Raw genomic sequence first — 56959 nt, 5'->3', positions numbered from 1 at the left:
ACTGGGTCGGCAGCAGCCGCAGGTTCGGGTGCTTGGCGATCTCCTCCTCGAAGCCCTTGGCCCGCTCGTCGGTGGTGGAGGTGCCCGCCTTGGTGTTGAGCGCGAGCACCGCGCCCGGCTTGCCGCCGGTGAGCTGTGCGAGGGTCTGGGCGGCGAGCTTGCCGCCCGCGTAGTTGTCCGACGACAGCGACGCGACGGCGATGGAGCGGTCCTCCAGCGCGGTGTCGACCTCCACGACCTGGACGCCGTTGTTCTTGGCCTGCTGCAACGGCGCGGCCAGCGCCTTGTCGTCGGTGGGGGCGATGATCACCGCACCCGGCCGGGTGCCGATGATGCCGGTGAGCATCTGGGACTGCTCGGCCTGCTCGAACTTCTCCGGGGCCTGCGCGTTGATGTTGTAGCCCGCGGCGGCGGCCTGCTGCTTCGCGGCGCACTCCATGGAGACGTAGAACGGTTCGCCGCGCATCCCGGTCAGCAGGGCGAGGTTCCTGTTGTTCGGGTCGGTCTGGCCGCCACCGGTGTCGCCGATCTGCCCCGAGCCGCAGCCGGCCAGCAGCAGCACCGACGCCACCGCCAGGATGTGCCTTCTCATCGATTACCTCCACACGCCGTTGTGCCGAAAGCTCTGCCGAAGTCCAGGCGTCAGCGGCTGTTGCGCGCCCGCCTCCGCCGCTGGTCCATCCACACCGCCGCGACCAGCACCGCGCCGACCGCGATGGGCTGCCAGAAGGGGCGCACGCCCGCCATCACGAAGCCGGTGTCCAGCACCGCCGGGATGAACACGCCGATCACGCTGCCCAGCACGGTGCCGACACCGCCGAAGAGGCTGGTGCCGCCGAGCACCACCGCGGCGATGGCGTTCAGGTTGTCGTTGCTGTGCCCGCTGATCGTGGTGGTGCCGAAGTAGGCCAGCGACATGAACCCGGCCAGGCCCGACAGCACCCCGGTCAGCGCGTAGACCGCGACCAGGTGGCGGGTGACCCTGATGCCGGAGCGCCGGGCCGCCTCGGCGTTGGAGCCGATCGCGTAGGTGTAGCGGCCGAAGACCGTGGTGTGCAGCAGCCACGCCCCGAGCAACGTGACCACCGCCGCGAGGATGACGAGGTTCGGCACCACGCCGAAGGAGGTGCCGGTGCCGAGGGTCTGGCGCAGCGCGGTCGGCACTGTCCGGACGTCGATGCCGTTGGTCAGCAGCTGCGCCGCGCCGAGAGCGGCGCCGAACGAGCCGAGCGTGACGATGAGCGCGGGCACCCGGGCCACCGCGACCAGCAGCCCGTTGAGCACGCCCCACACCGCGCCGCCTGCCAGCGCGACCACGAGCCCGGCCGCGATGACGCCCCAGCCGGCGTGGGTCGCGTCGCCGCCGGAGAGCGCCTCCATGGTCTGCGCCGAGACGACGCCGGCGAAGACCAGGACCGAGCCGACCGACAGGTCGATGCCGGAGGTGATGATCACGAAGGTCATCCCGACCGCGAGCATGAGCAGCGGTGCGGCCTGCACCAGCAGGGTCTGGATGTTGAACAGGGTGGGGAAGGCGTCCGGCCGCAGCGCGCTGAACAGCAGGCACAGCGCGACGAGCACCAGACCGGTCCACAGCGTGTTGGAGCCGGAGAGCCGGGCCGCCAGGCCCTTCTGCGCGTCGTCGGGGGTCGCCTGCACCGGAGTCTTCTGGGTGGCGCTCATCAGCTCTCGTCCTCCGTGGACAGGGCACCGGTCATGGCGCCGACGAGGTCTTCCAGGGTCGCGTCGGCGGCGCGCAGCCGCGCCACCCGCCTGCCCAGCCGCAGCACCTCCACCCGGTCGGCGACCGAGAGCACCTCCGGCATGTTGTGGCTGATCAGCACCACCGCGATGCCCGAGTCGCGGACGCGGCGGATGACGTCGAGGACCCGCTCCCGCTGCACCACGCCGAGCGCGGCGGTCGGCTCGTCCATGAACACCAGCTTGTCGGCCCACGCCACCGAGCGCGCGACCGCGACGCTCTGGCGCTGGCCGCCGGACAGCGAGCCGATCGGCACGTCGAGGTTCTGCAACGTCACGCCGAACTTCTCGAACTGCTCGGCGGCGCGGGTGCGCATCGCCGGCTTGTCGAGCATGCCGAGCTTGCCCAGCAGACCACCGCGGCGGATCTCGCGCCCCAGGAACAGGTTCGCGGCCGGGTCGAGGTCCGGTGCCACCGCGAGGTCCTGGTAGGCGGTCTCGATGCCGTGGGAGCGGGCGGCGCCGGGCGAGTCCAGCGTCACCGGTTTCCCGGCCACCTCGATGGATCCCGAGTCCGGCTGCTCGACCCCGGAGAGGCATTTGACCAGTGTGGACTTGCCCGCCCCGTTGTCGCCGATGAGCGCGACGACCTCGCCGGGGTGGGCCGAGAAGGAGGCGCCGCGCAGCGCCTCCACGCTCCCGTAGTGCTTGACGAGCTCGCGCGCCTCCAGCAGCGGTTGGCTCATGGGTTCCTCCTCGAAGCGGCCGCGTGCTCCCCGGACGCGCACCGCCCGGGGAGCGCACGGGTCAGCGCGTTCCGCGCGGAGCGGGTGGGCGGCAGTGCACGGCGGTGAGCTCGCCTTCGAGCACCGCGGTTCCCGCCGAGTGCGGCACGACGACGGTGTGGCCGCGCCGGAGCTCGGTCGCCGAACCGCTTCCGGCGCGCAGCGTTCCCGCACCGTCGAGAACGATCAGCACGCCGAAGGACGGGTCGAGCTCGAGACCGCCGCGCGGGTGCAGCCGGTCGGCGAGGAAGAACTCGGCCGCGTCCTCGGCGAGCAGGGGCACGCGCGGGTCGTCCTGACCCGCGGTGTGCTTGATGAGCGAGGCGAGGGTCGCGTCGCCGAACCCCGCGCGGTTCACCGTCCGCAGGGCGGTCTCGTGGTCCATGCCGAGGAACGCGCCCTCGGCGTCGGCGAGGAAACCCTGCCACTCCAGCGTGATCGAGAAGTCGGTCGGCTGCTGGAGCTCGACGATGAAGACCCCGGCGCCGATCGCGTGCGGGGTGCCCGCGGGCACGTGCACGGTGTCGCCGGGCTTCACCGGGATCTCGTTGAGGGAGCCCAGCATCGCCGACGAGTCCTGGGTGGCGACCCAGTGCGCGACGGTCTCCGGCGCGACGTCCTCCCGGAAACCCAGGTACACCACGGGGTTCGGCCCGGTGGTGCCGACCACGATCCACGCTTCGGTCTTGCCGAAGCGCGATCCCAGGTGCTGCCGGGCGAAGCCGTCGGAGGGGTGGCAGTGCACGGGCAGCCGCTGCCCGGCGTCGAGCAGCTTGACCAGCAGGGCGGTGCTGTCGCCGAAGTCGCCGACGTGGTCGGCGCCCAGCCACGACTCGGGCGCCGCCGCGACGGCGTCGCGCAGCAGCCTGCCGTCGGGCAGCCGCGACAACCCGGCCTCGGGCTGCCCGAACCGCGTGGTGGTCGAGGCCACCCAGTCCTCGGGGCCGAAGTCGCGGTCGTCGCCGGCACCGCGCAGGGCCGCGATGGACGCGCCGCCCCGGTAGAACTGCTCCGGCTGGTTGGCCGGGAGCACCACCGGGTGCTGGTCAGTGTGGGCAGAAGTCAAGGTGTTACCTCTCCGGAACCTCGGGGCAGCAGCCGCGTGGGCAGGACGTGGCGGCGCGGCGGCGCGGTGTCACCGCCGAGCCGCGCGAACAACAGCTCGGCCGCCGACCGCCCCAGCTCCCGGGTGTCGTGGGTGATCACCGTGATCGGCGGGTCGAGCAGGTCGGCGAGTTCGAAGTCGTCGAACCCGACCAGCGCAGGCCGGTCGGCCCGGCCTGCCAGCACGCGCAACGCCTCGACGGTGATCCGGTTGTTGCCGGTCACCAGGGCGGTCGCGCGCGGGAGCATGAGTTCGAGCGCGGCGCGGACCGTCTCGGTGGTGTGCGGGCCCATCCGCACCAGCGCGGGGTCGAAGGCCACGCCCGCCTGCGCGCAGCCCTCGCGGAAGCCGCGCAGCCGCTCGGCGGCGGTGTGGATCTCGGGCGCGTCGCCGAGGAAGGCGATCGAGCGGTGCCCGTGCGCGGCCAGGTGCCGGGCCGCCAGCGCGGTGCCGCCGACGTTGTCGACCAGCACGGTGTCGGCCTCGACGTTGCCAGCCGGGCGGTCCAGGAAGACCACCGGCGTGCCCGCGTTGATCTCGTGGGCGATGTAGCCCTGCTGGTGCCCGGCGGGAACGACCAGCAGCCCGTCCACCCGGCGCGCGCAGAACTCCAGCACCAGCTCGCGTTCGCGGGCCGGGTCCTCGTCGGACGATCCGGTGAGCACCTGCCTGCCGTGGGCCCTGGCGACTTCCTCCGCCGCCCGGGTGAGCACCGAGTAGAAGGGGTTGGCTACGTCCTCCAGGACCAGCCCGATGGTGCCGGTCTCGGTGCCGCGGCGCAGGTGCCGGGCGCTGAGGTTGCGGCGGAAGCCGAGCTGCTCGATGGCGGTCAGCACGCGCTCGGCGGTCGCCGGGTGCACGCCGCTCTCGTCGTTGACGACGCGGGAGACGGTCTTGATGCTCACGCCTGCCAGACGCGCCACGTCGTTCATCGTGGCGCGCCGGACGTTCCCGGGTTCGGACAACGTTGTCATGGTGGGCGGCATTCCACATCACCCGTCGCGCGCTGTCAATGCCGACGACTGGTCAAGCCGCCTCCCGGAGCATGTTTGTGCTGATGAACGGCGTAATCGTGTGGACTTCGCACTGGACGTGCGAGTTGCCCAGAGGCTCCTCCGCGGTGCTGGCGGCAACCGGCGATCCGACAAGTTCTGACAAGGTTGTCCAACGCGGGATGGAGAACGGTCAAGACCGCCTCCGGGCGCTCCTGGCGCCGCTGATCGGGCTATGCGCGGTGTCGAAACCGGACAGGAACTGCGATCTCCGTTGACCTGGCGGCACCGGCCCGCGACGGTGAGTCGGCTCGACGACGTCGTCGGACACGACGGGAGACGGCGATGGACCCGGTACTGCCCAGGAGTTCGGTACTGCCGAGGAGAAGCGTGCTGCGACTGCTCGGCGGCGCGGCCGTCGCGGGCGGTGCCCTGGCCGCCGGAGCGCCGGTCGCCTCCGCCGCGGCGGAAGGGGACGGCCGGAACTGGAAGCCGGTCGCCGAGGACGTCCGCCGCGAGTTCCTGTGGGCGTGGCGGCAGTACGTGGAGCACGCGCTGGGCGCCGACCACATCAAGCCGATCTCCGGTGGCCGAGAGGACTTCTTCGTGCCGGGCCACTCCGTCGGCCTCAGCGCCGTCGAGGCGGTGGACACGCTGTGGCTGATGGAGGCCGACGAGGAGGTCGGCCAGGCCGTCGACTGGATCACCGGCAACCTCGACTTCGACATCGACGCGCCGTTCCAGGTCTTCGAGACCAACATCCGGATGGTCGGCGGCCTGGCCGCGGCCTACCACTGCACCGGCGACCGGCGGCTGCTGGAGCTCGCCGTCGACGTCGCCGACCGGCTCATGCCCGCCTTCACCGAGTCGCCGACCGGGCTGCCGTACCGCTACGTCAACCTCGCGACCGGCGCGGTCAGCCGCCCGGACACCAACATCGTCGAGGTGGGCACCTACGTCGCGGAGTTCGGCGTGCTGTCCGAGTGGACCGGCGACCGCCGCTACTTCGACGTCGCGAAGGAGGCGATGCGGGTCGTCCACGACAAGCGGACTCCGCTCGGCCTCCTGCCGCACGACATCGACGCCGAAACCGGGCGGTGGCGCAACCGGATCGCCACAGTCGGCCCGCCCGGCGACTCCTACTACGAGTACCTGTGGGACGGCTACGCGCTCTTCGGCGACGAGGAGATGCGGCAATGGTACGACACCCTGACCGACGCGATCCTCGCCCACCAGGCCGAGGAGCACGACGGGCACCTGTGGTTCCCGCAGGTCGACGCGCACACGGGCGCGGTCGCCGACCGCGGGCAGAGCGTGCTGGCGTCCTTCTACGCCGGGCTGCTCGGCGAGTCCGGGCGCGTGGAGCAGGGCCGCGCCTACCACGACGGGTGGAACGCGGCCCAGGACCGGTTCGGCGTGCTGCCCTCGACGCTGGACTACCGCACGATGTCCGCGCCGGACCCAAGCAACGCGCTCCGGCCGGAGTTCGCGGACTCGGCGCTTGCGCTCTGGCTGGCCACCGGCGACGAGATCTTCCGCGAACGCGCGCACACCCACTTCCGCAACATGGTGGCGAGCTCGAAGACCCGGCACGGCTTCGCGAGCCTGACCGACGTCACCGCGAAACCGCCCGCGCAGGAGGACACCTGTCCGGGCTACTGGTGGTCGGAGCAGATGAAGTACTACTGGCTGCTCTTCTCGGGCACCCCGCGCGCGGACTACCGCGAGCTCTACCTGTCCACCGAGGCCAACCTGCTGCGGGGCGCCCGGCGGTCCTGACCCCGCATCCCGGCTCGCGCATACGCTGGGAGGCATGGCTGACCACGTGCAGGTCGTGACAACCGTCGATTCCGAGCAGGCCGCCGCGGAACTGGCGCGCGGGGTGGTCGAGGCCCACCTCGGCGCGTGCGTCCAGGTGGTGCCGATCCGCAGCTTCTACGTGTGGGAGGGCGCCGCCCAGGACGACCCCGAATGGCAGTTGCAGATCAAGACCTCGGCCACCCGGATGGAGGCGCTGGTCGAGCACATCAAGGCCCGGCACTCCTACGACGTGCCGGAGATCATCGCCACCCCGATTATCACGGGCAACGCCGACTACCTGGCGTGGGTCGACCAGGAGACCCGCCCGGCGGTGTGAGCGGCGGCACCCGGCACACTCGGAAGGGGGAATCCTTCTCGAAAGCAGGTGCAGCGTGCCGAGTTCGCATGGCGGTTGGTTCCGGTTGGTCGCGGTCGCGGAGGCGGTGTCCTGGGCGGCGCTGCTGCTGGCGATGGCCGCGAAGTACGGCCTCGGGCAGCCGCTCGGCGTCACCGTCGCGGGCTGGGTGCACGGCGTGGTGTTCACCGCCTACGTGGTGACCTGCCTGGTCGTGTTCAGCCCGCTGCGGTGGAGGTTCCGGGTGCTGGTGCTCGCGCTGGTCGCGTCGGTGCCGCCGCTGGCGTCGGTGTGGTTCGAGCGCTGGGCCCGGCGGCGCGGTCTGCTGGAGCGGCGCGAGTCGCAGGAGCCGACGTTCTGGGGCCGTGTCGGCTACGCCCTGCGAACCCTGAACTGACGCGTGCAGTGCGAAGGGCCTGTCCACGGGTGGACAGGCCCTTCGACGTCGGTGCGGTGCGTCAGCCGCCCGCGCCCGGGATCGGGAACACGGCGCGCTTGTTCGCGTGCTCGCTCAGCGTCCAGACCCGCTTCGACGCGGGGTCGTAGGTCATGTCCTCCGGCCCCTGGATGCCCAGGCCCTCCGTCGCCGGCTTCTCGCCGGCCCGCATCCGGTGCCACGCGCCGGGGGCACCGTTCTCGCTGCTGGTGGTGTAGAAGGTGTCGCCGACCGACACGCCGCCCTGCATCCGGGCGTGCGGCACCCGGTAGGCCTCGGCGGCCTTGACCTTGCCGCCGTCGGCCTTCAGCGAGCCGTCGGCGGCCAGCGGCCAGCGGACCAGCCGCTTGCCGGTGTCCTGGTCGTGGAACTCGCCGGTCACCAGCCTGCCCGACTGGCGGTCGACGCCGATGAACGAGGTGCGCAGCACGTCCTTGCTCGGGGAGCCGCCGTCGCCGTTGCACTTCGAGGCGTCGGAGGGCGACGGCACGCAGTACCGGCCCACCTGCGGGATCACGTACCGGTAGTCGGCGGCCAGCACCTTGTCGCCGTCGACCTTGAACGCCTCGTGCGTCGGGTCGGCCGCGCCCTTCCAGATGTGGCGCAGGTCGAACACCCGCAGCCCGCCCCACGTGTCGGCCACGTAGAGGTTGTCGCCGACCCAGGCGATGCCCCCGGCGTGCGTCTTCACCGGCGCGATGCCGCCGTCGGCCGTCGGCGCGACCAGGATCGCGTGCCGGTACTTCGGCTTCTTCGGGTCGTCGTGGTTGGCGAAGGTGACCCGTACGCCGCGGTCGGCGCCGCCCTTCTCGTACCAGCTCGTGACCAGCGCGCGGTGCCCGTCGACCTTCCCGCTGGGGTCGGCGTCCCACGATGCGGTCAGACCCTGCGGGATCCAGGCCTCGGTGGAGTCGTCGCCCTGGCCCCAGCAGAAGCCCTCGGCTTCGGAGGAACCCGGGTAGGAGCAGCCCTGCCCGCCGGTGCGGTTGGTGTCGGCGAGGACGTCGCCGACCTTGGCGTTGGGCAGCTTCTCGTCGAGCGCGCGCACGCGGTCGGCGTAGGTGTCGTGCTGGTCGTTGAGCGCGAACGGCTCGGCGGAGATCGCCTCCAGCGAGTCGGGGGCGGCGGCCTGGCCGGCGGGCGTGGTCACCGCCGCCGTCGCGACCGCCACTCCGGCGGCGATCAGTGCGGTTCGCAATCGCATGTGGCTCGTCGTCCCTCCAGTGGTGTCCGGACGCCGGGTACTACGGCGTGTTGTGCGGGCTGGGATGCACGCAAGATCAACCGGGGTTCCACCGGACGGCGAGGTGTTTGCGAAAGCGAACGCCAATTCGGGCGCGACGGCAGCAAGGGGACGGAAGCCGCCCGTTCAGGATTCATCCGCGCTTCGGCGCGTGGTCACCCGCGTCGGGCTCAAGATTCATTCGCGCTTGGGCTTGTGGCCGCCCACGCCGGTTCGCGACCCACCCGCGCCGGACTCAGAAGTCGCCCGCGGCGTGCCGGACCCTGCCGAGCAGCTCGGTGAGCTGCTGGGTCTGGCGCTCGGTGACCCCGCGCAGGCCGAAGTCGATCTCGGTCACCGACTCGGTGGCCCGCTTGACCAGGTCGCGCCCCTCGTCGGTGATCTCCACCAGGGTCGTGCGGCGGTCGGTCGGATGCGGCACCCGCCGGACCAGGTCGTCCTGCTCCAGCCGGTCGACGATGTTGGTGACGCTGGTCGGGTGCAGCTGGAGGCGGTCGCCCATCACCCGCATCGGCAGGCTGCCCCGGCGAGAGAAGCTCAGCAGCACCAGCGCCTCGTAGCGGGCGAAGGTCAGGTTGTGCGGGCGCAGCGCGGTGTCCACCGCGGACTGCAGGATCTGCTGGACTCGCATCACGCTGGTGACGGCGGCCATCGTCGTGGACGGGCCGACCCGCTCGGCCCAGAGCTCCGCCGCGCGGGCGATGGGGTCGAAGGGCAGCGGACTACGAGTGCTCATGTTGCTCGACGCTAGCAGCGCGCGGCGGCCCCGTCGGGAAGTGTGGTCTGGCCGCGGGAAGAAAACCGGCCACGATCGGCGCTGCACGGTGCGGATCGTGCGAAGAACCAGAGGTGGAGGAGGAACAGACGTGCTGCTGGCATTCAGCGTGGCTCCGGCGAACTCGGGTGACGGCGTCAGCGAGGCGGTCGCCGCGGCGGTCCGGGTGGTGCGCGACTCGGGTCTGCCATATGAGACGACCGCGATGTTCACCACCATCGAGGGCGAGTGGGACGAGGTGATGGACGTCGTCAAGCGGGCCACCGAGGCGGTGTCCTCGCGTTCGCCGCGCACCAGCCTGGTGATCAAGGCCGACATCCGCCCCGGCTACACCGACCAGCTGCGGCAGAAGGTCGAGCGGGTCAACGAGCACCTCGAGCAGGACTGAGCGCGGACGCCGAAGGGCGGCACCGGCCTGGGCCGGCGCCGCCCTTCGGTGGTGCTGCCGTCGGGACGTCAGCGCTGCTGCGCGTGGTCGACGATCGGGGCGTTGACGCAGCTGGTGGTCTGCTCCGACCCGAGCTTGAGGATGACGCCGACGATGGCGCCGATGTCGTTGCCGCAGGCCTGGACCGGCACGGCGCTGATGTTGTTGTCGTTCACGACGTTGACGCCGTTGTTGTCGACGCTGTCGGCGAAGGCGGGGGCGCCGAGGGTCATAACGCCCACGGCTGCGACGCCGGCGGCTGCGGCGACACGGGTTCCAATACGCACTGTCTTCGTACCTCTCGTTGAACTTCGGGCAGGGAAATCCCGCGCTGGAGTCCCCCGCACGGCCCGCGTGTGATCACGCACGGCTCGCGGGCGAACACGCTCGTTCGCGAGCCCGGTGACTGCTTCGGCGACCAATCCGCCGCGACCTGAGGACTTTCTTCCGATATCACCTGGACGAGTGACATTTGTTCACTGCTTCGACTTGATCTCCGAGTCGCCTCGGCGTGTCGTCGCTGCCCAGTGCGCAACCGTGCAGGCCGGACATGGGGCGCCCAGGCACCGCCCGCCCGGCGTGTCGTGTCAGGATGGAGGTGTGACGAGGCCCGATCCACGCCAGAACGCAGCAATGTCCGCCGCGATGGCGGGTGCAGTCGACCTGTCGGCCCTCAAGAGCAGGGCCGACGCCACCGCACGCGCCGGTGACCAGCAGCCCGCCGCCAAAGGCGAGGCGGGCGCGGCGCCCCCGGCGGGCGGTTCGGTCATCGACGTGACCGAGGCGACCTTCCAGGCCGAGGTCGTCGAGCGCTCCATGCAGGTGCCCGTCGTGGTGGACCTGTGGGCCACCTGGTGCGGGCCGTGCAAGCAGCTCTCCCCGATGCTGGAGCGGCTGGCGGCCGAGGCGGGCGGCAGCTGGGTGCTGGCCAAGATCGACGTCGACGCCAACCCCCGGATCGCGCAGCTGTTCCAGGTGCAGTCGGTGCCGATGGTGATCGCCATCGCGGGTGGCCAGCCGGTCGAGGCCTTCGCGGGGGCGCAGCCGGAGCCGCAGATCCGGCAGTGGATCAACTCGCTGCTGGACGCCATGCGCGACCAGCTCCCCGGTATCCGGGAGGCCGAGGCCGCCGCGGGCGGTGCCGCCCCGGCCGAGCAGGAGGACCCCCGGTTCACCGCGGCCGAGGAGGCGCTCGAGCGCGGCGACTACGCGGCGGCCGAGTCGGCCTACCAGCAGATCCTCGAATCCGAGCCGGCCAACGAGCAGGCCAAGGCCGCGCTGGCGCAGGTGCGCTTCAGCGCCCGCGCCGAGAGCGCCGACCCGTCGGCGGTCGAGCGCGCCGACGCCGCGCCGGACGACCTCGACGCCCAGTTGGCCGCCGCCGACGCCGAGGTCGCGGCCCAGCGGGTCGAGGAGGCCTTCGACCGGCTGGTGCGCACCGTCAAGCGCACCTCGGGCGACGACCGCAACCGCGTCCGCCAGCACCTGGTGGAGATGTTCGAGCTGTTCCCCGACGGCGACGAGCGCGTGACCGCCGCCCGCCGCGCACTGGCCAGCGCCCTGTTCTGACCCCGTGGGGTCTTCCGGGATGCCACGGCAACCCGGAAGACCCACAGGTACGAAAAAAGGTCCCTCCCCGCAGTGGGGAGGGACCTTTCGCGTTCGGAGGTGCTCAGCCGCCGTACTTGGCGCTGCAGGGGGCGAAGCCCTCCTGGAAGCCGACCCGGAACGCCTCCACCCGGGCGAAGCCCGCGGGCACCTGCTCGCCGTTGACGTTCGCCGCGATCAGGCTGTCCTCGCCGAGCAGCGCGGCCACGCCCTCGTCGATGTCGCCGGGGGCGACCCGCAGCTTGCCGACCGGGTTGCGCTGGCCGATCGGGTCCTCGATCAGCAACCCGCTCCACGACCCGACCAGGCAGGCGGTGCGCAGGCCCGCGGCCTCGTCGTCGAGCGAGAGCCCGGCGGCCTTCTGCACCGACAGCGCGTACCTGGACGCGACCTGGGCGTAGGCGGCGAAGTCGCCGTAACCGGTGGCGGCCTCGTCCTGCGCCGGCGGCGTGCCGATCTTGCGCAGTTCCTCCAGGTTCAGCGACACCGTGTTGGTGTCCGGGCAGTAGGCCGCGGGGGTCGTCGCCTCGACACCGCTGCACGCGGTCTGGCTCGTGGTGATCGACGGCGGCTCGGCGCCGGTGTCCTTGAAGACCTCCTGCAGGCTCTTCTCGACGACGTCGATGTTCTCCTGCGAGATGGGCAGGTCGGACTCCTGGCCCTGCTTCCAGAACTCGAACTGGGTGGTCCGCTGCTTGACGTCGGCGGCGTCCATGTCGGCGCAGCGCTTCGCGCCGTCGGAGAAGCCGTACTGGAAGGCGGTGACCCGGTCGAACGAGCTGCCGTGCGCGCTGGTGTCCTTGAAGTCGCTGCCGATCGGGTCGCGGATCGAGCTGAGCACGCCCATCACCTGGTTGAGGCCCTCACCGGTGGAGACCTCGAAGTACTGGGACTCGTCCTCGGCGACGTGCCGGAAGAACGCGCCGGTGAAGCAGTCCGCCTGCTGCTCCAGCACGATCGTCGGGTCGTTCGCCGAGACGATGCCCGCCCGGTGCTGGATGGCGTGGCCCATCTCGTGCGCGATGACCGCGACCACCGACATCGAGCCGAAGCTGCTTTCGAGCTGCGGAAGCAGCCCGGCGCGGTCCCACGCGATCAGGTCGTCGGTGGGGCAGTAGAAGGCGTTGACCAGACCGGCGGTGTTCTCACCGCACACGGTGGCGCCGGGCCCCTCCGAGTCGTAGGAGACCAGTCGCTTGACGGGGTCGAACTTCTTGCCGCCGAAGGCCTTCGGGAACTCCTCGGCCCAGAACTCGTCGACGTCGGCGACGGCGTTGCGGGCGAGCTTGTCCATCTCGCCGTTGTCGGTGCCCTCGACCGGCAGGCTCGACTCCGGCGCGCCCGCCTTCGGGCCGCTGGGTCCGTTGGCGGCGGGCAGTCCGGCCACCGTGTCGGTGGCGAACCCGCCGGGAGTGGTCGGGGTGCCGCTGACCGCCTGCGAGCATCCGGCGACCAGCGCGGCGCACGTGATCACCGCGGTCGTCGTGCCGATGATGCGCCGGCGTCTCCGGTTGCGTGCCGATACCGCTTCCACTGACGTTTCCCATCCCTGCCGAAAAGTCCCGTCGGGCGACGCCGGGTACCGCGCCCGCCTGCGCCCGCAGCAGCCTATCTGGTGGGTCCCCGGCGCCAGGCGGGATCGACCGCATCGGGCGTACCGCCCGCGACGGGTGTCAGCGCAGACCGCAGGCGCCCGGACCGCCGAGCGCGCCTCCGCGGAAGGAGAGGAACCGGTCGAAGCCGGTGAGCGCGTTGACGCCGTCGACGTCGCGCGAGACGCCGTTGCCCGCGAGCAGCACCTCGACCGCCTCGTCGAGGTCGCCGGGGGACAGCGCGGCCCGGCCGGTGTAGGCGCCCGCCAGGCAGGAGACGCGGCGCCCGCCTTCCACGCCGTGCGCGGGCAGGCCCAGGGCGTCGAGCGCGGCGACGGCGTACCGGGACGCGACGAGCGTGGTGATCGCCTGGTCACCGATGTCGTGGTCGAGCGCGGCCAGCGCGGGTTCGTCGACGGCCACCCGCGCGGGGTCGGTGCAGTACTCCACGGCCGTCTCCCCGCATCGCGAGCCCGGGTCGTCGACGACCGGGGGAGCCGACCACCGCGCGCCGCGGCGGCTCACCAGCCCGGTGAAGTAGTCGCGGACGTCCGGCGCGGCCAGCACCTCGGGCACCGGCCGGTTCGGTTCCTCCGGCGCCTTCGCGGGCAGCGCGGGGCTCGGCTGCGCGCAGCGCCCGGGACCTCCGCGGTAGCCGTCCTGGAACGCGGCGACCCGGTCGAAGGCGCTTCCGTGCGGGTCGGCGGCCTGCCCGCCGCCGACCGGGTCGCGGAAGACGGTGAGCGCGCGCATCGCGCCGTCGAGCTGGTCCGGCCGCACGCGCAGGTGCGGGGCGCGCCCGTCGGCCGCCCACCGGACGAACGAACCGGCGTAGCAGTCGGCCATCGCCTCGGTGCGCCGCGGGTCGTCGGTGCCCGCGCCGGAGCGCTGCTGCACGGCGTGGCCGAGCTCGTGGGCGAGCACGACCACGACGGCGGCCTCCCCGTAGTGCTCGCGCAGCACCGGCAGCAGCGCGGTGCGGTCCCAGGCGACGGCGTCGACGGTCGCGCAGTAGTAGGCGTTGCCCTCGACGTCGGCGGCATCGCCCGAGCACGGCGGCGCGGCGGCGCTCGTGTTCGCGGTGTCGACCGAGAAGAAGCCGCCGTCGACCGGCCGCCACGGCCCGCCGAAGGTCGCCGGGTACTGCGCCTTCCAGTACTCCTGCACGTCGGTGACGACGGTGGCCGCGAGCCGGTCGGTCTCGCCGCCGTCGGTTCCGTGCACGAAGGACGGATCGACGGCCCGGACCGCCACGCTCGGAGCCTGCGCGGGAGGCGTCGCACACGCGCCCAGCGCAGCCACCGGCGCGATCAGCGCCGCCAAGAACCGCCGTGCACCCACGGCACCAGCTTCGCATCGCGGTGCGATGTGACGGCGGCGGCATCACCGCACGGCCGCGCGGGTGTCGAGATATGGTCCGCTCCCATGCGAGCCGTCCACCGCTTCACCGTCCGCGCCCACCTCCCGGAGGCGCTGTCCGCGCTGGGCACCCTGGCCACCAACCTCCGCTGGACGTGGCATCCGCCGACGCAGGACCTGTTCGCGTCGGTCGACCCGGAGGTGTGGTCGGCGGTGGGCGGCGACCCGCTGCGGCTGCTGGCGGAGGTGCCCGCGGGGCGGCTCAGCAGGCTCGCCCGCGACGAGGACTTCCTGGCCCGCACCCGCGCCGTCGACGACGACCTGCGCCGCTACCTCACCGTCCCGCGCTGGTACCAGCAGCGCCAGGACGAGGGCGGGCTGCTGCCGGACTCGGTCGCCTACTTCTCCATGGAGTTCGGCGTCGCCGAGGCGCTGCCGAACTACTCGGGCGGGCTGGGCGTGCTGGCGGGCGACCACCTCAAGTCCGCATCGGACCTCGGGGTGCCGTTGGTCGGCGTCGGGCTGCTCTACCGGTCGGGCTACTTCCGCCAGGCGCTGTCCAGCGAAGGATGGCAGGTGGAGCACTACCCGGTTCTGGACCCTCGCGCGCTGCCGCTGGAGACGGTGAACGACCGTGCGGGCTCGCCGGTGCTTGTGCGGGTCGCGATGCCCGAGGGCCGCACGCTGCGCGCGCGGATCTGGAAGGCCCAGGTCGGACGGGTGCCGCTGCTGCTGCTCGACACCGACCTGCCGGAGAACGACGACGACCTGCGCGGCACCACCGACCGCCTCTACGGCGGCGACGCAGACCACCGCATCCGCCAGGAGATCCTGGCCGGGGTCGGCGGCATGCGCGCCGTGCGTGCCTACTGCGAGCTGTCCGGCCACCCGCAGCCCGCGGTCTTTCACACCAACGAGGGACACGCCGGGTTCCTCGGCCTGGAACGCGTGCGCGAGCTCCAGGACGACCACGGCCTGCAGTTCGACGAGGCCGTCGTCGCCGTCCGGGCGGGCACGGTGTTCACCACCCACACCCCGGTCCCGGCCGGGATCGACCGCTTCCCGGTCGACCTCGTGCGCCACTACTTCGGCGACGGATCGCCGCAGGCGCTGGTGCCGGGGGTGCCCACGGAACGCGTTCTGGCGCTGGGCGCCGAGGAGAACCCGGGCATGTTCAACATGGCCCACATGGGCCTGCGGCTCGCCCAGCGCGCCAACGGCGTCTCCCAGCTGCACGGCGGGGTGAGCCGCAAGATGTTCCGCGGCCTGTGGCCGGGGTTCGGGACCGAGGAGGTCCCGATCGGGTCGGTCACCAACGGCGTGCACGGACCGACCTGGTCGGCGCGCGAGCTGGGCAAGCTGCTCGGTGAGTCCGAAATGGACAGCGGGGCCGGGCTGCGCGGCATGGAACCGGTCAGCGACTCGCTGCTGTGGGAGCTGCGCTGCTCGCTGCGCCAGCGGCTGGTCGACGAGGTCCGCCGCAGGCTCCGCCACGCATGGCGGCAGCGCGGTGCCTCCGATCTCGAGCTGGGCTGGTGCGACTCGGTCTTCGACCCCGACGTGCTGACGATCGGCTTCGCCCGCCGGGTCCCGACCTACAAGCGGCTGACGCTGATGCTGCGCGACACCGAGCTGCTCCGGGAGCTGCTGCTCGACCCCGAGCGCCCGGTGCAGGTGGTCGTGGCGGGCAAGTCGCACCCCGCCGACGAGGGCGGCAAGGTGATGATCCAGAAGATCGTCCAGTTCGCCGACCAGGCCGACGTCCGCCACCGCATCGTGTTCCTGCCCGACTACGACATGGCGCTCGCCCGGTACCTGGTGTCCGGCTGCGACGTCTGGCTGAACAACCCGGTGCGCCCGCTGGAGGCGTGCGGAACGTCGGGTATGAAGGCCGCGCTCAACGGCGGCCTGAACCTCTCGGTGCGCGACGGCTGGTGGGACGAGATGTTCGACGGCCACAACGGGTGGGCGATCCCCGACGCCGACGGCGTCACCGACCCGAACCGCCGTGACGACCTTGAGGCCGCGGCGCTCTACGAACTGATCTCCACCCAGGTCGCACCGGCCTTCTACGAGCGCAACACCGACGGCGTGCCGGGCAAGTGGATGTCGATGGTGCGCCACACCCTCGCCACGCTCGGGCCGCGCGTGCAGTCGTCGCGGATGGTGCGGGAGTACGTCGACCACCACTACGCGCCCGCCGCGCGCTCGGCCGCCGCGGTCGCGGTGCAGGGCTACCGCGGGGCGAAGGAGATCGCCGACTACCGCAGCCGGCTCTCCGCGGCGTGGACCTGGGTGCGCATCCACGACACCGAGATGGCCGTCGAGGACGGCGGCACGCCGCTGCTGGGCGGTCAGGTGGTCGTGCGGGCGCAGGTCGACCTCGCGGGCCTGGACCCGTCGGACGTCAACGTCGAGGTCGTGGTCGGCAGGGTCGACGACTCCGACGAGCTGCACGACTTCGTCACCGAGCCGATGGAGCCGACGGCGGAGGGGCACTACTCGGCGACGGTGACCCTGCCGCACGCAGGGCCGGCGGGCTACACCGTGCGGGTGCTCCCGAAGCACCCGCTGCTGTCGGGCCCGGCTGAGCTCGGCAAGGTCGTGCTCGCGGGGGCGTGAGGGGCGGCTCTCGGATCCTTCTGGGCTTTCAGAGCAGGCCCAGCAGGATCGGGGCGGAGTTGGTCAGGCCGTGGACGGTGAGGATCGGCCACATCCGGCGGTGCTTGCTGTAGAGGTAGCCGAGGAAGAGGCCTTGGACGCCCTGGTTGACCAGCACCGAGGCGAGGTCGTCCGGCAGGGGGCCGGTGCCCTGGATGCCGATGTGCCACGAAGCCCAGAGCAGTGACGCGAGCACGATCGCGGGCCACCGGCCCAGGAGTGCCTCGCAGGAGGACTGCAGCCAGCGCCGGTAGAAGACCTCTTCGAGGACGGCGTTCACAGCGAACACGACGGCGATGGTGACCAGCAGCGTGACGGGGTCGACCGTGCGCCCGTAGTCGCTGGGCGGCGTGGCGAACGGGCCGACGGAGCTGATCGCGAACCAGGCGGCGACGGGGATCAACGGGCCGAAGCGGTGCCGGGGTTCGGTGGAGGTCCTGGGCTCGCTCTTGCGGTGGTCGGGCTGCGGGGCGTCGTGTCTGCGGCGCAGCCCCTCGCGCGAGGGGTGTAGCCCGTCGTGGCTGCGGCGCAGGCGGTGGTGCCTGCGCAGGAGCCAGAACATCGTGGCCGGGACGCCGAGGAGCAGGGCCAGCTTGAGGATCGTGTGCGCCGGCTCGCCGCCGCCGGCGAGTCGCAGCGACACGGCGAACGCGACAGCCGCGCTGATCAGGACCAGAGCCTGTGGATAGGGCGGTGTCCGGGGTGGGGCGGGCTGTCGCGTCGTGGCTTCGCGGTTCCCGGGCGGCATTGCGCCGTTTGCGGCTGGTGTTTCGCGGCTTTCTGCCGGTATTGCGCGGCTTTCCGCGGGTGTTTCGCGGCTTCCGCCGGGTGTTTTGTGGCTTTCTGCGGGTGTTGCGCGGTATTGCGCGGGTATTGCGCGGCTTCCGGCGGGTAGCAGGGCTGCCAGGGCGAGCCCGGCGAGGGCGGGCACCCATCGGGTCCACATCGGGACCGTGTCGGTGTGGTCCGCGGAGAACCTGATCCCGGTGTTGCCGGTGAGCACCAGATACACGGCTGATCCCACGATCAGCGCCCCTCCGGCGATCAGGACTGCTGTTCCCCAGTGGAGGTTCCGGCTCGGAGGGGCCGCGGGCAGACCTCGCGCTCGACTGTCCCGGGCGGTCTTATTTCGCACAGGAGTACTGTAACTTAAATCGCACACGTGTGTGGTGAAGATGTGGGCCCGCCGGGTGCGGTGCTATAAACGGCCCGTGCCGAAGCTCGTCGACCACGACCAGCGGCGGGCGGAGCTCACCCGCGTCGTCTGGCAGGTCATCGCCCGCGACGGCATCGAGGGCGCCACGGTGCGCAAGGTCGCGGAGGAAGCGGGTGTTTCCGTCGGCGGCCTGCGGCACTACTTCGACAGCCAGCGCGGCTTGCTGAGGTTCGCGGCGCAGGAGATGGGCAAACACGTGGCGGCCCGCGTCGCTGACCACCTGCGGGCGGAGTTGCCCGGGCAGGAGCGCGCGCAACGGGTGCTCGAGGAACTGCTTCCGCTGGATGCGGACCGGCGTCGCGAGGCGGACGTGTGGCTGGCCTTCCTGGTGCGCAGTTGCGTCGACGACTCGCTCGCGGAGATGTGCCGGGCGAGCTGGGGCGGTGAGCGTCACCTCTGCCGCATCGCCGTCGCGTGCTGTCGTGGTGTGCGCCCGCCCGAAGCGGTCGGCGAGCAGCTACCGGACCCCGCCCTGGAGCAGCGGTCTGCGCGCCTGCATGTGTTCGTGGACGGCCTGACGCTCCAGGCGGCGGTGTTCCCCGGGGAGCTCGCGGTGGAGCGGACCCGCGAACTCGTGCGGGACGAGCTGGCGGCGATCGCGGCCGGGGCGGAGGATTCCGGCGCTTCGGCGGATTCCGGCGGGTCGGCGGACCTAGGTGGTTCGGCGGGAAGCTTTGGTGGGTCGGCGGACTTCCGCGGGTCGACGGGGGCTTTCCGTGGTCCGGCGGGGACCTCTGGTGATTCGGCGGAAACTTTGGGCGGTTCGGCGGAAACTTTCGGCGGTTCGGCGGAAAGCTTCAGCTGACCTGGAGGCGTGCGCGCGTCTCGCGGACGCGGGGCCACCACGCGGCGAGTTCCTCGGCCTTGGTGAGCGCTTCGCGTGCCGCGGCGTTGTCGTGCTGGGCCATGTGGGCGCGGGCCAGCGTCGCGTAGCAGTCGGCGCGGGCCAGCGGCGAGGTGTTGTGGTCAGAGCCGACGGCCGCCAGCCGCGCGGCTTCGTCCACGTCGCCCTCCACGAGTGCCAGCAGTCCCCGCGTGCCGCTGAGGTCGAACGGCGGGAACCCGAGCTTCACGGCGTCGTCGAGCGCCTTCTTCGACAGGGGGAGCAGGTCGTCGGCGGGCAACTGCCCGGCCTCCACGGCGGCGAAGCCGAGGCCGGCCATACCCGCCAGCGTGTACGACATCTCGCGCGGCGGGATGTCGGCGGCGGAGATGTGCTGGAGCAGCATCATCACGGCCTGCGCGTACTCGCCGCGCGCCTCATGCATCGAGACCCGGCACGACACCGTCGTGTTCAGTTCGGGGTGCTCGGCGGTGAGTTCGTCGGTGACAGCTTGGGCCCGATCGAGGTCGCCCTCGCGCAACGCCTCGTATGCACGGGCGGCCATCGGCCCGGCGCAGAACTCGGTCCGCTTGGGTTCCGGCATGCGGGGCAGCCCGAACAGCAACCAGCCGGTCGAGGTGGCCAGCGGAACGCGCCGAGGCCACAGCTTGTAGAGCATCAGCGGTGTCGCGGCGAGCACGAACCCGCGCCCGAAAGGCCCGTCGGCCAGCAGCCACGACACCACGACGATGCCGATTCCGGTGAGGGCGGACACCAAACCGGCAAGCCAGCAGCGCAGGATCACCGGCTTGCGCCACGGACCGATCTCGGAGCCGATGGTCACCGGCAGCGCGCGGAGCGTGATCGTGACCCTGCCGACCGTCCAGGAACCCAGCGCCCGCATCGCCCCGAACACGATGTGCCGCACTCGCAGTCCGAAGACGAACGAGCCGGCGAGCAACCCGAGCTGGGTGGCCATAGGTAGCAGGATCACCCCGACCAGCGCCCCCAAGGCACCGAGCAGGTACCCGGCCGGGCCGCTGCCCGCGACCACCTCGACGACGCCGACCGCGAGCAACCCCGCGACGGCGATGACCATCCACGGCCGGACGAACCGGCGGAGCCCTTGCAGTCCAGGGAGCTCTAGCAGCCTTCGCACGAGGCCAGGACTTTAGGCGATCGGGGGAGGGGGCAGGTGCGGTTTGGCGCAGGTGTGATGAGGCGGGGAGGGGTTGGGGATGGTCGCATCGTGGGTGGGTTGGCCTTGTTGGTCGCCTTGGGAGCGGGGGTCCGTGGGTTTTTGAGGCAGCGGCTTGGCCCGGCGGGGCGCTTTGAGGGGGCACGTGGGTTTTTAAGGGACTCCCCCTGGCCTAGCGGCTCACCTGAGGAGCGAAGGCGCGCCGGTTTTCGACGCATCCAGTAGGACTGGCGGGTCACCTTCCGCGCGGGGCGCGCCAGTTTTCGACGTACTCACCCTGGCCTTGCGGGTCGCTTTGGGTGCGGGGGCGCACGGATTTTCGACGTACTCACCCTGGCCTTGCGGGGCACCTTCAGCGGGGGTTTCTGGGGCGCTCGCCGCCCCCAGATTCCCGCCAGGTCGACGGGATGAGAACCACGGCGCCACCCGTGTGCGTGGCGAGGTCGTTTGGCCGGTTGTCAGTCGAGGTCGCCGCGTTGGGTCGTGGTGAGGAACTGGCGCCATTGCGCGGCGGTGAAGATCAACTTTGGGCCGTGGGGTTCTTTGGAGTCGCGGACCGCCGTCACCGTGGCTGCGAATGCGACCTCGACGCAGTTGCCGCCGCTGCCGGTGTCGCTTCTGCTGCTCTTGCGCCAGCGCGCCCGGGAGAGATCCACGGCGAACATGACCACCCACCACGCTTCCGTTTCACAACGCGTTCATCACCTCGCCGACCACGGCCGTCGAATCCGCTGGGGAGAGCGCGATGGTGCGGAGGTGCTCGAATTTGACCCTACAGGCGTGGACTTCCGATGGCTTGTCCGTGTGAATCGCTCCCAGTGCGTGTTCGGCGTATACGACAGCGCCGTCCTCGGGCTCGGCGAAGTGCAGCATCGTGAACGGGCCGTTCAACCCGTCGTGCATACCGGCGGCCGCTGGGAGGATCCGAAATTCGACGCTGGGGAGCGCGGCGAGCTCCAAGAGCCGCTGCATCTGCCTTCGGAGCACGTGTGCGTCGCCGATGCACTGGCGCAACGCGGAGTCGGTGGTCACGGCGTTGAGCCGAAGTGGCTTCGCCGCGTCGTGCAGTCGTCTCTGGCGGTGGGCGCGCACGGTGACCTGACTGTTGATCCACTCCTCGGAACGCCGCACGTGCGATCCCTTGAACACCGCCCTCGCGTATTCGTCGGTCTGGAGCAGGCCGGGGACCAACGCGGCGTAGAAGCAGTGGACCAGCACGGCCTCGGTCTCCAGTCCTACGTAGCCCTGGTCGTTGAAACCGTGCTTGTGCCACCAGCCCTTCTGCTTGGACCGCCGCGCCATCTCGACCAGCTCGTCGTCGCGCTGGTCGTAGAGGTCCATCATCGAGCGCACCCAGTGGACGTCGATGCCCTGGACGCCGGCTTCGAGGCGGGCGAGTTTGCTGCTGGAGAAGTCGAGCGCGGCCGCGGCCGCTTCCAGCGTGAGACCGGCGCCTTCGCGCATCGCTCGCACGCGGCGTCCGAGTTTGCGGCGCCACCAGGTCGGGCTGTTCCCGCTGCTCATGATCACCCCTGCACATCGTCGACCACCTCACTGTCCACATGGGATCGCCAATCCGGGATCCCACGGCTGCCGTTGGCTTGAACATCGGTGACGGCTGGGGTGAACTGAACAGAAGTTCGAGGGAATTATTCGATTGAGTGATATTCGGGCGTTATGGGAACCGTGGGGTCCACCCGGGCGTTGGCGGAGGCCCCCACGGTTGCCGTCAGGCCGCTGCGGTGGCGGTGGTGACGGGAAGGCCGGCGGCCTTCCAGGCGCGGAAGCCGCCGTCGAGGTCGGTCGCGCGGGTCAGGCCGAGCTCGCGGGCCTGGGCGGCGGCGAGGCTGGAGGCGTAGCCCTCGTTGCAGACCAGCACGACCGGTTGGTGCGGGCGCAGCCCGGCCAGCCGGTGCGGGCTGGACGGATCGAGCCGCCACTCCAGGACGATCCGCTCGACGGTGAGCGCCCCGGGGATCTCACCCTCCGCGAGGCGGTTGGCGTCCGGGCGGATGTCGATGATCAGCCCGCCCTGCCGTTGCAGCTCCGCCGCCTCCCGCGGGCTCACCCGCTCCAGCTCGGTGCGGGACTCCGCCAGCAGGTGCTCGACGCCGTAGGGGCCGGTGGTGGGCGCGCTCATCGGATGACCTCCGGCTGGAACGGGTGCCGCTGCGGCGGGACCGGCGGTACGTCGGCCAGGTCGGCGTAGTGCCGCACCGGCAGCAGGGGTGGCGAGTACGCGTGCACGCTGGCCGCGTTGACCGAGCTGACGTTGCGCACCTGGTGCGCGCGCCCGCTGCCGAAGCCGATCGCCGAGCCGATGTCGTGCCGGGCGGTGCGCACGGGTCCGCCTGGGTAGACGTAGTCCTCGCGCAGTTCGCCGAACAGCACCGCGAACGAGCCGGAGGCGCCGCCGTGGTCGTGCGGCTTGGTGCCCTGACCCGGCGCCCACGACAGCAGCCACAGCTCGACGCCCGCGGTGAGGCCGAGCCGCGCCCACCAGCGCTCCTCGTCGTCGACGCGCACGACGTCCAACAGCAGCCCGGTGAGCTCGGAAGTGACGGTGCTGGTCAGATCGCGCAGCTCATGGGGTGTCCACAGCAGACGGTCGGCTGGGACCAGGTCGCGCAGCAGAGGTACGTCGAGTTCGGGGTGCAACTGCACCTGGCCGGGCTCGGGCAGTTCTTCGGTCGGGGTGTACTGGGAGATGTGCGGGTGCACGGAGGTCATGGATGGCTCCAGATTTCGTGTCAGACCGGTGGAATTCGGCGCGACACGACGCACCCGTCGCGATGTGGGTGGCGAGGGTGTGCTTGATTCGCTGTGCCGCGCGTTGGGACCCGGAAGAGGGGTCAGCAGGACGAACGCGTCAGCGACACGCGGAGGTGACGACCATCAGCAGGTCGACCACGCGATCACGTGTGAGCAACGAACCGGACACGCCACCGATCCTGGCACTCGCCGCAGGGCCGTGGCCACCGCTGCGGCCGGTGTTCCGGATGCTGGGCGCCTGTGCGACCTAGATCACCCGGCCAGGTGAAACCCCGCCGCAGGCGCCCGGCGCCTAGGCGGAAGAATGGGCGGCGGAGGGGCTCGCCGGTAGCCGCGGCGGTCGCATGCGCGACGGACCGGGCCGCTAGCCGCGGGCAATCACGGCTGGGAGGTAGACGTGGACGACCTGGTCATCCGGATGGATGGCGTCGGCGTCCGGCGGGGCGAGACCACGCTGGTGGCCGACGTGAACTGGTCGGTCGAGCTCGATGAGCGATGGGTCGTGCTGGGCCCCAACGGTGCGGGCAAGACGACCCTGCTGAAGATGGCGGGCGCCGAGATGCACCCGAGCGAGGGCACCGTCGACGTGCTCTCCGAACGCATGGGCCGCACCAACGTGTTCGAGCTGCGCCCGCGCATCGGGCTGTGCTCGGCCGCGTTGGCGGCGCGCGTGCCCGGCGAGGAGCCGGTGCGCGACGTCGTGGTCAGCGCGGGCTGGTCGGTGGTCGGCCGCTGGCGCGAGCAGTACGACGAGATGGACACCGACCGCGCCGCGGAGCTGCTGGATCTGCTCGGCGTCGCACACCTCGCCGACCGGGCCTTCGGGACGCTGTCGGAGGGCGAGCGCAAGCGCGCCCTGATCGCCCGCGCCCTGATGACCGATCCCGAGCTGCTACTGCTGGACGAGCCGGCCGCCGGACTCGACCTCGGCGGCCGGGAAGACCTGGTCGCCCGGCTCTCGGCGCTGGCCATGGACCCCGACGCCCCGGCATCGGTGCTGGTCACCCACCACGTCGAGGAGATCCCGCCGGGCTTCACCCACGCCCTGCTGCTGCGCGACGGCGCGGTCGTCGCCCAGGGACTGCTCGGTGACGTGATCACCGAGGACAACCTGTCCAAGACCTTCGACCAGGACTTGGAGCTGACGCGCAGCGGCGACCGCTACTTCGCCCGCAGGCGCTAGAGCCGGACCGCTCGGCGGGTCGTCGTGCCGGCTGAGATGCAGAACACTGACGTTTCGGTGTGACGCGAGATAACCTGCCGCCCAAGCGGCAGTTCGACGAGGAGGTTGCGGCGTGGGCGAGTTCGTCAGGCTTGAGGTTGACGGTGCGATCGGCACGATCCGGCTGGATCGGCCGCCGATGAACGCGCTGAACCGGCAGATCGAGCGGGAACTGCACGACGTCGCGATCGAGGCGGCCGAGCGCGACGACGTCCGCGCCGTGATCGTCTACGGCGGCGAGAAGGTCTTCGCGGCGGGCGCCGACATCAAGGAGATGGCCGAGATGTCCTACGGGGACATGGCGGCCAAGGAGCAGCGCGGCCTGTCGGCGGCGATGAGCGCGGTCGCGGCGATCCCGAAGCCCACGGTGGCGGCGCTGACCGGCTACGCCCTCGGCGGCGGGTTCGAGCTGGCTCTGACCTGCGACCGCCGCATCGCCGGCGACAACGTCAAGGTCGGCCAGCCCGAGATCCTGCTCGGCGTGATCCCCGGCGCGGGCGGCACCCAGCGGCTGGCCCGGCTCGTCGGCCCCAGCAAGGCCAAGGACATCGTCTACACCGGACGGTTCGTCGAGGCCCAGGAGGCGCTGGCGCTGGGAATGGTCGACGAGGTCGTCGCGCCCGACGACGTCTACGCGGCGGCCCGGCGCTGGGCCGAGCAGTTCGCTAACGGCGCCGCGCGGGCCCTGGCCGCGGCCAAGGCCGCCATCGACGGCGGTCTCGACGTCGACCTCGACAGCGGCCTGAAGCTGGAGACGCACCTGTTCGCGGGCACGTTCGCCACCGAGGACCAGAAGATCGGGATGCGCTCGTTCATCGAGAACGGTCCCGGCAAGGCGAAGTTCACCGGCAAGTAGCAGCCGACCCACGGCAATCCGCCCACCACCGACAGGAACCGACGTGACGACCGACCGTGACCCGGCGCCGAACCCGCACGCCACCGCAGAGCAGGTGCAGGAGGCGTACTCGGACCCCAAGCTCGCCAACGTGCTCTACCACGACTGGGAAGCGGGCACCTACGACGAGAAGTGGTCCATCTCCTACGACCAGCGCTGCATCGACTACGCGGTGGACCGGTTCCGGGTCGCGACCGGCGGCACCGGCCGCTACGGGCGGGCCCTGGAACTGGGCTGCGGCACCGGGTTCTTCCTGCTGAACCTGATGCAGGGCGGGCTGGTCGAGCGCGGCTCGGTCACCGACCTGTCGCCGGGCATGGTCGAGGTCGCGTTGCGCAACGCGAAGTCGTTGGACCTCGAAGTCGACGGCCGGGTCACCGACGCCGAGACGATCCCCTACGACGACGACACCTTCGACCTCGTCGTGGGCCACGCCGTGCTGCACCACATCCCGGACGTGCCCGCGGCGATGCGGGAGGTGCTGCGGGTGCTCAAGCCCGGCGGCCGCTTCGTCTTCGCAGGCGACCCGACCAAGGTGGGCGACTACTACGCCCGCAGGCTCGGCCGCCTGACCTGGTGGCTGACCACGAACATCACCAAGCTCGGACCGCTGTCGCAGTGGCGCCGTCCGCAGGAGGAGCTCGACGAGTCCTCGCGGGCGGCGGCGCTGGAGGCCGTCGTCGACCTGCACACCTTCGAGCCGTCGAAGCTGGAGGGCATGGCGCTGGGCGCGGGCGCGGTCGACGTCCGCGCGGTGACCGAGGAGCTGTCGGCGGCGCTGTTCGGCTGGCCGGTGCGCACGTTCGAGGCGGCGGTGCCCAAGGAGCGGCTGGGCTTCGGCTGGGGCATGTTCGCCTACCGGACCTGGCAGAAGCTGGCGAAGTTCGACCAGGACGTGCTGTCGAAGGTGCTGCCGCGGGACCTGTTCTACAACGTGCTGGTCACCGGCCGGAAGCCGGACGGCACGGCGGGCAGGCCCGGTAGCTGAGCCGGGCGCGGCCGCGAGCTGAGCCGGGCACGTCCGCGAGCTGAGCCGGGCGCGGCCCGCGAGCTGAGCCGGGCGCGGCCTCCGGCATCCCGCGGGCGGCGGTCCAGCGCCGTGCGCGGATACTGGAGGCGACCGCGAACAGGGAGGAACCCCGCAGTTGGGGTACGACTTCGACCTCGATGACGTGGCTTTCCTGCGTTCCCCGGAGGGCGCGGGGGCGGTGGCCGAGCTGTCCCGGCTGCCGCTGACCGCCTCGTCGCGGCTGGCCGACGTGGCCGCAGCGCGCAAGCTGGTCGGGCCGCGCTTCGCCGCCGCCGCGCTGGAGACCGCGGTGCTGCGGCGCAAGGCCGGGTCCAAGCTGGACGACGCGGGCGGGTGGCTGCTCACCGCCGACGCCCTCCAGCAGGCGACCGCGAGCGAGGTGGCGCGGCACCGGGCGGCCCGCCTGGCCGGCCGGGACGTGCACGACGTGACCTGCTCGATCGGCGCCGACCTGCACGAGACCGCGAAGGTCGCCGCGCGCTGCGTGGGTTCCGACCTCGACCCGGTGCGGCTGGAGATGGCGCGCCACAACCTCGCCGAGGCGGCGGCGATCGTTCGGGCCGACGCGCTGCGGCCGGTCACCAGGGGGACCGCGGTCGTCGCGGACCCTGCCCGCCGGGACGACGCGGGCAGGCGCCGCTGGAACCCCGCCGACCTGGTCCCGCCGCTGGACGAGTTGCTGGCCGTCTACTCCGGACGCGACCTGGTGGTCAAGTGCGCGCCGGGACTGGACTTCGAGCAGGTGCCGCAGGAGGCCGAGGTCGAGGTCGTGTCGCTGGCCGGCCAGGTCCGGGAGGCGGCGCTGTGGCTCGGCGGGCTCGCCGGTGGCGTCCGGCGCCGGGCGAGCGTGCTGAGCACGGGCGAGACCTTCACCGACGCCGAGTCCGACGACTGCCCCGTGCTGGAGGTCGGGCAGTGGGTCGTCGATCCGGACGGTGCGGTCGTGCGGGCGGGGCTCGTGCGCCACTACGCGGCGCGCCACGGGCTCGCGCAGATCGATCGCCGCATCGCCTACCTCACCGGCGACACCCCGCCGCCCGGCATCCGGGCGTTCCGCGTGATCGACCACGGGCACTACAACGAGAAGGCCCTGCGCGCGCTGCTGCGCCGCCACGACGTGGGGCGCCTGGAGATCCTGGTGCGCGGGCTCGACATCGACCCGGACGCGCTGCGCCGCAGGCTCAAGCTCAAGGGCGCGCAGGAGGCGACCGCGGTGTTGACCAGGATCGGCGACGCTCCGACGATGGTCCTCACCCGCGCGGAGCGGACCTAGGTGTGGTGTTCCGGGACGTCGGTGATCACAGCCCGACCCGCAGCGATCATCGGACAGAGCAACAGGAGCACAGGATCGGGCCACAGCGTCTTTCCGCGCGCTGCGGGGTGGCGACCTCGCCAGCTCATCGCATCTCGTCCCGCCATCGGATGCCCGCATCGGCGGCCCGCGACCGGCGCACGTCCGCGCGGTAGCCACCGCCCCCCGTTCCCCGCACACAGACGCAACCCGCGACGCCGGGTACGGCGCCGGGGCAGAGCGTTGGCTTCTGCAAGTGTCATGAGGAAACGCGGGAACTCCTGTTGCGGTGGTGACGCCGGTGCTGACCGACGACCGCCGCGTTCCGTCCCCCGGCCGTGGCAGGGGCCGCGGCAGCGTGCGTGCGCACCGGTCTTTACGCTCGGTTTCCATGTGGTCATGGCTGTGCGCGCTGGTGCGTCGTGATCCGCGGCAGGCCCGGTTCCTGACCGCCGGATCGCTGCGCTGGGTGCTGCGCCACCGCGCTTTCACGCCCTGGTACCTGCTGCGCTACTGGCGGCTGCTGAAGCTGCGCGTCACCCAGCCCCACATCGTGCTGCGCGGCATGGTGTTCCTCGGCCGCGGCGTGGAGATCACCTGCCGTCCCGGGTTCGGCCGGATGGAGATCGGCCGGTGGGCGCACATCGGCGACGGCACCGCCCTGCGCTGCCACGAGGGTTCGGTGCGCATCGGCGACAAGGTCGTCTTCGGCCGGGACAACACGGTCAACTGCTGGCTCGACGTGGAGATCGGCGCGTCGACGCTGGTCGCGGACTGGATCTACGTGTGCGACTTCGACCACGTCACCGACGACGTGGACGTGCCGATCAAGGACCAGGGCATCGTCAAGACCCCGGTTCGCATCGGGCCCGACTGCTGGCTGGGGGCGAAGGTGACGGTGCTGCGCGGCACCCGCGTGGGCCGCGGATCGGTGCTGGGCGCCAACGCCGTGGTGCGCGGCGAGATCCCGGAGTACTCGATCGCCGTGGGGTCCCCGGCGCGCGTGGTGCGCAGGCGGGCGGGTGACGACGACCACGCCGGAGCGTGATCTCGGGAATGCCGCGACACCCGGGGCGCGTTGGGCTGCCGGACCCTGGTGCCGGCTGCCGCCGGGCGGTGTGAGGCGGGCGAAAACCGGAGGCGGGCGCCTCGGCGGCGACTTTATCCTGGACGGAGTATGGGCACCTCATCTGTGGAACGACCGCTCGGCGCGCTGCGCGAGCGGCTGCCGGACCTGATGCTGCACGACCAGCGGCGGCTGCGCCGCCGCATCGAGGGCGCCCGCAAGATCCGCGACGCGCAGGCCCTGGAGCCGGTCGTCGCCGAGATCTCCGCCGACCTCGCCGCCGCCGAGCAGCGCGTCCAGCAGCGCCGCGGCGCGGTACCGGAGATCCGCTACCCGCAGGAGCTGCCGGTCAGCCGGCGCAGGGAGGACCTGCTGGCGGCGATCCGCGACAACCAGGTCGTGATCGTGGCCGGCGAGACCGGCTCGGGCAAGACGACGCAGATCCCGAAGATGTGCCTGGAGCTCGGGCGCGGTGTGCAGGGCATGATCGGCCACACCCAGCCGCGGCGGCTCGCCGCGCGCACGGTGGCCGAGCGGGTCGCCGAGGAGCTGGGCACCGAGCTGGGCGAGGCCATCGGCTACCAGGTCCGCTTCACCGACCGCGCCGGGTCGAACACGCTGGTCAAACTGATGACCGACGGCATCCTGCTGGCCGAGATCCAGCAGGACCGGCTGCTGCGCCGCTACGACACGCTGATCATCGACGAGGCGCACGAGCGCAGTCTCAACATCGACTTCATCCTCGGCTACCTCAAGCAGCTCCTGCCGCGCCGGCCCGACCTCAAGGTGATCATCACCTCCGCGACGATCGACCCGGAGCGCTTCTCGCGGCACTTCGACGACGCCCCGGTCGTCGAGGTCTCCGGGCGCACCTATCCGGTGGAGGTGCGGTACCGGCCGCTGGTCGACGACTCCGCGGACGAAGAGGACGTCGAGCGCGACCAGGTCCAGGCGATCTGCGACGCCGTCGACGAGCTCGGCGCCGAAGGCCCCGGCGACGTCCTGGTCTTCCTCAGCGGTGAGCGGGAGATCCGCGACACCGCCGAGGCGCTGCAGCAGCAGAACCTGCGAAACACCGAGATCCTGCCGCTGTACGCGCGGTTGTCGGCCGCCGAGCAGCACCGGGTGTTCCAGCCGCACGCGGGCAGGCGGATCGTGCTGGCCACCAACGTCGCCGAGACCTCCCTGACGGTGCCGGGCATCAAGTACGTCATCGACCCGGGCACCGCGCGCATCTCGCGCTACAGCTTCCGCACCAAGGTGCAGCGGCTGCCGATCGAACCGGTGTCGCAGGCATCGGCGAACCAGCGCAAGGGCCGCTGCGGCCGGGTGTCGGAGGGCATCTGCATCCGGCTGTACTCCGAGCAGGACTTCGAGTCGCGGCCGGAGTTCACCGACCCGGAGATCCTGCGCACCAACCTCGCCTCGGTCATCCTGCAGATGACCTCGCTGGGCCTCGGCGACATCGCGTCGTTCCCGTTCATCGAGCCGCCGGACCGCAGGCAGGTCACCGACGGCGTGAACCTGCTGCACGAGCTCGGCGCCATCGACCCGGCGCAAAAGGACGTGCACAAGCGGCTGACCTCCACCGGCCGCAAGCTCGCGCAGCTGCCCGTCGACCCGCGGCTGGCGCGCATGGTGCTGGAGGCCGAGCGCAACGGCTGCGTGCGCGAGACGCTGGTCATCGCCGCCGCGCTGTCCATCCAGGACCCCCGCGAGCGGCCCGCCGACAAGCAGCAGGCGGCGGGGGAGAAGCACGCGCGCTTCGCCGACAAGGAGTCGGACTTCCTGTCCTACCTGAACCTGTGGCAGTACCTGCGGGAGCAGCAGCGTGAGCTGTCGGGCAACCAGTTCCGCAAGCTGTGCAAGGCGGAGTTCCTCAACTACCTGCGGGTGCGGGAGTGGCAGGACCTCTACGCGCAGCTGCGCCAGATGACCAAGTCCATGGGCATCACGCCGAACAGCCATCCCGCCGACCCCGCCCACATCCACCAGTCGCTGCTGGCGGGTCTGCTGTCGCACATCGGGCTCAAGGACACCGACAAGAAGCAGGGACCGCAGAACCGCGGCGGCGGCAACGAGTACCTCGGCGCGCGCAACGCGAAGTTCGCCGTGTTCCCGGGGTCGGCGCTGTTCAAGAAGCCGCCGCGCTGGGTGATGGCCGCCGAGCTGGTGGAGACCTCGCGGCTGTGGGCGCGCATCGCCGCCCGGGTCGAGCCCGAGTGGATCGAGAAGCTCGCGCAGCACCTGGTCAAGCGCAGCTACAGCGAGCCGCACTGGGAGAAGGACCGGGCCGCGGTGATGGCCTACGAGAAGGTCACGCTCTACGGCGTGCCGCTGGTGGCCGGGCGCAAGGTCCAGTACGGGCGCATCGAGCCCGAGCTGTCGCGGGAGCTGTTCATCCGGCACGCCCTGGTCGAGGGCGACTGGAACACCAGGCACGAGTTCTTCCACGCCAACCGCGCGCTGCTGGAGGAGGTCGAGGACCTCGAGGAGCGGGCGCGGCGGCGCGACATCCTCGTCGACGACCAGACCCTGTTCGACTTCTACGACCAGCGGGTCGGCGCGGAGGTCGTCTCCGGGGCGCACTTCGACTCGTGGTGGAAGAAGACCCGCCGCGAGCAGCCCGACCTGCTCAACTTCGAGAAGTCGATGCTGATCAACCAGGAGTCGGCGGCGGTCAGCGACCGCGACTACCCCGACGCCTGGCAGCAGGGCGGCCACCGGCTGCCGCTCTCCTACCAGTTCGAGCCAGGTGCCGACGCCGACGGCGTCACCGTGCACATCCCGCTGCAGGTGCTCAACCAGATCGACCCGGACGGCTTCGACCGCCAGATCCCCGGCATGCGGGAGGAACTGGTCACCGCGCTGATCAAGTCGCTGCCGAAGCAGCTGCGCCGCAACTTCGTCCCCGTCCCCGACCACGCCCGCGCGGCGCTGGCCCGGATGGAGCCCGGCGGCGACCTGCTGGAGTCGCTGGAGCAGGAGCTGCGGCGGATGACCGGCGTCACGGTACCGCGCGAGTCCTGGGACTTCGACCGGATTCCCGACCACCTGCGGATGACCTTCCGGGTCGTCGACGGCAAGGGCCGCAAGCTCGCCGAGTCCAAGGACCTCGGCGCGCTCAAGCAGCGCCTGAAACCCAAGGTGCGGGCCGAGATCTCCAAGGCGGCCGACGAGGTCGAGAAGTCCGGCCTGCGCGAGTGGGACTTCGGCGAGCTGCCGCGGACCTTCCAGACGCAGCGATCCGGGCACGCGGTCAAGGCGTACCCGGCGCTGGTCGACGAGGGCGAGAGCGTCGCGGTGCGCATCTTCGACACCGAGGAGGAGCAGCGCGAGGCGCACTGGCGGGGAACCCGGCGGTTGCTGCTGCTCAACCTGCCCTCGCCGCTGAAGTCCATCCAGCGCGGCATGGGCGGCGCCACCCGGCTGGTCTTCGGCGCGAGCCCGCACGGCGACGTGGCAGGCGTCCTCGACGACTGCCTGAAGTGCGCGGTGGACAAGCTGATCGCCGACCACGGCGGTCCGGTCTGGGACCAGGCGTCCTTCGCGACGTTGCTGGGCAGGGTCGGCTCCCAGCTCGGCAGCGCCACCGCCGACACGGTGTCCAAGGTGGAGCGGGTGCTGACGGCACGCCAGCAGGTCGACGCCCTGCTCGCCGACCGCACGCGCCGCCTCCCCGCCGAGTCGATGGCCGACATCACCGACCAGCTCTCCGGCCTGCTGCACCCCGGCTTCGTGACCGGCACGGGGTGGACGCGGCTGCTCGACGTGGTGCGCTACCTCAAGGCCGTCGAGCAGCGGGTGGACAAGCTCCAGTTCCACCCGCAGCGCGACCAGGACTGGATGTACCAGGTGTTCGAGGTGCAGGACCGCTACCGGGACATGCTCGACGCGGTGCCGGCGGGACGGCCGGTGCCCGAGGAGCTGCGGCAGGTCGGGTGGATGATCGAGGAGCTGCGCGTGAGCCTGTTCGCCCAGACCCTCGGCACCCCGCACCCGGTTTCGCTCAAGCGCGTCCACCGCGCGATGGACAAGGCGCAGAAGAAGAGCTGACGCCCGGTCTGGTGCGGGGGCGCGAGCGGACGGCTTCGGTGCGCGTCAGTTGACGCGGTCGGCGTAGCCCTCGGGCAGGTCGGCGGGGCCGACGGCGATCACGGACTCGTCGTCGGGGCCGCGGTCCTCCAGGAACGTGATCTCGGCGAACTCCGGCACGACGTGGACCGGGTAGGTCGGGCCCGCCTCGCGGTAGGCGGCCATCCGCGCCAGGTGGTCGTTCTGGAAGCAGACCGTGCGCTCGGGGTGCTCGTGCACCCAGCGGGGGAAGAAGATCACGCCGTGCAGCCGGCGGCTGCCGGGCAGCACGGTGACGCTCACCGACGTGCCCGTGGGCTCGCTCCAGGACACCTTGTAGACGTCCTCACCGAGGCGGACGAGGTCGACCCGCTGGTCGCGGACCCAGCGCCCGCCGACCATGCCGCTGTGGATCCGGTAGTCGATCGTGCCGGCGTTCTTCACGTACATCTCGTACCGCCAGCCGTTGGCGTAGGTGTAGATGAAGTGCTTGCCGACGATGCCCCGCAGTTCGTCGTGGCCGGCCGGGGTCGCGACGGTGGTCACGTGCGCACCTCCTCGCGTGAGTAGTTTTGCAACAAAACAACTTTGGCACAAAACCACTTCGGTTGGCAAGATGGCCTGGTGGACACCGCCGCCGACCTCGGCCGCCTGCTCGGACCGCTGCGCAGGGCGCTGCTGCGCTCGACCCGCGCCACGGAGGACCTGCCCGACCTCCCCGAAGCGCAGATCGAAGTGCTGCGGGTGCTGGCCGCCGAAGGACCGCTGGGCACCAGCGCCGTCGCGGAGCGGTTGCGGATCTCGCCGTCGACGGTCAGCAACCTCGTGCGTTCGATGATGGCGGCGGGCCTGGTGCAACGCCGCCGCTCGGAGTCGGACCTGCGGGCGGTGGGGCTCTCGGCCACCGCGGAGGCGCTGGACCTGCTGGAGCGCTACGACCGGGCGAGCCGGGAGATCCTGCGGACGGCGATGGACCGGCTCAGCGCGGCGGACAGGGCCAGGCTCGCCGACGCCGTCCCGGCGCTGGAGAACCTGGTGTCCAACCTCAGCCGCTGAGAGCGGCCCGAGCTCTATTCGCCGCGACCCAGCACGTTGCCGGTGGCGATCTTCGGGCGGGGCAGCTCCGCGTGCTCACGGCGGCGCGCGCCCGCGTAGACGGCGGCGGTGCCCTCCGCGATGCGTTCCCAGTCGAAGTCGCTGCTCAGCCGGGCCTTCGCCGCCTCGGCGCGGCGCTCGGCCGCCTCCGGGTCGCACAGCACCCGGTCGACCGCGTCGGCGAGGCCGGCCACGTCCCCCGGTGCGAACGCCAGCCCGGTGCTCCCGTCGAGCACGATCTCGCCGAGACCGCCCGCGGTGGAGGCGACCAGCGGCGCGCTCGCGGCGGCGGCCTCCAGCGCGACGATGCCGAACGGCTCGTAGCGGCTGGGCAGCACCACCGCGTCCGCGGCCGCCAGCAGGGAGGCCAGCTCGGTGTCGGGCAGGTGCCCGGTGAAGCGCGCGGCCTCGGAGACGCCGTGCTCGGCGGCCCGCTCGACGAGCCACTCCTGGTGCGTCCCGCAGCCCGCGATGGCCACGGTCGTGCCGGGGTGGCGCTCCCGGATGGCGGGCAGCGCGGCCAGCAGGTCCTGGACGCCCTTCTCCCACTCCAGCCTGCCGAAGTAGAGCAGCAGCGGTGCGCCGTCGCGCCCGTGCGAGCGCCGCGCCGCGGCCACGTCGTGGGCGCGGACCTGCCAGGTCCGCGTCTCGATCCCGTTGTGCAGCACCGTGATCGACGCCGGATCGACGTCGAACAGCTCGGCCGCCTCGGCCCGCATCGCCGCCGAGCAGGTGATCAGCTCGTCCGCCCGGTTCGCCAGCCACCACTCGACCGAGTGGATCTGCTGGCTGTGGATCTGCGACAGCCAGCCGCTGTGCCGTCCCGCCTCGGTGGCGTGGATGGTGGCGACCAGCGGCACCTCGGCGGCTTCGGCCAGCGCGATGGCCGGGTGGGTGACCAGCCAGTCGTGGGCGTGCACGACGTCCGGCCGCCATCCGCGCAGCAGGCGCTGGCCCGCGCGGACCATCGCGTGGCCCATCGCCAGCGTCCAGGCGACGAGGTCGCGTTCGAAGGTCAGGTGCGGCGGGTCCTCGGCGACCCGCACCAGCCGGACGCCGTCGACGACGGTGTCACTGGCCGGGTGCGTCTCCGGGTCGGTCCCGGCCGGCTGGCGGCACAGCACGACGACGTCGTGGCCCTGCCCGGCCAGGGTGCGGGCCAGCGCGTGGACATGGCGGCCGAGCCCGCCGACCACGACCGGCGGGTATTCCCAGGACAGCATCAGCACGCGCATAGGAGGTGAATCCTTCCAAAGACCCCCAGCGAGGTTACCGCCCGGTACGGTACGGCGCGCCACGTGCGCGGAGCCAACAGGCGCCAGTGGATCTCCGCGGGCCGTTCCGGCATGCCAACGGCCCTGGTGGGCAGGGCTGGGGAGGTCAACGGGGTGGTGCCCGAACTGCTGGGCCTGCCGGGGTCGTCGGCTGAACCCGCGTGGGCCTCCGCTTCAGCCGGGCAGCAGCCGGGCGTCGAGGTGGCCGAACACGCCGTCGCGCCCGCGCAGCTCGCGGGCCAGCGCGTCGGCGTCGGCGTACCGTCCCGACTCCAGCAGGTCGAGCAGCCGGTGGGCGCGCGAGGTGTGGTCGTGGGCGCGCTCGCGGGCGTAGCCCGCTCCCGCGTCGTGGGTGACCATGAACGCCCAGTCGCTGGCCAGCGCGAGCACGGTCTCGCGCAGGAGCTGGTCGAGGACGTGGTCGCGGGCGGCGCCCGCCCGCGGTGCCCGGCGCAGCACGCGTTCCTGGAGCCGCTGGTTCGCGTCGGCGATCTCGGCGACCGGCTCACCCGCCCACACGCGCCAGTCACCCCCGACGCCCCACGAGGTCTCCGGCAGCTCGACCGGCTCGCCCAGGTGGCCGACGGCCAGCGCGCCGCGCAGCGTCGTCACCCGGACACCGGCCTCGGGCAGCGTGCGCAACACCCGTTCCAGCCAGCGCGGACCCTCGAACCACCAGTGCCCGAACAGCTCGGTGTCGAAGGCCGCGACCACGAGTCCCTGGCGGCCGCCGCGTTCGCGGTGCTCCTCCAGTCGCTGCCGCACGGCGGCCACGAAGTCGTCGGCGTGCTCGTCGGCCACCGCCGCCGCCGGGCCGAGCGCGTAGGGCTGCTTGTCCTCCGGCGCGACGTCCTTGCCGGTGATGCGCGACGGCTTGAGGCCCACGGCGTGGTCGAAGGTGTGGAAGTCGCGGTAGGCCGGGTGCGAGGGGTAGCCGCCGTCGGACCACACCAGGTCGCTGATCGACACGTCCCGCCCGAAGCACACGATGTCGGTGCGGCCGACGGTGTGCGCGGCGGAGACGTCGTCCAGCGCGCTGCCGTCGACCAGGAAGCGCCGCACGCCCGTCGCGGCGTACTCGCGCTCCACGCCCGGGCCGTAGGCGCACTCCGGAGCCCAGATGCCCTCCGGCGCGCTGCCCAGGCGCAGCCGGGTGTCGGCCAGCCCGAGCCGGAGCGCGAACTCGCGCAGCCGCGGGTCGAGCAGCGGCTGGAACGGGTGCGTGGCGGGCCCGCCGATCAGCTCGACCACGTCCGAGTCGACCAGCGGCCGCAGCACCGGCGACGCGCCGTGGCGCCACCGCAGCTCGAACTCCTCCAGCGCTCGCGAGGCCGCGCGGCACTCGGCGGCGGCCAGCTCGTCGCCCGAGCCGCGCCAGCGCGCCGCGGCCTCCTCGGCGCGCAGCCGCCAGTTGCCCAGCCAGTGGTGGAAGCCGCGAAGGCAGTGCGGGTCGTCGAGCTGCGCGGCCAGCACCGGGGTGAGGCCGAAGGTGAGCACGTCGCGGTGGCCCTCGGCGGCCAGCCGCTCCAGCATCCCCACCACGGGCAGGTAGGAGGAGGCCCACGCCTGGTAGAGCCACTCCTCGCCGACCGGCCACCGGCCGTGCCCGGCGAGCCAGGGCAGGTGGCTGTGCAGGACCATGGCGAAGTCGCCCACGGGTTCGTTCACGTCGCGGGCGAGACGGTCACGCCGAGCGCGCCTGGACCGGCGTGCGCGCCCAGCACCGCGCTGGTCTCCTCCAGCGTGATCCGCCGGGCCTGCGGCAGCGCGTCGCGCAGGCCGTGCAGCAGCTTCTCGGCCCGCTCTGCGAACTGGAAGTGCTCGACCCCGATGTCGACCGGACCGCCACCGGCCTTCTGGATGGCGTGGGTGAGGGCCTTCTTCAGCGCGCGGTCGGGACCGATCGCCTTGCCGAGCTGGTCGATCGCGCCGTCCTTGAGCTGCAGGACGGGCTTGATCGACAGCGTCTGGCCGAGCCACGCCTGCGCCCGTCCGATCCGGCCACCGCGCTGGAGGTACTCCAGGGTGTCGACGTAGAGCAGCTGCGTCGTGGTGCGCAGCCGCTGGTCCAGCACGCCCATCACGCCCTGCATGGTGGCTCCGGCCCTGGCCGCCTCGGCGGCGGCGATGACCGGGAAGCCCAGGCCGAGCCCGACCAGCCGGGAGTCGACCACGTAGACCGGGATGCCGATCTCGGCGGCGGCCTTGCGCGCGGAGGCGCAGGTCTGGGACAGGCCCTCGGAGATGTGGATGGAGATGATCGCTTCGGCGCCCGCCGCCGCGGCGTCCATGTAGTTCCAGAAGAACGCCGGGGCGGGCGGCTCGGAGGTGGCCACCGGCACGCCGGAGCGCATGGCCTCGGCCATCTCGGGATGCGGGACGCGGCGCTCGTCGTTGTACTCCTCGCCGACCTTGAGCTCGAGCTGGACGACGGAGATGCCGAGCTGGTCGGCGACGTCGAGCGGGATCGAGGCGGTGGAGTCCGTCACGATGGCGACGCGTTGGCTCATGACGGTCAGGCTACTAACCGGTATTGCCATTTCATACCGGGCCTGCCGAGGGGCTTTCCGGGGCGGTTCGCGGCCGGACCGGCGCTCCGGTGCGCCCGGAGGTGAGTACTGTCACGCACGTACCCCGGTTGCGCTGGGGCTACCGACCGGTAACATCGGCCGTGGTTGGCGTCACCGTGCTATTGCCGTACTGACGTGGCAAGGTCAACCATCCCGGTGATAAGCCGGGGAGAAGCAAGCTTTCCAACGTTCCCAGCCGTCAGTCCGCAGGAGGTCGAAGAGGACCCATGAACATCGTCGTCCTGGTCAAGCAGGTGCCCGACACGTGGTCCGAGCGCAAGCTCACCGACTCGGACCACACTCTCGACCGCGAGTCGGCGGACGCTGTGCTGGATGAGATCAACGAGCGTGCCGTCGAGGAGGCCTTGCTGATCAAGGAGGCCCAGGGCGGCGAGGTGACGGTCGTGGCGATGGGCCCGGAGCGGGCCACCGACGCCATCCGCAAGGCGTTGTCGATGGGCGCGGACAAGGCGATCCACCTCTCGGACGAGGCGCTGCACGGCTCGGATGCGGTGCAGACCGCGCGGGCGCTGGCCAAGGTCGTGGGCACCGTGGAGTCGGTCGACCTGGTGATCGCGGGCAACGAGGCCACCGACGGCCGCACCGGCGCGGTGCCGGCGATGCTGGCCGAGGTGCTGGGCCTGCCGCAGCTGACGTATGCGCGCAAGGTGGAGACCGACGGCTCGACGATCAAGGTCGAGCGCGAGACCGACGCCGGCATCGTGCACGTCGAGGCGAGCCTGCCCGCGGTGGTCAGCGTGACCGAGAAGATCAACGAGCCGCGCTACCCGTCGTTCAAGGGCATCATGGCCGCGAAGAAGAAGCCCGTCACGGTGCTGTCGCTGGCCGACGCCGGCATTGACGCTTCCGAGGTGGGGCTGGCCAACGCCGGTTCGAAGGTCGTCGAGTCCGCGCCGAAGCCGCCGAAGCAGGCCGGTCAGCGCGTGACCGACGAAGGTTCCGGCGGCGTGCAGATCGTCGAGTTCCTGGCCGGTCAGAAGCTGGTCTGACAGTCCCACTGGTTTCGCGAGGAGAAGTCGTTATGTCTGAGGTTCTGGTCCTCGTCGACCACGTGGACGGCGAGGTCAAGAAGGTCACGCTGGAGCTGTTGACCGCGGCGCGCCGCATCGGTGAGCCGTCGGCGGTGGTGGTCGGCGAGCCGGGTACGACCGGCAAGCTCAAGGACGCGCTGGCGTCCTACGGCGCGGCGAAGGTGTACGCGGCGGAGTCGGCCGAGGCCGGCCAGTTCCTGGTGACCCCGCAGGTGGACGTGCTGGCCAAGCTGGTCGGTGAGGTGTCGCCGGCGGCGGTGCTGGTACCGGCGTCGGTGGACGGCAAGGAGGTCGCCGGCCGGCTGGCGGTGCGCCTGGGCTCGGGTCTGCTCTCGGAGGTCGTGGACCTGGACGGCGAGGGTGTCGGTTCGCACTCGCTGTTCGGTGGCACCTACGACGCCAAGGCCAAGGTCGTCACGGGCACGCCGGTGATCACCGTGCTGCCCGGCTCGGTCGAGGCCGAGCAGGCCGAGGGTGCGGCGGCCGAGCAGGCCGTGGAGGTCCCCGCCGTCGATGCGGGTAAGAACGCCAAGATCACCGGTACGCAGCCGGTCGAGGCCGGGGACCGCCCCGAGCTGACCGAAGCCTCCGTGGTGGTCTCGGGTGGCCGCGGTGTCGGCTCGGCCGAGTCGTTCGACGTGGTGGAGAAGCTGGCCGACTCGCTGGGCGCGGCTGTGGGTGCCTCGCGTGCGGCGGTGGACTCGGGCTACTACCCGCACCAGTTCCAGGTCGGCCAGACCGGCAAGACCGTCTCGCCGCAGCTCTACATCGCCCTGGGCATCTCCGGTGCCATCCAGCACCGCGCCGGCATGCAGACCTCCAAGACGATCGTGGCGGTGAACAAGGACGCCGAGGCGCCGATCTTCGAGATCGCCGACTTCGGTGTCGTGGGCGACCTGTTCAAGGTCGCCCCGCAGCTCACCGAGGAGATCAGCAAGCGCAAGGGCTGATCGCGCGCAGCCGCGGAAGAGGCCGTGGGTCCGCCGGACCCACGGCCACTTCGCGCCTCACGGTTCCCGGTGGCTGACCGCCTCGTCGCGGCTCAGGACTTCTTCGCCTCGTCGCGGCCCTTGCAGGCGAGCTTGTCGGCGCGCTCGTTCTCCGGGTGCCCGGCGTGGCCCTTGACCCACTCCCACGTGATCTCGCCGTGCCTGCCGCACTCCTGGTCCAGCCGGCGCCACAGGTCGGCGTTCTTGACCGGCTGCTTGGCCGAGGTCAACCAGCCGTTGCGCTTCCAGCCGCGCATCCATTCGGTGATCCCCTTGAGCACGTAGGTGCTGTCGGTGTGGATCCGCACCAGCGGCACCGGGCGCGTCAGCGCGGCCAGTCCCTCGATGACGGCGGTCAGCTCCATCTTGTTGTTGGTGGTGGCGGTCTCGCCGCCGTACATCTCGCGTTCGTGGTGCCCGTAGCGCAGCACGACGCCCCAGCCGCCCGGTCCGGGGTTGCCGCTGCACGCGCCGTCGGTGTAGAGGTCAACGGCGTTCTGGGCGGAGCTGTGCTGCGTCATGCCGGAAAATCTACTGCGCCGCGTCCGGGGCGTCTGCCAAGCTCCCCGCTGTGCGAATCCTCTTCACGTCAGCGCCCGGCTACGGGCTGATGCTGCCCGTCGTCCCGCTGGTCTGGGCGGCCAGGGCGGCCGGCCACGAGGTGCTGCTCGCCACGGCTTCGGAGATGACCGAGGTTGGCGCGCGGGCGGGCCTGCCGGTGGTCGACGTGTTCCCGGACCGCGACGTCTGGCAGGAGCTGATGCGCGGCGTCGTCGGCGAGGACCGCGCGGGGCTCTCCGCCGAGTACGCCAGGGCCGCCGCGTCGGGCAACCCGTTCGGCCTGTTCACTCACCATGACCGAGGGGACGATCGAGGCCGGCCGGGCGTTCGGGGCCGACCTGGTCGTGTTCACCTCCGATCACGCGGCGGGACGGATCACCGCGCAGGCGTTCGGGGTTCCCGGGCTGGAGGTGGGCAACCGCGTCTCCTGGTCGCTGCGCGACGCCGACTTCCGCGAGAACCACAACTCCTTCGACGGCGAGCTGGAGCGCGGCCTACAGCGCGAGCTGGGCATCGCCGACGGCGATCCGCGACTGGTCGCCCGCATCGACCCGCGACCGGCGAGCATGGGCGGTCTCAAGGCCGACGAGCCGGACCCGCGCGACGGCGTCCCGTGGTGGCCGATGCGGTTCGTGCCGTTCAACGGCGGCGCGGTGCTTCCGCCCTGGACGATGCAAGCGCCGCCGCGGCCGAGGGTGTGCGTGACCCTGGGGACGGTGGTGCCCGCGATCAGCGGGACGACCAACCTCGAGGTGGTGGTCGAGGCGCTCGGCGGCATGGACCTCGACGTCGTGCTCGCGGCCGGCACCGCGGACCTGACGGCGTTGGGGACGCTGCCGGAGAACGTGCGCTCGGTCGGCTTCCTGCCGCTGTCGGCGTTCCTGCCGTCGTGCTCCCTGATCGTCCACCACGGGGGCTCGGGCACCACCGCCGCACCGCTGCACTACGGGGTGCCGCAACTGGTCCTGCCCGCCTTCGCCGACAACCCGCTGTCGGCGAAGCGCGTCGCCGATCGCGGCGTGGGCCTGTCGCTCGACCCGGCCACCGCGGACGTCGAGACGGTGCGGGAGATGGTGCGGCGCCTGCTCGAGGAGCCTCGGTTCTCCTCGGCGGCGGCCGAGGTCGCCGAGGAGATGGCCGGGCAGCCGAGCCCGTCCGAGGTCGTGGCGCGGGTGGCGGACGCCCTGGGCTGAGCCGCCGCCACCGGGCCGGGTCGTCAGCGGGCCGGGTCGTCCACGGCGAGGCGGACGGCCAGCCCCGCGTACACGGCGGCGGAGACCCGGTCCAGCCACCGCCGCACGCCGCGGCGGCTGACCAGCATGTCCGACAGGCGTCCGGACGCGAAGCCGGCCAGCCCGTCCACGGTGAGCCCGACCGCGATGAACACCGCGCCCAGCACCATGAACTGCACCGGTACCGGCCACTCCGAGCCGGGCGTGACGAACTGCGGGAAGAACGCGAGGAAGAACAGGATCACCTTGGGGTTGGCCAGGTTCGTCAGCACCGCCATCCCGTAGACCCGCCGCAGCGAGCGCGCGGGAACCGCGTGTCCTGTCGTCCCCGGGTCGGTGCCTGGCGACCGCAACGCGTCGAACGCCAGGTAGGCCAGGAACACCACGCCGAAGATCCGCACCAGCTCCAGCATCATCGGAGCCGCCTGCAGCAGGGCGCTGAGCCCGAGCGCGGCGGCGGTGGTGTGCACCGCCAGACCGGTGGACATCCCGACCGCCGCGACGACTCCCGCCCGCGCCCCGGACGCGATTCCGTTGGCCATTATGTAGAACATGTCGGGGCCGGGCACGATGCTGATGATCGCTGCCGCCCCCGCGAACGTGACCAGAACTGCCAGGTCCAACTGCGTCTCCCGTGCGCTCGGAGATCATCCCGCCGCGTTGCCGAACACCGGTCATTAACCGAAAATTCCTGCTTCGTGTCATCCTCCGGCCTTCTGGACGTTCGGCGCGCGGAGATACACCTGGCAGCATGTCCGAGTCGCAAGTGCTTGTCAGCACCGCGCCCACGGGGACGGCCCCTTCGGCCGACGACGCCCACTACTCGCTTCTCGTCGCCCGCGACACCGACGAGGTGCGGGCCGCGCAGCGCCTGCGCTACCAGGTGTTCGCCGAGGAGATGGGCGCCACCGTCACCGGGGACCGGCCCGGCGTCGACAGCGACGCCTTCGACGACTTCTGCGATCACCTGATCGTGCGCGACGACCGCACCGGGGAGATCGTCGGCACCTACCGGATGCTGCCGCCGGAACGCGCGCAGGCCGCCGGGAAGCTGTATTCGGAGACCGAGTTCGACCTTTCCGCGTTGCACGCGCTGCGCCCGGCTCTGGTGGAGACCGGCCGTTCCTGCGTGCACCGCGACCACCGCAGCGGAGGGGTCGTCAGCCTCGTCTGGGCGGGCATCGCCCGGTACATGCTGCTGTACGGGCACTCCTGGCTGGCCGGCTGCGCCTCGGTGCCGCTGGAGGACGGCGGCCCGATGGCCGCGCGGGTGTGGGACGAGGTGTCGGCCAAGCACTTCGCGCCGGAGGAGTACCGGGTGCACCCGTACCAGCCGTGGAACCCGGAGCCGGTCAAGCGCACCGGCCGCGGTCCGCTGCCGCCGCTGCTGAAGGGCTACCTCCGGCTGGGCGCGTGGGTGTGCGGAAGGCCCGCGCACGACCCGGACTTCGGGGTCGCCGACTTCTTCGTGCTGCTCGACCTCAAGGCCGTCGACCAGCGCTACCTGCGGTTCTTCCTGGGCGCGGCGGCATGACGCACCCCTGGATGCCGACCTCGCCGTGCGGGCCGGGCTGCCTCCCGCAGCGGCCGAGCCGGGTCGCGCCGCCGCGCGTCGCGCTGCGCCTCGGCCACGCGCTGTGCGTGCTCGTGGGCGGAATCGGCATCGCGGTGGTGATCTCCGTGCTCCCCGGCCCCGCCAGGCGGCGGCTGGTCCGGGAGTGGTTCCGCGCGCTGCTGCGGGCTTTCGGCGTCCGGCTCGTCGTGCGCGGCGAGCACGGCGCGGGTGGCGGGCTGGTGGTCAGCAACCACGTCTCGTGGCTCGACGTGGTGGCCATGCAGGCGGTGTGCCCGATGCGGCTGCTGGCCAAGACCGAGGTCCGGACGTGGCCGGTGATCGGCCCGCTCGCCGGCCGGGCGGGCACCCTCTACATCGACCGCGACCGCCTCGCCACGCTGCCCGACGCGGTCCGCACCATCGCGGACGCGTTGCGGGAGAACGCGGTCGTCGGCGCGTTCCCCGAGGGCACCACGTGGTGCGGGCGGTCGTCGGGCAGGTACCGGCCCGCGGTGTTCCAGGCGGCGGTCGACGCCGGAGCGGTGGTGCGGCCGATGGCGCTGCGCTTCCACACCTCCGGCGGAGAGCCGACCACGGCGGCGGCTTTCGTCGGGGAGGCCACCCTGCTCGAGTCGGTGCTCGCGGTCGCACGGTTGCGCGGCCTGGTGGTCGAGCTGTCGCTGCTGCCGGAGCTGGACGCCACGCGGATCACCGACCGCCGCGAACTCGCCCGCCTGGCCGAAACCGCCGTCTCGGGCGTGACCACGGCGCACGCCCCTCCCGAACCGGTCGCGCAACCCGTAGCGGCCTGACACCCCGCACCCGGCCCGCGACCGCCGACGCCGGTCGCGGGCCGGATCTGTTGTGCCGCAACAAATAGAAACGGTTCCAAGCGCCTGGTAGCCCCCGTGCGCGAGCCGCCCGGGAGCGCAGCCTGACGGCGGCCCGGCGTTGCGGCATGCGGATGACTCGCCACGAACCGCTGGACTTCCACCGGGGTCGAAGTAGCAGGCTCGGCGGGTGAGCACCGAGACGAGAGCGAAGACCAGCGCCCTGTGGGCACCCGAACGCCGCAACTTCACGGTCGGCCTGATCCTGATCATCACCCTCGCCGCGTTCGAGGCGATGGGGCTGGGCACGGCGCTGCCGACGATCGTCGCCGAGCTCGACGGCCACCGCTACTACTCCTGGCCCTTCACGGTGTTCATGGCCGCGAGCGCCATCGGGACGGTGCTCGGCGGCCGCCTGGCCGACCGCCGGGGCCCGGCGGTCCCGCTGCTGCTGGCGCTGCCCACCTTCGCGCTCGGGCTGGTCGTCGCCGGTGTCGCCCAGGACATGCCGACGCTGCTGGTCGCCCGCGTGCTGCAGGGCCTGGGCGGCGGGACGCAGATCGTCGCGCTGTACGTGATGATCGCCCGCGCCTACCCGGAGGAGCACCGGCCGAAGGCGTTCGGGGCGATCTCGTCGGCGTGGGTGGTCCCGGCGCTGGTCGGGCCCGCGATCGCCGGCTTCCTCACCGAGTACCTGAGCTGGCGTTGGGTCTTCCTGGGCCTGGCACCGCTGGTGCTGCTCGGCGCGGTGCTGCTCGCGCCGACGGTCCGCCGCTTCGGTTCCGGCGCGGAGGAAGGCGCCGCGCCCAGGCGGAAGGGGCTGCCGCTGGCCGCGCTCGGTGCGTCGGCGGGCGTGGTGGCGCTGACCTGGTCGGCGCAGAACCCGTCGCTGTTCTCGCTCTCCCTCGGCGTGGCGGCGGTCGTCGCGCTCGGGGCGTCGATCCGGGTGCTGGTGCCCGCCGGGACGCTGATCGCGCGGCCGGGGCTGCCCGTGATGGTGCTCGCGCGGGGCCTGATGGCCGGGGTCTTCTTCACCGCGCAGGCGTTCGTGCCGCTGACGCTGTCGACGGTGCACCACTACTCGCCCGCGATGGCGGGCGTGCCGCTCACCGTCGGTTCGCTCGGCTGGTCTGCCGGCGCGCTGTGGCAGGGCGGGCAGCGCGCCCTGAGCCGGGAGGCGGTGGTGGCCACCGGGCTGCTGCTGGTGGGCGCCGGAGTGGCCGGACTCACGCTGATCGCCCCGGAGTGGGGACCGCACTGGCTGGTCTTCGGGCTGTGGTTCGTCGCGGGCTCGGGCATGGGGCTGGGCATGGCGAGCACCTCGGTGCGGGTGCTGGAGCTGTCGCCCGCCGACGAGCGCGGGTTCAACTCCTCGGCGCTGCAACTCTCCGACATGCTCGGCCAGGCCGCGATGGTGGGGCTCGGCGGTGTCCTGGTGACCTCGCTCGCGGCCACGGGATCCCCGGCGGCGGGGGTCGTCCCGCTGGACCTGCTGCTCACGGCCGCCGCGTGCTGCGCCGCGCCGCTGGTCCTGCGCTCGCGGCGGGAACAAATGGCCTGACCAGCGCGTTCCGCTTGCGGACCACGGCGGGCACGGCCATCTGCCTGCATTACCCTGGAACGGCGATGACTTACCTTGACCACGCTGCCACCACTCCGATGCGACCGGAGGCGGTCGCGGTGATGAGCGAGGCGTTGGCCCGGCTGGGCAACGCCTCCTCCCTGCACACTTCGGGCAGGCGGGCGCGGCGCGCGGTCGAGGAGTCCCGCGAGGCGCTGGCCGCCGCGCTGGGCGCGCGTCCGTCGGAGGTGCTGTTCACCGCGGGCGGCACCGAAAGCGACAACCTCGCGGTCAAGGGCATCTTCTGGGCCCGTCGGGCCGCCGATCCGGCCCGCCGCCGCATCCTGGCCTCCACCGTCGAGCACCACGCCGTGCTCGATGCCGTGGAGTGGCTGGTCGAGCACGAGGCGGCCGAGGTGACCTGGCTGGAGGTCGACGCCCTTGGCCGGGTGCGGCCCGAGACGCTGGAGGCGGCGCTGCGCGCGGCGCCCGGCGAGATCGCCCTGGTCACGGTGATGTGGGCCAACAACGAGGTCGGCACGGTCAACGACATGGCCGAGCTGGCCGCGGTCGCCGACCGCTACGGGGTGCCGCTGCACACCGACGCGGTGCAGGCGGTCGAGACGTTGCCGGTGGACTTCGCGGCCTCCGGCGTCTCGGCGCTGACGATGACCGGGCACAAGGTCGGCGGCCCCTACGGCGTCGGCGCGCTGCTGCTGTCCCGGGACGTCGGGTGCACGCCGCTGCTGCACGGCGGCGGCCAGGAGCGCGAGGTGCGCTCCGGCACCCTCGACGTCCCCGCGGTGCTGGGGTTCGCCAGTGCGGTGCGGGAGGCCGTCGAAAGCAGGACGTCGCACGGGCCGGAGCTGACCGCGCTGCGCGACGACCTGGTCCGCGGTGTCCGCGAGGTGGTCCCGGACGCCGTGCTCAACGGCGACCCCGGTGACGGTGCCGTCGGCGGTGGGCCGTCGCGGCTGCCGGGCAACGCGCACTTCACCTTCCCCGGCTGCGAGGGCGACAGCCTGCTGATGCTGCTCGACGCCAAGGGCATCGAGTGCTCCACCGGTTCGGCCTGCACCGCGGGCGTCGCCGAACCCAGCCACGTCCTGCTGGCGATGGGTGCCGAGCCGAAGGCGGCGCGGGGTTCGCTGCGGTTCTCCCTCGGCCACAACTCCACGGTGGCCGACGTCAAGGCGCTGACCGAGGCGATCGGGCCGGTGGTGCAACGAGCGCGCGGCGCCGGTACGGCCGGGCTGCGCAGGACTTCGGTGCGGGCGTCCGCGCCGACGGAGGTGTGAGGCGTGCGAGTACTGGCTGCCATGAGCGGCGGGGTGGACTCCGCCGTGGCCGCCGCGCGGGCGGTGGAGGCCGGCCACGAGGTGGTCGGCGTGCACCTGGCGCTGTCGGCCAAACCCGGCACGCTGCGCACCGGTGCCCGCGGCTGCTGCACGATCGAGGACTCCCACGACGCGCGGCGGGCCGCCGACATCCTGGGCATCCCCTTCTACGTCTGGGACTTCGCAGAGCGGTTCACCGAGGAGGTCATCGAGACCTTCGTCGGCGAGTACGCCGCGGGCCGCACCCCCAACCCGTGCCTGACCTGCAATGAGAAGATCAAGTTCGAGGCGTTGCTGGAGAAGGCGATGGCGCTGGGCTTCGACGCGGTCTGCACCGGCCACTACGCGCGGCTCACCGTCGAGGACGGCGTGCCGGTGCTGCGGCGCAGCCGGGACGAGGGCAAGGACCAGTCCTACGTGCTGGCCTCGCTGACCGCCGAGCAGCTGGGGCACTCGATGTTCCCGCTCGGCGACTCGCTCAAGTCGCAGGTGCGGCAGGAGGCCGCCGAGCGCGGGCTCGCGGTCGCCAAGAAGCCCGACAGCCACGACATCTGCTTCATCCCCGACGGCGACACGAAGAAGTTCCTCGAGTCGAAGCTGGGGCAGAAGCCCGGGCAGCTGGTCGACGCCGAGACCGGCGCGGTGCTCGGTGAGCACACCGGCGTGCACGGCTTCACCGTCGGGCAGCGCAAGGGGCTCGGCATCGACGCGCCCGCACCCGACGGCCGGCCGCGCTACGTGCTGTCGCTGGAGCCGGTGTCGGGCACGGTCAAGGTCGGCTCCGCCGACCACCTCGGCGTCACCGAGATCGACGCCAAGCGCCCGATCTGGCCGTCGCAGCGGGAGCTCGACGGCCCGACCGAGTGCGTCGTGCAGGTCCGCGCCCACGGCGGCACCGCGGACGCGGTCGCCGAGGTCGCCGACGGCGGCATGTCGATCCGGCTCCGCCGGCCGCTGCGCGGCGTCGCGCCGGGGCAGGCCGTCGTGCTGTACCGGCCGGAGGAGGAGGGCGACCTCGTCCTCGGCAGCGCCCTGATCGCCGCGACGCGCTAGGGGAGTTCATCCGCGGCGGTGCGAGCTGGGGCCAACACCGCAAGCGGCTGACGCCGCTTGTGAACAATCCCCAGGGGAGTCAACGCGTCGGACCGGCCGACCTCGCCGCCCGCGCAGAGCCACCTCCCGTCGCTGTCGCCGCGACGCGCTGGTCCGCGCCGCTCCGCGCTACGGGCGCACGCCGCCGTAGTCGGGAAGCTCGATCGCGTTGGCGGCGCGCTGGATTCCGCCGGAGAGCCTGCCGAGCGCGGGGAACCTCGACATGAACCGCATGACCTGGTTGCGCAGCCAGATCCGGGTCCGGCCGGCAGGGATCAGCACCTCCGCACCCGACTCGGCGATCTTCTGGTTCTGCCGCACGTACTCCCGCATCCGGTCCTCGTACCGCGCGAACGCGATGCGGTGGTCGCCGTCCGCCACCCGGAGTTCTCCCGCGAGCACGTACGCGCCCACCAGTGCGAGGCTGGTGCCCTGGCCGGACAACGGCGACGGGCAGTACCCCGCGTCGCCCACCAGCGCGATCCGGCCCCGGGACCAGCGGTCCAGGTGGACCTGGCTCACCGAGTCGAAGTAGAAGTCCGGCGCGTGCTCCATCTCCTCGAGCAGCCGCGGCACCTCCCACCCCACGCCGGCGAACACCTCGCGCAGAATCCGCTTCTGCTGCGCGGGATCCCGGTGGTCGAAGGGGATTTCCCCCGACGCGAAGCCGAGGATCGCCTTGGCGCCGAGCTCACCACCGGAGGCGTAGACGCCCGCGAGCTTGCCGGGCACGTTGTGCACCAGCGTCCAGCGTTCCGGAGCGAGGTGGCCGCCGACGCCGAAGATCGAGATGTGGTGTCCGAGGTGGCGCCGGAACCGCGCCTCCGCGCCGAAGGCCAGCGCCCGCACCTGAGAGTGCAGGCCGTCAGCGCCGATCACCAGGTGGAACCGCCGGGGTGCGGCGTGCTCGAAGGTCACGAGCACTCCCTGGTCGTCGGGCTCGAGGCCGGTGACGGAGTCGCCGAAGACGTACTCGACACCGTCCGCGGTGGCGTCGTGGAGGATGCGGCTGAGCGCGCCGCGCATGATCTCCAGGTCGCGGCCGTTGCCGCGCCCGTCGAAGTGCTCGGTGCTGATCTCGGCCAGTGGCCGGTTCGAACCGTCGACGTAGGTGATGCCGCGCATGTCGATCCCCCCGGCGCGAACCTGCGCCAGCACGCCCATCCGCTCGACGACGTCGACCGCGACGCCGCGGACGTCCACGGCGTAGCCGCCTTCGCGCGGCGCGGGCGCGCGCTCGACCACGGTCGGGTTGAAGCCGTGGGCGCGCAGCCGGTGGGCGAGCGCCGGTCCGGCGACGCTCGCGCCGGAGATGAGGACGTCGGTGTTGTCCATGTGCTCTTCCCGTGTTCGCAGGGTTGTCGTTCGGCGCCGTGAGCACGAAGGTATGGACGCTACTTACCGGTCGTCAAGTAAATTACCGGTCGGCAGGCAGGTGGGTACCATGTCGCGAGCGGACGGTGAGAGGAGCAGCGGCATGCCCAGGGCCAGGGGCGACACCAGGAGCGAGATCCGCCGGGTCGCCGCGGAGCTGTTCGCCGCCCAGGGCTTCGAGAAGACCAGCCTGCGCGAGGTCGCCGAACGCCTCGGCATCACCAAGGCGGCGCTGTACTACCACTACCCGTCGAAGGCAGAGCTCGCGCGCGGCATCGTGCAGCCGCTGGCCGACGACGTCGCGGCGCTGCTGTCGTCGGCGGAGTCCGCGGCCGAGGTGGACCGGCGCGCGCTGCTGGAGTCCTACTTCGACGTCATGGCCGGCCATCGCGAGGTGCTGTGGATGGTCCTGCGCGACGTGAGCGTGCTGGCCGGGCTGGAGCTGTTCCAGGACATGCTCGACTGGCGCCGCAGGCTCAACGTGCTGCTCATCGGGGCCGACGCCACGCCGGAGCAGTGGGCGCGGGCCACCGTCGCCGTGGGCGGTCTGCAGGACTGCGTCACGAACGAGGGCGACGTGAGCGTGTTCCGCACTGCTGCGGTCGATGCGGCTCACGCCGCCCTCGTGTCGGGCCCGCGCTAGCGCGGTTGCAGCGGGCCGGTGGAATGGGCTTCTCCGCTCCGCCGCCGCGGGATTCGCGTTCGTTCTGGTCCATTCGGCCGCTACCTGTGGTGGACCGACCGGGCGAATCCTTTCGCGAAACGGTCTTGCCCCGTTTCGTCGCGGTTGCGGGAATTGCGATCTGGATGGTGGAAATCGCCGTCCCCCGAATGGAAGCGACAATTCCCGGTGAATTGATCGGTTGCGCCAGGACTCAGGTCGTGGCGTCGTACCGCGTGGGCAGCAAAGCACGGACCTCGACCCACGCTGCGCTGAGCAGCAGTCGAGCCGGGCTCGTCCGGCGTGCGGACCCGGTCCGGTGACCGGAGATCCGCACCCCCCTGGATCGCTCGTGTTGCTCGATCTGTCGGTCCTGGATCACAGCGCCCCTTTCGCCTGTGCCCCCCCCCGTCCGGCCCCAGTCCGGCTGTTGTCCTGGGCGGGCGGCCCCCCGATGGCCGCCCGTCCCGGTACCCGCCTGGCCCCGACTCCAGGAAGGTGCCCCCCGCTGTGTTCCCGTTTTCCCAATTACAGCGGTGTGGGATAGAAACATTGGGGGTTACTCGCCAGTTGCACAAGGCCCGGATGAAAAAATTTCCCGAACCGCGATCGATCTTGGCTCCCTGTTGCGGAACTCCCACGTTCTTTTGGTGCGCAGGGAGTTCGCCCTCGGAGCAATGGATGAGTTCCTTCGGCGGACAGCGGCTGGTGCCGGGTGCGCGGAGCCGATAGTGTCTTGCGATCACAGCGCTGTGGAGGGTTGGCGATGCTCGATCCGCGTGCCGGCACGGTGGGCGACGTGTTGCGGCGTACCGCCGCTCGGGTGCCCGGCAGGGTAGCGCTGCGTTTCGCCGACGGGTCGGGCGCGGAACGGGAGTGGACCTACGCCGAGCTCGACGACGCGGTCTCCCGCGCCGCGGGGGTGCTGCTGGCCGCCGGGGCGTCGAAGGGCGACCGGATCGCCGCCTACGGCAGGAACTCCGACGCCTACCTGATCGGCTTCCTGGCCTGTGCGCGGGCCGGGCTGGTGCACGTGCCGATCAACTACAACCTCACCGGTTCCGAGCTCGGCTACCTGGTCGAGCAGTCCGGCAGCACCATCGCGCTGGCCGATCCGGCGCTCGCGGGTGCGCTCTCCGGCGTCGACCGCGTGATCCCGTTGCGCGGCGCGGAGAAGTCGTTGCTGGAGCTGAGCACGGCGGGCGAAGTCCCGGCGCTGCCGGAAGACGTCGCCGATGACGACCTGGTGCAGCTGCTCTACACGTCCGGCACGACGTCCCGCCCCAAAGGCGCGATGATGACGCACCGCGCGCTGCTGCACGAGTACGTCTCGTGCGTGGTGGCCCTGGACTTCACCGACGGCGACGACCCGCTGCATGCGATGCCGCTCTACCACTCCGCGCAGATGCACGTATTCCTGTTGCCGCACCTGATGATCGGCTCCACCAACCGGCTCGTGGAGTCACCCGATCCGCAGGACGTGCTGCGCCGCGTCGAAGAAGAGCGCATCGGCGCGTTCTTCGCCGCGCCGACGGTGTGGGTGGCGCTGTCCAACCACGACGACTTCGGCAGGCGGGACCTCGGCTCGTTGCGCAAGGCCTACTACGGTGCGTCCATCATGCCCGGTCCGGTTCTCAGCAGGTTGCGGGAGTCGTTGCCCGGACTGGGTTTCTACAACTGCTTCGGCCAGTCGGAGATCGCTCCACTCGCGACGGTGCTGCGCCCCGAGGAGCACGACCTGCGCCCCGACTCGGCGGGCCGCCCGGTGCTGTTCGTGGAAGCGAAGGTCGTCGACGAGCAGGGGAACCAGGTAGCCCCGGGCGAGCTGGGCGAGATCGTCTACCGCTCGCCGCAGCTCTGCACGGGCTACTGGAACAAGCCCGAGGAGACCGCGGAGGCGTTCCGGGACGGCTGGTTCCACTCCGGCGACCTGGTGCGGCAGGACGAGCAGGGCTACGTCACCGTGGTCGACCGGATCAAGGACGTGATCAACACCGGCGGGGTGCTGGTGGCCTCGCGGGAAGTCGAGGACGCGCTCTACACCCACCCCGCCGTCGCCGAGGTCGCCGTCATCGCGGTGCCGGATCCGAAGTGGATCGAGAGCATCGCCGCGGTGGTCGTGCGCAAGTCCGACGTGGACGAAGCCGAGCTGCTGGAGCACGCGCGCGAGTCGTTGGCGGGCTTCAAGGTTCCCAAGCGGATCCGGTTCGTCGACGACCTCCCGCGCAACAGCTCGGGCAAGTTGCTGAAGCGGGTGCTGCGGGAGCAGTTCGTCGAGCGGTGACCGGCTTCTCCGCCGGTTTCCGGGCGGGCAAGCCGATAGCGGCCCGTGCTCGTCGAGCAGTTCTCGGGCCGAAGCCCGCATCTCGTTCGGCCGCCGAAATCGACGGGACGCCGTGCAGGACGACGATGTAGCCGCCCTCGATGGTGCCCGGCACGCCCGCGTTGACGACGCCCGTCTCCGCCTGCGCGGAGACCGCGTCGCCGAGCGTCACCGCCACGACGCTTGTCGGTCCGATTCCGGTCCGCACGCGCGTGTCGGTCCGCTGCCGCCCGCAGGGTGTATCGCTCCGCGCCGGTGCGCGTCCGCACCCCGGCACCGGTGGCGGCCCGGTGCGGGTCGCCCCCTCCCGGTCTCCATCGTTCCCGCCCCGATAATGGCCGCGTGAGCGAAGCAGCGTGGGAACCAGGAACGGCCACCGCCATCGGGTCGATGCCCGGTACCGACCCGGTGGAGGCCGCACGCACCGTCGTCGGGGAACTGCCCGAGCTGATGCCGTTCCCCGAGCTGCCCGCGCGCGGTGTCGGCGCCGACCTCATCGGACGCACGGCGGGCATGCTCGTCGGCGATCTGGCCGTCGAGGTCGTGCCCTCCGGCTACCGCGTCGCGGGTCGGCCGGGGCACGACCAGCAGCGTGCCGTCGACCTGCTCAGGTGGGACCTCGACGCCGTCGAGCAGGCCGCGGCCGAGGCCGGCGCGCCCCGCGTGGTCAAGGTGCAGGCGGCGGGTCCGTGGACGCTGGCGGCGGGTATCGAGCTGATGCGCGGACACCGCGTGCTGACCGACCACGGCGCGCTGCGCGACTTCACCGAGTCGCTGACCGAAGGGCTCACCGAGCACGCCGGGCAGGTCGCCGCGCGCACCGGCGCGCGGGTCGTCGTGCAGCTCGACGAACCGTCGCTGCCCGCCGTCCTCAACGGCCGGCTCCCCACGCCGTCCGGCTACGGCACCGTGCCCGCCGTCCCCGCCCCGGACGCGCAGCGCAGGCTCGCCGAGGTGATCGAGACGCTCGCCGCCGCCACCGGCTCCCCGGTCGTGGTGCACTGCTGCGCCCGGCGGCCCCCGGTCGCCCTGCTGCGCAGGGCGGGCGCCGGGGCGATCGCACTGGACGCCACTGGCTTGGGCGACGTGACGGGCGAGTTCGCCGACGAGCTCGGCGAAACCTGGGAGGAGGGCACCACCCTGTTCCTGGGCCTGGTGCCCAGCCGCGAAACCGAGACCACCCTGCGCCAGGTGGCCCAGCCCGCGTTCGACCTCGCCACCCGCCTCGGCTTCTCCCGGCGCACCCTCGCCGAACGCGGCGTCCCCACCCCGACCTGCGGCTTCGCCGGGGCTTCCCCGGCGTGGGCTCGCCGGGCCATCGGCCTCACCCGCGACCTGGCCCGGATGTTCGCCGACGAAGCCGAAGGCTGAACGGGGGAGACCAAAGCGGCCATCGCAGCGTGATCGATCGGATACGCTCGGAGATCGAAATCCTGCACGCGGAAGGGGCGGAGGGGCGATGGCCCGCATGTTGGTCGCGTTCGAGTTGCCCGGGCAGCATCCCGAACGGCTCGAACAGGTCACCCGGCGGCTCTACGACGAACTCCGGATTCTCGGAGCCGTTCGTGTGGACCGGGTCCGCGAGAGCGGAGGAGAGGGCACGAAATCCGGGCTCGGCACCGCGCTCGGGCAACTGGTCCTCAGCGGATCGTTCTCCGCGGCCACCGCGACCGCGGTCGTCAAGGTCGTGCTGGCCAACCTGAAGCGCGCGGAGGCGAGGTCGGTCGCGCTGGGCGAGGGTGAGAGCCGAGCCGAGTTCACCGGTCTCACCGCGGCGGATCAGCACACGTTGGTCGAGGCGGTGGCGGCGCGCATGCTCCAGCAGGCGGCCGAGCAGGACGGAGCCGGCCAGGGCGGCGCAGAGGACGCGGTCACCGACGACAGCGCCCAGTAGGCGGCCGACGTGGGACGACGCATCGCATTGCTGGTGGCCACTTCGATGTACGCCGATCCCTGGTTCAGAGCCCTGCGCGCACCGGCGAACGAAGTCCAGGAGCTGAGACAGGTCCTGCAAGAGCAGGGCCGGTTCGAGGTCATGGACGTGCTGGTCAACGAGTCCAAGAGCCAGATCGAGCGCAAGATCGACGACCTGTTCCGCGAGTGCGAGCCCGACGACCTGGCGCTGCTCTACTTCTCCTGCCACGGCATCCGCACCGATGAGGGAAGGTTGCTGTTCGCGGCGGTCAACACCGAGTTGGCCCGCCCCGACTCGACCGCGGTCGCCGCGAGCCTCTCCAAGACCGCGGACCTGGCTCGGCGCATCGCAGTGGCCTGGCCATGGCCACCGGCGCCGAAGCCATCGGTGCTTCCTCAGAAGGTCCCCTACGCGGAAGCCGACGGACAGAGCCCGAACATCGTCCTCGGGCCGGTGCGGCGGAGTGAGCGGTGGGCGGAGCTCGATCTCGCTCGTACCGGGCACGTTCTGTGCCTGGGTGAGCCGGGTTCGGGCAAGACCGCGCTGCTGCGCGTGGTCCTGTACGAGATCATGCGCCTGCACCCCTTCGGGGACGCGGTCGTTGTGCTGGTCGATCCCAAGAGGTCGATGATCGGCGAGGCCGGGGCCGAGAACCTGCACTACCTCGCGATTCCGCACGAGTTCGAGGCTGTTGCCGAGGAAGTCGCGGCCGAGCTCCGAAGAAGGATGAGGGGGCGCGGTACCACGGCGCAAGGCCGGTTCGCGGGTCGGCGGATCTTCTTCCTGATCAACGATTACGAGATGGCGCACGGCAGTCGGCACCTGTTCGACGTGCTGGAGCCCTTCGTGGCGCAGGACATCGGTTTCCACCTCGTCGTCACCAGGAACTCGATCAACTCGCGCCATGCTTTGGAGCAAGACCTGTTGCGGGGGATGCTCGCCGCCGGATGCGCCTCGCTGGTGCTCAGCGGTGAGGAGCGTGACGGCGAGCTCCTGTCCGGCGTCCGGTCCGTGCCACGTCCGCCCGGACGAGGCGTGCTCCTGCGTCCCGGCGAGGAGGAAGTCGTTGTGCAGATCGCGTGGGCTCGCTGAGGTTGCCCTGGAGTAAGCAAGATCAATTTTTCCCGTTCCGGCCCGGTGCGATGCGGCGCGGTGGTATGAAAAGTGCGTGCGCAGCAACGCCGGGAGCCATGAGGTCGAGCGGTTCGGCTGGATCCACCACAGCACGATCCAGGAAGCGGCGTGCCTGACCTTCGTTCGCGGGACCGACATCGACCCGGTGGCCGAGGCGTTCGGCGCGGTGTCGGACTACGCCCGCGAACTCGACTTCGACGAGTTCTGCGAGGAGGCGTTCGCCCACCACGAGCAGTACTCCATGATCGGCATCCAGGTCTTCGGCGAGTGGTCGCTGGTCGTGGAGGACAACGGCTGGCAGGGCACCCGCGACGAGGTGCTGCGCCGCGTCAGCGCGGGGACCGAGGCCGTCTCGGCGTTCTGGAACGTCGACCGGCTGACCCGCTTCTCCTACGCCGTCGACGGTGAGCTGTGGACGGCGTTCGAGGCGCCGCTGCCCGAGTACCGCGTCGGCAGCAGGCCCGACGCGCTCGAGGGGGTGCGTGCGGGAATGTCGTGGTCGGAGGCGGAACGCGAGTCGGGCACGGTGCCGCTGATGCTGGCGCTCGCGGCGCGCATCACCGGCCAGACCCTGACCCCGAGCCGGTTCGAGGGCGACTTCGTCACGTTCCCGGTGGCGGCCTGGCCCGACGACCTGCGCGACGTGCCCGACGCACTGGACCGCCTGGACGGCCGGTTCCCGCGGGAGCTGATCGAGGCGCTGCGCGTGGCCGACGACGTGGCACGCCGACGGGCGGCGGTCGCCGTCGCGCGGCGCGCGGTCCAGTCCGCCGAATGCCTCGACCACCCGGTGATCAGCGCCGTCCTGGCCTCGGCCGCCGACGGCGGCACGATGGACCGGGCCGCGATCAGCGAAGCCGTGCGGGAGTGGACTTGGCTGCTGCACCTGCACCGCGCCACCAGCAAGGTCCGCAACCAGGTGCGCGCCGCGGAGGTCCTGCGCCAGGCCACGCACGACGACCCGCTGGTCGCGGTGTTCACGACGCTTTCGGCGGCCAGCCACGTCCGCGGCCTGGAGAACGGTGAGCTGGCCTCGGTCGTGGCGCGGGCATTGGTGGATCGGCTCGACTAGCCACGGCGGAGCGGGGTCGGCCTGCACAATGGGGGCCATGCTGAAGTTCCTGCGCCGCCGCAACCGTGCCGAGGACGAATCCGGGCCAGTCGACGTCGAAGCCGACGCCGCCGCCCGCGCCGAGGAGTTCTGGCGGCGCTGGGACGACATGCTTCCCGAGGTCAGCGCCGCGCTCGGCGACAGCGTCCCGCACCGCGTCGACCACCAGCTCGCCGAGCTTGCCGCGGCGGTGCACCCCCACCTGACGATCTCCATCGAACGCGGCGAAACGGCGGTGTACGCGCTGGTCTTGACCAGCCAGGCCGACCCGGAGCTGCGGCCCTACACCGACGCGTGGATCGCGGCGGCCCCCGCCGCCGACTCGCTGTTCGAGTACCACGACTCCATCCCGCCGGTGCCGGACCCGACGGAGGTCACGGTCAACCTGCGGGGCGAGAAGTACGCGCTGGCCGACGTCCGGGTCGCACCGCAGGTCGACGAGGCGGAGGGACTGGTCGACGTCGCCGTCTACCACCCGGGCTTCGCCGGGCTGGAGGGCGAGGCCCGGGCGGCGCTGACGTTCCTGCCGCTGGACGCCGCGCTCGGCGAGCGGCTCGCCGCCGACCGCATCGGCCGCGTCGAGACGGCCGACAACGAGCCGCAGGGCGCGATCGGCCTGCTGGAGTTCCGCGACCTGGTGCGGGCACTCGACGACGGCGACTCCGTGGAGCGGGAGGAGTCCGGCGAGGCCGGGGAGGCCGGGGAGCAGGCGTAGCGCGGCGGACCTGGGGTTCTGACGTAGCGCGCAGGAGGAGTTCGGCGGATCGGGGAGTGCGGCGAGGCCAAGAGCGCGCGGATCGAGCGGCTCATCGTTTGGCGGACCCTCGACCGGAGACCCTGGGGCGGCGGTCGTCTGCCTGGCGGACG

The 56959-nt window shown here is 71.8% G+C and carries 52 protein-coding genes and 1 pseudogene (1 of these 53 only partly in view); 30 read left to right on the top strand and 23 right to left on the bottom strand.

Features of this window, described 5'->3' with window-relative positions; translation table 11 throughout:
• The 5 genes from SACE_RS29915 to SACE_RS29895 all read right to left on the bottom strand — a co-directional run.
• Positions 1-592 carry the 5' portion of an ABC transporter substrate-binding protein gene (locus SACE_RS29915; protein WP_009944321.1) on the bottom strand. Its footprint begins 380 nt before the window's first position, so the window shows 592 of its 972 coding nt (coding positions 1-592); the start codon lies at positions 590-592; its stop codon lies beyond the left edge, outside the window.
• Between the two features lie 50 nt (positions 593-642).
• A complete protein-coding gene (locus SACE_RS29910) occupies positions 643-1683 on the bottom strand; it encodes an ABC transporter permease (RefSeq protein WP_009944322.1) in 1041 nt (346 codons plus the stop codon).
• Complete coding sequence (locus SACE_RS29905; RefSeq protein ID WP_009944323.1) at positions 1683-2447, bottom strand: ATP-binding cassette domain-containing protein; 765 nt, start codon at positions 2445-2447, stop codon at positions 1683-1685. The genes SACE_RS29910 and SACE_RS29905 overlap by 1 nt, the downstream gene beginning before the upstream one ends.
• A gap of 61 nt (positions 2448-2508) precedes the next feature.
• Positions 2509-3552: a class I mannose-6-phosphate isomerase gene (locus tag SACE_RS29900; RefSeq protein ID WP_011874987.1), complete on the bottom strand. Its 1044-nt coding sequence runs from the start codon at positions 3550-3552 to the stop codon at positions 2509-2511.
• Positions 3549-4523 (bottom strand): LacI family DNA-binding transcriptional regulator, encoded by a 975-nt coding sequence (locus SACE_RS29895; RefSeq protein ID WP_011874986.1) that lies wholly within the window; start codon positions 4521-4523, stop codon positions 3549-3551. The genes SACE_RS29900 and SACE_RS29895 overlap by 4 nt, the downstream gene beginning before the upstream one ends.
• Before the next feature lie 450 nt (positions 4524-4973).
• Between SACE_RS29895 and SACE_RS29890 the strand changes: the two genes are divergently transcribed.
• Genes SACE_RS29890 through SACE_RS29880 form a run of 3 tightly spaced genes read left to right on the top strand, consistent with a single transcriptional unit; the run spans position 4974 to position 7135 of the window.
• Complete coding sequence (locus SACE_RS29890) at positions 4974-6362, top strand: glycoside hydrolase family 47 protein (RefSeq protein ID WP_009944326.1); 1389 nt, start codon at positions 4974-4976, stop codon at positions 6360-6362.
• A 34-nt stretch (positions 6363-6396) separates the two neighbouring features.
• Complete coding sequence (cutA, locus tag SACE_RS29885) at positions 6397-6720, top strand: divalent-cation tolerance protein CutA (RefSeq protein ID WP_009944327.1); 324 nt, start codon at positions 6397-6399, stop codon at positions 6718-6720.
• 55 nt (positions 6721-6775) lie between these two features.
• Positions 6776-7135: a DUF3817 domain-containing protein gene (locus SACE_RS29880; RefSeq protein WP_231849841.1), complete on the top strand. Its 360-nt coding sequence runs from the start codon at positions 6776-6778 to the stop codon at positions 7133-7135.
• 61 nt (positions 7136-7196) lie between these two features.
• On the opposite strand, the gene SACE_RS29875 is transcribed toward SACE_RS29880, so the two are convergent.
• Positions 7197-8378, bottom strand: a complete 1182-nt coding sequence (locus tag SACE_RS29875) for a hypothetical protein (protein ID WP_009944329.1) — start codon at positions 8376-8378, stop codon at positions 7197-7199.
• A gap of 274 nt (positions 8379-8652) precedes the next feature.
• Positions 8653-9153, bottom strand: coding sequence for a MarR family winged helix-turn-helix transcriptional regulator (locus SACE_RS29870; RefSeq protein WP_009944330.1), 501 nt, complete (start codon positions 9151-9153; stop codon positions 8653-8655).
• A gap of 130 nt (positions 9154-9283) precedes the next feature.
• Here SACE_RS29870 and SACE_RS29865 point away from each other — a divergent pair, with 130 nt between their 5' ends.
• On the top strand, positions 9284-9580 hold the full coding sequence (locus tag SACE_RS29865; protein ID WP_009944331.1) for an MTH1187 family thiamine-binding protein: 297 nt from the start codon (positions 9284-9286) through the stop codon (positions 9578-9580).
• 68 nt (positions 9581-9648) lie between these two features.
• Here SACE_RS29865 and SACE_RS29860 read toward each other — a convergent pair whose 3' ends face one another.
• Positions 9649-9852, bottom strand: coding sequence for a hypothetical protein (locus SACE_RS29860; RefSeq protein ID WP_009944332.1), 204 nt, complete (start codon positions 9850-9852; stop codon positions 9649-9651).
• A 412-nt stretch (positions 9853-10264) separates the two neighbouring features.
• On the opposite strand from SACE_RS29860, the gene SACE_RS29855 reads away from it, so the two are divergent.
• Entirely contained in the window at positions 10265-11188 is a 924-nt protein-coding gene (locus tag SACE_RS29855) for a tetratricopeptide repeat protein (protein WP_009944333.1), read from the top strand.
• Between the two features lie 103 nt (positions 11189-11291).
• On the opposite strand, the gene SACE_RS29850 is transcribed toward SACE_RS29855, so the two are convergent.
• Together SACE_RS29850 and SACE_RS29845 are read right to left on the bottom strand one after the other, a co-directional pair.
• On the bottom strand, positions 11292-12701 hold the full coding sequence (locus SACE_RS29850) for a neutral zinc metallopeptidase (protein WP_231849839.1): 1410 nt from the start codon (positions 12699-12701) through the stop codon (positions 11292-11294).
• Positions 12702-12900: 199 nt separating this feature from the next.
• A complete protein-coding gene (locus SACE_RS29845; RefSeq protein ID WP_009944335.1) occupies positions 12901-14160 on the bottom strand; it encodes a neutral zinc metallopeptidase in 1260 nt (419 codons plus the stop codon).
• Between the two features lie 84 nt (positions 14161-14244).
• Here SACE_RS29845 and glgP point away from each other — a divergent pair, with 84 nt between their 5' ends.
• Entirely contained in the window at positions 14245-16800 is a 2556-nt protein-coding gene (glgP, locus tag SACE_RS29840; RefSeq protein ID WP_021341671.1) for an alpha-glucan family phosphorylase, read from the top strand.
• Between the two features lie 28 nt (positions 16801-16828).
• Here the strand turns inward: glgP and SACE_RS29835 are convergent, their stop codons facing one another.
• On the bottom strand, positions 16829-17482 hold the full coding sequence (locus SACE_RS29835; RefSeq protein ID WP_009944338.1) for a CPBP family intramembrane glutamic endopeptidase: 654 nt from the start codon (positions 17480-17482) through the stop codon (positions 16829-16831).
• Positions 17483-18050: 568 nt separating this feature from the next.
• Between SACE_RS29835 and SACE_RS29830 the strand changes: the two genes are divergently transcribed.
• Positions 18051-18860 carry a TetR/AcrR family transcriptional regulator gene (locus SACE_RS29830; RefSeq protein ID WP_011874983.1) on the top strand — a complete coding sequence of 270 codons (810 nt, stop codon included), beginning with the start codon at positions 18051-18053 and terminating at the stop codon, positions 18858-18860.
• Here the strand turns inward: SACE_RS29830 and SACE_RS29825 are convergent.
• The 5 genes from SACE_RS29825 to SACE_RS29805 all read right to left on the bottom strand — a co-directional run bounded on the left by SACE_RS29825 (position 18853) and on the right by SACE_RS29805 (position 22806).
• On the bottom strand, positions 18853-20037 hold the full coding sequence (locus SACE_RS29825) for a tetratricopeptide repeat protein (RefSeq protein WP_011874982.1): 1185 nt from the start codon (positions 20035-20037) through the stop codon (positions 18853-18855). The genes SACE_RS29830 and SACE_RS29825 overlap by 8 nt on opposite strands.
• A gap of 497 nt (positions 20038-20534) precedes the next feature.
• Complete coding sequence (locus SACE_RS29820; RefSeq protein ID WP_009944341.1) at positions 20535-20741, bottom strand: DUF397 domain-containing protein; 207 nt, start codon at positions 20739-20741, stop codon at positions 20535-20537.
• 22 nt (positions 20742-20763) lie between these two features.
• Complete coding sequence (locus SACE_RS29815) at positions 20764-21600, bottom strand: helix-turn-helix domain-containing protein (RefSeq protein WP_031334419.1); 837 nt, start codon at positions 21598-21600, stop codon at positions 20764-20766.
• A 205-nt stretch (positions 21601-21805) separates the two neighbouring features.
• Positions 21806-22216, bottom strand: coding sequence for a rhodanese-like domain-containing protein (locus SACE_RS29810; RefSeq protein WP_009944343.1), 411 nt, complete (start codon positions 22214-22216; stop codon positions 21806-21808).
• Positions 22213-22806 carry a cysteine dioxygenase gene (locus tag SACE_RS29805; RefSeq protein WP_009944344.1) on the bottom strand — a complete coding sequence of 198 codons (594 nt, stop codon included), beginning with the start codon at positions 22804-22806 and terminating at the stop codon, positions 22213-22215. The genes SACE_RS29810 and SACE_RS29805 overlap by 4 nt, the downstream gene beginning before the upstream one ends.
• Before the next feature lie 460 nt (positions 22807-23266).
• Here SACE_RS29805 and SACE_RS29800 point away from each other — a divergent pair, with 460 nt between their 5' ends.
• The 6 genes from SACE_RS29800 to hrpA all read left to right on the top strand — a co-directional run bounded on the left by SACE_RS29800 (position 23267) and on the right by hrpA (position 32408).
• A complete protein-coding gene (locus tag SACE_RS29800; RefSeq protein ID WP_044548054.1) occupies positions 23267-24031 on the top strand; it encodes an ABC transporter ATP-binding protein in 765 nt (254 codons plus the stop codon).
• A 112-nt stretch (positions 24032-24143) separates the two neighbouring features.
• On the top strand, positions 24144-24926 hold the full coding sequence (locus SACE_RS29795) for an enoyl-CoA hydratase/isomerase family protein (RefSeq protein ID WP_009944346.1): 783 nt from the start codon (positions 24144-24146) through the stop codon (positions 24924-24926).
• Positions 24927-24969: 43 nt separating this feature from the next.
• Complete coding sequence (locus tag SACE_RS29790) at positions 24970-25953, top strand: class I SAM-dependent methyltransferase (RefSeq protein WP_009944347.1); 984 nt, start codon at positions 24970-24972, stop codon at positions 25951-25953.
• 157 nt (positions 25954-26110) lie between these two features.
• A complete protein-coding gene (locus SACE_RS29785; RefSeq protein WP_009944348.1) occupies positions 26111-27268 on the top strand; it encodes a class I SAM-dependent methyltransferase in 1158 nt (385 codons plus the stop codon).
• Positions 27269-27677: 409 nt separating this feature from the next.
• Complete coding sequence (locus SACE_RS29780) at positions 27678-28334, top strand: acyltransferase (protein WP_011874979.1); 657 nt, start codon at positions 27678-27680, stop codon at positions 28332-28334.
• A gap of 129 nt (positions 28335-28463) precedes the next feature.
• A complete protein-coding gene (gene hrpA / locus SACE_RS29775; protein ID WP_011874978.1) occupies positions 28464-32408 on the top strand; it encodes an ATP-dependent RNA helicase HrpA in 3945 nt (1314 codons plus the stop codon).
• Positions 32409-32453: 45 nt separating this feature from the next.
• Here hrpA and SACE_RS29770 read toward each other — a convergent pair whose 3' ends face one another.
• A complete protein-coding gene (locus tag SACE_RS29770; RefSeq protein ID WP_009944352.1) occupies positions 32454-32972 on the bottom strand; it encodes a phenolic acid decarboxylase in 519 nt (172 codons plus the stop codon).
• Between the two features lie 78 nt (positions 32973-33050).
• On the opposite strand from SACE_RS29770, the gene SACE_RS29765 reads away from it, so the two are divergent.
• A complete protein-coding gene (locus SACE_RS29765; RefSeq protein WP_009944353.1) occupies positions 33051-33482 on the top strand; it encodes a MarR family winged helix-turn-helix transcriptional regulator in 432 nt (143 codons plus the stop codon).
• Between the two features lie 14 nt (positions 33483-33496).
• Here SACE_RS29765 and SACE_RS29760 read toward each other — a convergent pair whose 3' ends face one another.
• The 3 genes from SACE_RS29760 to SACE_RS29750 form a co-directional block, all read right to left on the bottom strand.
• Positions 33497-34756 carry a glycosyltransferase family 4 protein gene (locus SACE_RS29760; protein WP_009944354.1) on the bottom strand — a complete coding sequence of 420 codons (1260 nt, stop codon included), beginning with the start codon at positions 34754-34756 and terminating at the stop codon, positions 33497-33499.
• A gap of 213 nt (positions 34757-34969) precedes the next feature.
• Positions 34970-36463: a 1,4-alpha-glucan branching protein domain-containing protein gene (locus SACE_RS29755; protein ID WP_029621461.1), complete on the bottom strand. Its 1494-nt coding sequence runs from the start codon at positions 36461-36463 to the stop codon at positions 34970-34972.
• On the bottom strand, positions 36460-37305 hold the full coding sequence (locus SACE_RS29750; RefSeq protein WP_009944357.1) for a DegV family protein: 846 nt from the start codon (positions 37303-37305) through the stop codon (positions 36460-36462). The genes SACE_RS29755 and SACE_RS29750 overlap by 4 nt, the downstream gene beginning before the upstream one ends.
• A gap of 287 nt (positions 37306-37592) precedes the next feature.
• On the opposite strand from SACE_RS29750, the gene SACE_RS29745 reads away from it, so the two are divergent.
• Both SACE_RS29745 and SACE_RS29740 read left to right on the top strand, forming a co-directional pair.
• A complete protein-coding gene (locus tag SACE_RS29745) occupies positions 37593-38375 on the top strand; it encodes an electron transfer flavoprotein subunit beta/FixA family protein (protein WP_009944358.1) in 783 nt (260 codons plus the stop codon).
• Positions 38376-38407: 32 nt separating this feature from the next.
• Entirely contained in the window at positions 38408-39367 is a 960-nt protein-coding gene (locus SACE_RS29740) for an electron transfer flavoprotein subunit alpha/FixB family protein (protein WP_009944359.1), read from the top strand.
• 92 nt (positions 39368-39459) lie between these two features.
• On the opposite strand, the gene rnhA is transcribed toward SACE_RS29740, so the two are convergent.
• Positions 39460-39927: a ribonuclease HI gene (gene rnhA, locus SACE_RS29735; RefSeq protein ID WP_009944360.1), complete on the bottom strand. Its 468-nt coding sequence runs from the start codon at positions 39925-39927 to the stop codon at positions 39460-39462.
• Between the two features lie 89 nt (positions 39928-40016).
• Here rnhA and SACE_RS39995 point away from each other — a divergent pair.
• Both SACE_RS39995 and SACE_RS29725 read left to right on the top strand, forming a co-directional pair.
• Positions 40017-40115, top strand: a pseudogene (locus tag SACE_RS39995) (hypothetical protein); the annotation flags it as partial.
• A 145-nt stretch (positions 40116-40260) separates the two neighbouring features.
• Positions 40261-41160, top strand: a complete 900-nt coding sequence (locus SACE_RS29725; protein ID WP_009944363.1) for a nucleotide disphospho-sugar-binding domain-containing protein — start codon at positions 40261-40263, stop codon at positions 41158-41160.
• A gap of 23 nt (positions 41161-41183) precedes the next feature.
• On the opposite strand, the gene SACE_RS29720 is transcribed toward SACE_RS29725, so the two are convergent.
• A complete protein-coding gene (locus tag SACE_RS29720; RefSeq protein WP_009944364.1) occupies positions 41184-41822 on the bottom strand; it encodes a LysE family translocator in 639 nt (212 codons plus the stop codon).
• A 128-nt stretch (positions 41823-41950) separates the two neighbouring features.
• On the opposite strand from SACE_RS29720, the gene SACE_RS29715 reads away from it, so the two are divergent.
• From SACE_RS29715 to mnmA, 5 genes are all read left to right on the top strand, one after another.
• Positions 41951-42733: a GNAT family N-acetyltransferase gene (locus SACE_RS29715; RefSeq protein ID WP_009944365.1), complete on the top strand. Its 783-nt coding sequence runs from the start codon at positions 41951-41953 to the stop codon at positions 42731-42733.
• An 11-nt stretch (positions 42734-42744) separates the two neighbouring features.
• The gene (locus SACE_RS29710) at positions 42745-43566 is read left to right on the top strand and encodes a lysophospholipid acyltransferase family protein (RefSeq protein WP_009944366.1); all 822 of its coding nucleotides are present in this window, start codon (positions 42745-42747) and stop codon (positions 43564-43566) included.
• 208 nt (positions 43567-43774) lie between these two features.
• Positions 43775-45145 carry an MFS transporter gene (locus SACE_RS29705; RefSeq protein ID WP_009944367.1) on the top strand — a complete coding sequence of 457 codons (1371 nt, stop codon included), beginning with the start codon at positions 43775-43777 and terminating at the stop codon, positions 45143-45145.
• 65 nt (positions 45146-45210) lie between these two features.
• Positions 45211-46443, top strand: a complete 1233-nt coding sequence (locus SACE_RS29700; protein ID WP_021342136.1) for a cysteine desulfurase family protein — start codon at positions 45211-45213, stop codon at positions 46441-46443.
• A 3-nt stretch (positions 46444-46446) separates the two neighbouring features.
• Positions 46447-47535, top strand: a complete 1089-nt coding sequence (gene mnmA, locus SACE_RS29695; protein ID WP_029621462.1) for a tRNA 2-thiouridine(34) synthase MnmA — start codon at positions 46447-46449, stop codon at positions 47533-47535.
• Between the two features lie 168 nt (positions 47536-47703).
• Here the strand turns inward: mnmA and SACE_RS29690 are convergent, their stop codons facing one another.
• Positions 47704-48909, bottom strand: coding sequence for an FAD-dependent monooxygenase (locus tag SACE_RS29690; protein WP_009944370.1), 1206 nt, complete (start codon positions 48907-48909; stop codon positions 47704-47706).
• Positions 48910-49051: 142 nt separating this feature from the next.
• On the opposite strand from SACE_RS29690, the gene SACE_RS29685 reads away from it, so the two are divergent.
• The 7 genes from SACE_RS29685 (at position 49052) to SACE_RS29655 (ending at position 56807) form a co-directional block, all read left to right on the top strand.
• On the top strand, positions 49052-49591 hold the full coding sequence (locus SACE_RS29685) for a TetR/AcrR family transcriptional regulator (RefSeq protein ID WP_009944371.1): 540 nt from the start codon (positions 49052-49054) through the stop codon (positions 49589-49591).
• Between the two features lie 784 nt (positions 49592-50375).
• Positions 50376-51893, top strand: coding sequence for an acyl-CoA synthetase (locus SACE_RS29680; protein WP_009944372.1), 1518 nt, complete (start codon positions 50376-50378; stop codon positions 51891-51893).
• A 381-nt stretch (positions 51894-52274) separates the two neighbouring features.
• Positions 52275-53303, top strand: coding sequence for a methionine synthase (locus SACE_RS29675; protein ID WP_009944373.1), 1029 nt, complete (start codon positions 52275-52277; stop codon positions 53301-53303).
• Positions 53304-53391: 88 nt separating this feature from the next.
• Positions 53392-53826: a hypothetical protein gene (locus SACE_RS29670; protein ID WP_009944374.1), complete on the top strand. Its 435-nt coding sequence runs from the start codon at positions 53392-53394 to the stop codon at positions 53824-53826.
• Between the two features lie 9 nt (positions 53827-53835).
• Positions 53836-54939 carry a caspase family protein gene (locus SACE_RS29665; protein ID WP_011874973.1) on the top strand — a complete coding sequence of 368 codons (1104 nt, stop codon included), beginning with the start codon at positions 53836-53838 and terminating at the stop codon, positions 54937-54939.
• A 76-nt stretch (positions 54940-55015) separates the two neighbouring features.
• Positions 55016-56053 (top strand): DUF6461 domain-containing protein, encoded by a 1038-nt coding sequence (locus SACE_RS29660; RefSeq protein ID WP_009944376.1) that lies wholly within the window; start codon positions 55016-55018, stop codon positions 56051-56053.
• 37 nt (positions 56054-56090) lie between these two features.
• Positions 56091-56807 carry a hypothetical protein gene (locus SACE_RS29655; protein WP_009944377.1) on the top strand — a complete coding sequence of 239 codons (717 nt, stop codon included), beginning with the start codon at positions 56091-56093 and terminating at the stop codon, positions 56805-56807.
• The last annotated feature ends 152 nt before the right edge of the window (positions 56808-56959 follow it).

It is taken from the genome of Saccharopolyspora erythraea NRRL 2338, assembly GCF_000062885.1.
Taxonomy (GTDB): Bacteria; Actinomycetota; Actinomycetes; order Mycobacteriales; family Pseudonocardiaceae; genus Saccharopolyspora_D; species Saccharopolyspora_D erythraea.
The sequence above is the reverse complement of the archived record's forward strand: the minus strand, read 5'-3'. Positions and strand labels throughout refer to the sequence as shown.

Coding starts and splice junctions, on each gene's coding strand:
- SACE_RS29910 (WP_009944322.1), bottom strand. CDS start 1,683: ATGAGCGCCACCCAGAAGACTCCGGTGCAGGCGACCCCCGACGACGCG.
- SACE_RS29905 (WP_009944323.1), bottom strand. CDS start 2,447: ATGAGCCAACCGCTGCTGGAGGCGCGCGAGCTCGTCAAGCACTACGGG.
- SACE_RS29895 (WP_011874986.1), bottom strand. CDS start 4,523: ATGAACGACGTGGCGCGTCTGGCAGGCGTGAGCATCAAGACCGTCTCC.
- cutA (WP_009944327.1), top strand. CDS start 6,397: ATGGCTGACCACGTGCAGGTCGTGACAACCGTCGATTCCGAGCAGGCC.
- SACE_RS29875 (WP_009944329.1), bottom strand. CDS start 8,378: ATGCGATTGCGAACCGCACTGATCGCCGCCGGAGTGGCGGTCGCGACG.
- SACE_RS29870 (WP_009944330.1), bottom strand. CDS start 9,153: ATGAGCACTCGTAGTCCGCTGCCCTTCGACCCCATCGCCCGCGCGGCG.
- SACE_RS29860 (WP_009944332.1), bottom strand. CDS start 9,852: ATGACCCTCGGCGCCCCCGCCTTCGCCGACAGCGTCGACAACAACGGC.
- SACE_RS29855 (WP_009944333.1), top strand. CDS start 10,265: ATGGCGGGTGCAGTCGACCTGTCGGCCCTCAAGAGCAGGGCCGACGCC.
- glgP (WP_021341671.1), top strand. CDS start 14,245: ATGCGAGCCGTCCACCGCTTCACCGTCCGCGCCCACCTCCCGGAGGCG.
- SACE_RS29820 (WP_009944341.1), bottom strand. CDS start 20,741: ATGTTCGCCGTGGATCTCTCCCGGGCGCGCTGGCGCAAGAGCAGCAGA.
- SACE_RS29815 (WP_031334419.1), bottom strand. CDS start 21,600: ATGAGCAGCGGGAACAGCCCGACCTGGTGGCGCCGCAAACTCGGACGC.
- SACE_RS29810 (WP_009944343.1), bottom strand. CDS start 22,216: ATGAGCGCGCCCACCACCGGCCCCTACGGCGTCGAGCACCTGCTGGCG.
- SACE_RS29805 (WP_009944344.1), bottom strand. CDS start 22,806: ATGACCTCCGTGCACCCGCACATCTCCCAGTACACCCCGACCGAAGAA.
- SACE_RS29800 (WP_044548054.1), top strand. CDS start 23,267: ATGGATGGCGTCGGCGTCCGGCGGGGCGAGACCACGCTGGTGGCCGAC.
- SACE_RS29780 (WP_011874979.1), top strand. CDS start 27,678: ATGTGGTCATGGCTGTGCGCGCTGGTGCGTCGTGATCCGCGGCAGGCC.
- hrpA (WP_011874978.1), top strand. CDS start 28,464: ATGGGCACCTCATCTGTGGAACGACCGCTCGGCGCGCTGCGCGAGCGG.
- SACE_RS29760 (WP_009944354.1), bottom strand. CDS start 34,756: ATGCGCGTGCTGATGCTGTCCTGGGAATACCCGCCGGTCGTGGTCGGC.
- SACE_RS29750 (WP_009944357.1), bottom strand. CDS start 37,305: ATGAGCCAACGCGTCGCCATCGTGACGGACTCCACCGCCTCGATCCCG.
- SACE_RS29745 (WP_009944358.1), top strand. CDS start 37,593: ATGAACATCGTCGTCCTGGTCAAGCAGGTGCCCGACACGTGGTCCGAG.
- SACE_RS29740 (WP_009944359.1), top strand. CDS start 38,408: ATGTCTGAGGTTCTGGTCCTCGTCGACCACGTGGACGGCGAGGTCAAG.
- rnhA (WP_009944360.1), bottom strand. CDS start 39,927: ATGACGCAGCACAGCTCCGCCCAGAACGCCGTTGACCTCTACACCGAC.
- SACE_RS29725 (WP_009944363.1), top strand. CDS start 40,261: ATGACCGAGGGGACGATCGAGGCCGGCCGGGCGTTCGGGGCCGACCTG.
- SACE_RS29715 (WP_009944365.1), top strand. CDS start 41,951: ATGTCCGAGTCGCAAGTGCTTGTCAGCACCGCGCCCACGGGGACGGCC.
- SACE_RS29710 (WP_009944366.1), top strand. CDS start 42,745: ATGCCGACCTCGCCGTGCGGGCCGGGCTGCCTCCCGCAGCGGCCGAGC.
- SACE_RS29700 (WP_021342136.1), top strand. CDS start 45,211: ATGACTTACCTTGACCACGCTGCCACCACTCCGATGCGACCGGAGGCG.
- SACE_RS29690 (WP_009944370.1), bottom strand. CDS start 48,909: ATGGACAACACCGACGTCCTCATCTCCGGCGCGAGCGTCGCCGGACCG.
- SACE_RS29685 (WP_009944371.1), top strand. CDS start 49,052: ATGCCCAGGGCCAGGGGCGACACCAGGAGCGAGATCCGCCGGGTCGCC.
- SACE_RS29680 (WP_009944372.1), top strand. CDS start 50,376: ATGCTCGATCCGCGTGCCGGCACGGTGGGCGACGTGTTGCGGCGTACC.
- SACE_RS29670 (WP_009944374.1), top strand. CDS start 53,392: ATGGCCCGCATGTTGGTCGCGTTCGAGTTGCCCGGGCAGCATCCCGAA.
- SACE_RS29655 (WP_009944377.1), top strand. CDS start 56,091: ATGCTGAAGTTCCTGCGCCGCCGCAACCGTGCCGAGGACGAATCCGGG.